Below are 56573 nucleotides of genomic sequence, written 5' to 3'. Positions count from 1 at the left end.
GCTGGCTAAGATTGATGCTGAAGTGATCGACCTGGATGCACTGAAAAAAGCGGATATCATCAAAGACAGCATCAAGCGTGCGCGCGTGATCTTGTCCGGTGAAATCACCAAAGCAGTTACCGTTAAAGGTCTTAAAGTGACCAAAGGCGCTCTGGCTGCAATTGAAGCTGCAGGCGGAAAAGTCGAGGAATAAATGGCTAAGAAAGGACCAGTACCAGCAGGAAGTCAGAACGGCCTGGGCGAGCTTAAATCCCGCCTGTTGTTTGTTCTGATTGCGATCGTTGTATACCGTATCGGTGCACATATTCCGGTACCTGGTATCAACCCTGATCGTCTGGCAGCACTTTTTGACCAGAATCAGGGTACCATCCTGAGCATGTTTAACATGTTCTCAGGGGGTGCTCTGGAGCGGATGAGTATTCTCGCGCTGGGTATCATGCCGTACATCTCTGCATCGATTATTATGCAGCTGATGACGGTGGTGAGCCCGACGCTGGCACAACTCAAGAAAGAAGGTGAGGCTGGTCGTCGGAAGATCAATCAGTATACTCGTTACGGCACCGTAATCCTTGCGACTGTACAGTCATTTGGTATGGCGGTAGGCCTGGCGAATCAGGGCGTGGCTTTCGCTGCAGATGTCAATTTCTACTTTGTAGCAGTTGTCACTCTTGTATCGGGTGCTGTATTCCTGATGTGGCTGGGCGAACAGGTAACTGAGCGGGGTATCGGTAACGGTATCTCTATTCTGATCTTCGCTGGTATTGTGGCCGGTCTGCCTAGTGCAATCGGTCAGTCCTTTGAATCGGCACGTCAGGGGGATCTTAATATCCTGGCGTTGCTGGCCATCGCTGTGCTGGCGGTAGCCACTGTGGGTTTCGTAGTGTTCATGGAGCGCGGTCAACGCCGTATCACCATTAACTATGCGAAACGTCAGCAGGGGCGTCGTATGTACGCTGCACAGACCAGTCATCTGCCGTTAAAGGTGAATATGGCTGGTGTTATTCCGCCGATCTTCGCTTCAAGCATTTTGCTGTTCCCTGCTTCACTTGGTCAGTGGTTTGGCCAGACTGAAGGCATGGAACTGCTACAGGATATCGCACTTGCGCTGGGCCCGGGTCAGCCGCTGTATATCCTGCTGTTTTCGGTATGTATCATTTTCTTCTGTTACTTCTACACCGCGATTGTTTTCAATCCGAAAGATGTGGCCGATAACCTGAAGAAATCTGGTGCATTCATCCCGGGTATCCGCCCAGGGGAGCAATCTGCTAAGTACATCGATAACGTACTGGGCCGCCTGACACTGTTTGGCGCCCTGTACATCACTGCGGTATCTCTGATGCCTCAGTTCCTGGTTGTGGCCTGGAATGTACCTTTCTACTTCGGTGGTACGTCACTGCTGATCGTAGTTGTTGTTGTGATGGATTTCATGGCACAAGTACAGTCGCACCTGATGTCTCATCAGTATGAATCCCTGATGAAGAAGTCGAATCTTAAAGGAGGTGGTGCTGGCCTGCTGCGCTAGCCCCCTGCTATTTGGAGTTGATCATGAAAGTACGTGCATCTGTTAAGAAAATCTGCCGTAACTGCAAGATCGTACGTCGTAACGGTACTCTGCGGGTTATCTGCAAAGTTGAACCACGACACAAGCAGCGCCAGGGTTAATTAACGCCTGGTCTGGGAGTGGTTGGCGCGAAGCCTTGATTTATTTTTGATCAAAGTGTAGAATCTCGCGCCTTCCATTAATAGAAGAATTTGCAGTACCTGTGAAAAGCACAGGTGCATGCTAATGAGTTGGAGTAAATTGAATGGCCCGTATAGCTGGCGTCAATATTCCTGACAATAAGCATGCGGTAATTTCATTGACTTACATCTTCGGAATTGGCCGCACTACAGCGAAGGACCTCTGCGCTACTTGTGGGATTGCAGAATCCACAAAGATTGCAGATTTGTCAGAAGAACAACTGGACATCGTACGTGGCGAAGTTGCCAAGATGACAGTTGAAGGCGATCTTCGCCGTGAAGTATCCATGAACATCAAGCGCTTGATGGATCTGGGCTGTTATCGTGGTCTGCGGCATCGCCGTAGTCTGCCTCTCCGTGGTCAGCGCACTAAGACTAATGCGCGTACCCGTAAGGGCCCACGTAAGCCAATCCGTAAGTAATGGTAAGCGATAGGAATTTCCAGTATGGCTAAGCCAGGTAATCGCACACGTAAAAAGGTTAAAAAGCAGGTTGTTGACGGATTCGCTCACATCCATGCTTCATTTAACAACACGATCATTACTATTACTGATCGTCAGGGCAATACCCTGAGTTGGGCAACCGCAGGCGGCTCCGGCTTCCGTGGTTCTCGTAAGAGTACACCCTTCGCGGCACAGGTTGCTGCGGAACGTGCAGGTGTAGCTGCTCAAGAGTATGGTCTAAAGAATTTAGACGTTTTTGTTAAGGGCCCAGGCCCAGGCCGTGAATCCGCTGTACGTGCATTGAATGCATGTGGATACAAGGTTAACAACATCACGGACGTGACACCGATTCCTCACAACGGTTGTCGTCCACCGAAGAAACGTCGCGTTTAATCCGGAGACAGTAATAATATGGCTCGTTATTTAGGACCAACATGTAAGCTGTCTCGCCGTGAAGGTACCGACCTTTTCCTGAAGAGCGGTGTTCGTGCTCTGGACAGTAAGTGTAAAGCTGAAAATGTTCCAGGTGTACATGGCGCTCGTCGTGGTCGTTTGTCTGATTACGGTTTACAGCTTCGTGAAAAACAGAAAGTTCGTCGTACATACGGCGTGCTTGAAAAGCAATTCCGCAGCTACTACAAGGAAGCTGCCCGTCGCTCTGGAGCGACTGGTACCAACCTTCTTCAGTTGCTGGAAGGGCGTCTAGACAATGTTGTCTATCGTATGGGGTTTGGATCTACTCGTGCTGAAGCACGTCAGGTAGTTTCACATCGCCAGATTACAGTTAACGGTCAGTCTGTGAACGTTCCATCTTACCAGGTACAAGCTGGTGACGTGGTTGCCGTTCGTGAAAAGTCTAAGACTCAGCTGCGTATCAAACACGCACTTGAGCTGGCTTCTCAGCGTACCTCTGTTGAATGGGTAGAAGTAGATTCTGCGAAAATGGAAGGAACTTTCAAGTCCCTGCCAGAGCGTAGCGATCTGTCTGCTGATATCAACGAGCAGCTGATTGTCGAACTGTACTCTAAGTAAATATTGACTTCTTAATTGGTGGAACTATGCAGCGTTCAGTAAACGAGTTTCTAAGTCCCCGTCATATCGACGTTCAGGAAATTAGTGCAACTCGTGCAAAAGTTACTTTGGAACCACTGGAGCGCGGTTTTGGCCATACGCTGGGTAATGCGCTACGCCGTATCCTTCTCTCTTCAATGCCTGGCTGTGCCATCACTGAAGTAGAGATCGAGGGTGTGCTGCATGAGTACAGCACCATCGAGGGCGTGCAGGAAGACGTAATTGAAATCCTGCTCAACCTCAAAGGTGTTGCAGTCGCGCTGCACAATGGTGACGAAGCAACCCTGACTCTGTCTAAGAGCGAAGCGGGTCCTGTTACAGCAGCTGATATTCAGCTGAATCAGGACGTTGAAATCGCGAATCCAGAGCATGTCATCGCTCATCTGAGCGAAGGTGCGAGCCTTAACATGCAACTGAAGATCGTGCGTGGTCGTGGCTATGTGCCAGCTGATGCGCGCGTATCTGATGAAGACGAGTCACGGACCATCGGTCGCCTGCAGCTCGATGCTACCTACAGCCCGGTTCGCCTGGTATCGTATGTAGTTGAAAGTGCTCGTGTTGAACAGCGTACTGACTTAGATAAGTTGGTTATTGACATTGAATCCAATGGTACTATCGATCCGGAAGAATGCATCCGTCGTGCTGCAACTATTCTGCAGCAGCAACTGGCTGTATTTGTAGATCTGGAAGGTGGTAAGGATCAGGTTAACGATGAACCGGAAGAACCAGAGATCGATCCGATCCTGCTGCGTCCGGTTGATGATCTGGAGCTGACTGTACGTTCCGCCAACTGTCTGAAGGCAGAGCAGATCTACTATATCGGTGATCTGATTCAGCGTACCGAAGTAGAACTGCTTAAGACTCCGAACTTGGGTAAGAAATCGCTGACCGAGATCAAGGACGTTTTGGCGTCTAAAGGTCTGTCGCTTGGTATGCGCCTGGAAAACTGGCCACCGGCGAGCATCAGAAACGACGATAAAGTCGCTTCCTGATCTGCGGTTTTAAACCTAACAGTTTGGCAAGGATAAAAAGATGCGTCATCGTAAATCAGGTCGTCACTTTAATCGTACAAGTGCGCACCGTAAAGCAATGTTCAAGAACATGGCTGTAAGCCTGTTCGAACATGAGCTCATCAAGACCACGCTGCCTAAAGCTAAAGAGCTGCGTCGTGTTGCTGAGCCTCTGATCACACTGGCAAAAGTAGACTCGGTTGCTAACCGTCGTCTGGCCTTTGCCCGTACCCGCAGCAAAGAAGCTGTCGGTAAACTGTTCAATGAACTGGGTCCTCGCTACGAAGGTCGTCCAGGCGGATACATTCGCATTCTAAAATGTGGATTCCGTACTGGTGACAACGCGCCGATGGCTTACGTTGAACTGGTTGACCGTCCAGCTGACGCTGTAGCGGTAGAAGATTCTGAAGATTAATCTCTTCGACTCTTAATAAAAACCCGGCTTATGCCGGGTTTTTTTTTGCCCTCGATCAGTCGCCATATTTTCCCCTATAGCTGTTTGAAGAAAATCTGACAATTGAACAATAATTTTGGCTGCTAGTATGAGTGTATTCAGATCACTCAAGCTGTAGCTAGTTCTATGGCGACTTTGTCTCGCAGAAAATCTCTCAATAGCAGCACCGCCGGGGTTAACTGCTGTCTGCTTGGGCAAATCAGATAGAGAGATAAAGGCTTAGACTGATATTCTTGAAGTATCCTCACGAGTTTACCCTTCTTCAGGTCTTGGTTTACATCTAACACCGATTTATAGCCAATTCCTTTGCCTGCGACAGCCCAGCGTCGGACGATCTCGGCATCGTCGCTTTCACGGTCTCCCTTCACCGATATTTTATATCGCTTTTCACCACGGAATAGCTCCCAGGTATTGAACGATCGGCTGCCTAGTCTGAACATCAGGCAATTATGTTGGCGCAGATCATCAGGATGCTCAGGTTTACCATAACTCACTATGTAATCGGGTGAAGCAATAATTAGCCGTTCCATTGTGGCAATTTGAAAGGCGATCATGCTGGAATCTTCTGGCTCACCATAGCGTAGCGCGACATCTACCCGGTCCAGATAGAAATTTGACAAGCTATCGCTGATGCTCAGTTTTAGAGAAAATTCAGGATGTTCTTCCATCATTTCATCAATCCATGGGATGGCTATATTCCGGCCAAGGTCTGAGGGCACTGACAGACGAAGTTCACCCGAAATTTTACCTTTAATCGCATGTAAAGAGGCTTTTCCTTCCTCCAGAGAGGCTAATGCCTGTTGGCAATATAGTAGAAAGTGCTCACCTTCCGAAGTGAGGCGAAGCTGACGAGTTGAACGGATAAACAGCTGCGTATCCAGTTGTTTCTCTAGTCGTTTCAGGGCTGCACTGGCGGCTGCTGGCGTTATGCCAAGTTGCTTAGCGGAAGCGGTAATGCTTTCACTGTCCGCGATTCGGGTGAAGAGATCTAAATCTGATGTGTTCATTATCAAAAATAATTTGAAACTGATTAATTGATTGCCTTGTTTTAAGTTTAGGGCTATCCCTCGACAATGTCTCTATCAATTTACGGAGACATTAAATGAAAGCTATCGGTTATCTAACATCACAAGATATTACAGCGCAGGATTCATTGGTTGATATTGATCAGCCTATGCCTGTTGCCACCGGTCGTGATTTGCTGGTTAAGGTTAATGCCATATCGGTAAATCCGGTTGACACTAAAGTTCGCAAAAATGTTCAGCCTGAGAATGGAGAATATAAGGTTCTGGGATGGGATGCCGTTGGTGAGGTTGTTGCTGTCGGTGAGCAAGTACAGTTTTATAACAAGGGTGACAAAGTTTGGTATGCCGGTGACTTGACTCGCCCAGGCACTAACTCTGAGTATCATCTTGTTGATGAACAGATTGTGGGTCATAAGCCAACGTCGATTTCTGACGCTGAAGCTGCGGCATTGCCTTTGACCACCATCACTGCATGGGAATTGCTTTTTGATCGTTTAGGTCTTGCCCCGTGTGGATCTGCTCATGCTTCAGCTGAGCAGCAGGTACTGATCATCGGGGCTGCGGGTGGCGTTGGTTCAATTATCGTGCAGCTCGCCGCCAGATTAACTGATGCGGTGGTTATCGGCACTGCTTCTCGTCCAGAAAGCCAACAATGGGTAACCGCATGCGGCGCCGATATCGTCATTGATCATCGTAAGCCTCTGCAGGAAGAGCTCAACAAGGTTGGTTTGTCGAGTGTTACCCATGTTGTTAGTTTGAATGGTACTACTGAGCATTTTGATTCGATTGCTGAGGTTATAGCGCCCCAAGGAAAGTTTGCGCTAATCGATGATCCTGATCAGCCGCTGGATATTATGAAACTTAAAATGAAGTCTGTTTCTTTGCACTGGGAATGTATGTATACCCGTTCGATGTTCAATACCTCTGATATAGCCAAACAGCGTGATCTGTTGAATGAGGTCGCCGGACTTATCGACGCAGCAGAGATTAAAACAACACGGGGGGAGCACTTTGGACCGATCAACGCAGAGAATCTTAAACGTGCTCATATCGCAGTCGAAAGTGGCACCGTGATAGGTAAGATCGTACTCGAAGGGTTTGGGCACTAACTCATTAATGTCAGAGTCGCTTCTAAAGGGCTCTCTATGAAGGCAGCACTGACAATCATTGCATGTATCTAAGCCAGACCAGAAGACGTACTACGGGTAAAAAGCCGAACTAATTAGTTTGATTGAACCGACACATGCTGAACAGGGGGGTATCGAGTACGACCTTCATCAGGATAAGGAAAATGCGCAGGTTTTTGCCTTCTATGTAAGCTGGGAATCCCGTGAATTATGGCTGAGGCATATGAAAGTGATCCCCTGAAACGCTATTCGGTAGTCATTGAGGGCTATCGCAAGCTTTACCGTGAATGAGATGAGTCGCGTAGGTTGACACATTAAAGGCTGATGCAACAAGCATCAGCCTTTCTGCCCTTATTTTCTTTCTAGCAACTAGCAAGAGGCGAAGCCGCGTCTGGCAAGTCGCGTAGGGACGTTCTAGCCACTTATCAGCTTTTATTCTTAGCTTTATCCAGCAGAGGCTTCAAGAATTCCCCGGTATATGACCCTTTAATCTCGGCTACTGTCTCCGGTGTGCCGGTAGCGATGATCTGTCCGCCACGGGTGCCGCCTTCAGGGCCGAGATCGACGATCCAGTCGGCGGTTTTAATCACATCCAGGTTGTGTTCAATCACCACGATGGTGTTACCGTGATCGCGCAGGCGATAGAGCACGTTCAGCAATTGCTGGATATCGTAGAAGTGCAGACCGGTAGTCGGTTCATCGAGGATATAGAGGGTTTTACCGGTATCCCGTTTACTCAGCTCTTTGGCCAGTTTCACCCGTTGTGCTTCACCCCCGGAGAGGGTGGTGGCGGCTTGTCCCAGGCGGATATAAGACAGACCGACATCAATCAGCGTTTGCAGGCGACGGGCGAGCGCCGGAATGGCATCGAAAAACTCACGACCATCTTCTACCGTCATCTCCAGGACTTCGTGGATGCTCTTGCCCTTGTATTTAACTTCAAGGGTTTCGCGGTTGTAACGCTTGCCCTTGCAGACGTCACAAGGGACGTAGATATCCGGCAGGAAGTGCATCTCTACCTTGATAACGCCATCGCCCTGACAGGCCTCACAGCGGCCGCCTTTGACGTTAAAGCTGAAGCGTCCGGGTTTGTAACCCCGGGAGCGAGCTTCCTGAGTACCGGCAAACAACTCCCGAATCGGGGTGAAGATGCCGGTGTAAGTTGCCGGATTTGACCGGGGTGTCCGGCCAATCGGGCTCTGATCGATATCGATCACTTTATCCAGCAGATCCATCCCTTTCAGTTCTTTGTAAGGGGCGGCATCCAGCGTGGTAGCGCCGTTCAGTTCGGTCGCTGCAATCGGGTAGAGGGTGCCGTTGATCAGGGTCGACTTACCGGAGCCGGAGACGCCGGTGACACAGGTCAGCAGACCCAGAGGTATATCCAGGTTGACGCTGTTAAGGTTGTTACCGGTAGCGCCATGCAGCTGAAGCCAGCGTCCGTCAGATGTGTGACGTTCGGATGGGACTTCGATTCTGCGCCGTCCAGACAGATAGTCGGCGGTCATTGATTCTTTGCACTGCATCAGCTGTGCCGGGGTGCCTTGCGCGATAATCTCACCACCATGCACCCCCGCGCCCGGACCGATATCGATGACATAGTCTGCCAGCCGGATCGCATCTTCGTCATGCTCCACCACGATGACAGTATTCCCCAGGTCCCGCAGGTGGATCAGGGTTTTCAGCAAGCGGTCGTTATCACGCTGGTGCAGGCCGATTGAGGGCTCGTCGAGAATGTACATTACGCCCACCAGTCCGGCCCCGATCTGGCTGGCCAGTCGAATCCGTTGTGCTTCACCGCCGGAGAGGGTTTCGGCGCTACGCTCCAGAGAGAGGTAATCCAGACCGACATTGACGAGAAACTCCAGTCGCAGGCGGATCTCTTTAAGGATCTTCTCGGCGATTTCGCCCTGTTTACCGGTCAGGTGAAGGTGATCGAAATAATCACAGCTATCGCCGATTGACAGACGTACCAGCTCGGGCAATGTTTTCTCATCAATATACACATGACGGGCATCACGGCGCAGTCGGCTACCGTCACAGGCCGGGCACTCCTGCATATTGATATATTTGGCCAGATCTTCCCGCACCATGTCGGATTCGGTTTCCCGGTAGCGGCGCGAGAGATTGTTCAGTACCCCTTCAAAGGGGTGGGATTTGCTGATGACATCGCCGCGGTCATTGAGGTAGCGAAATGCGATATCCTCTTTACCGCTGCCTTCCAGAATCATTTTCTGTTGCTTAGCGGTCAGCTCTTTGAATGGAGTATCCATATTAAAGCCGTAATGCTCGGCTACGGCTTTCAGCTGTTGGAAGTAATACAACGCCCGCCGGTCCCAGCCTCTGATAGCCCCCTCTGACAGCGTCAGCGTGTCATCTGAAACCACTTTCCGGGGATCAAAAAACTGCTTTACACCCAGTCCGTCACAGGACGAGCAAGCCCCGTGAGGGTTATTAAAGGAGAACATCCGCGGTTCCAGCTCCTGAATGCTGTGGCCGCATTTAGGGCAGGCAAACCGGGCGGAAAATACCAGCTCTTCGCCATCGCCATCCATATAGCTGATAGTGGCGATACCGTCGGTCATGGCCAGCGCCGTTTCAAACGATTCCGCCAGACGGATCTGCAGGTCATCGCGGACTTTGAAGCGATCAACCACCGCTTCGATATGGTGCTTTTTATTCTTATCCAGCTCCGGAATACTGTCGATATCGCAGACGATGCCGTTGACGCGTGCGCGGACAAAACCCTGCGCCCGTAGCTCACTGATCGTATGTAAGTGCTCACCTTTGCGCCCCTGAATCACCGGGGCCAGCAGCATCAGTTTGGAGCCTTCCGGTAGCGCCAGAACCTGATCGACCATCTGACTGACGGTTTGTGCGGCTAATGGCAGATCATGATCCGGGCAACGCGGCTCGCCTGCACGGGCAAACAGCAAACGCAGATAGTCATAGATCTCGGTAATGGTGCCAACGGTGGAGCGGGGGTTGTGGGAGGTGGATTTCTGTTCAATTGAGATGGCCGGAGAGAGGCCCTCAATATGATCGACATCGGGCTTTTCCATCATCGACAGGAACTGACGGGCATAAGTAGAGAGCGATTCTACATAGCGGCGCTGGCCTTCAGCATAGAGCGTATCAAATGCCAGTGACGACTTACCGGAGCCGGACAACCCGGTAATAACAACCAGTTTATCCCGGGGGATCTCGAGGTCGATATTTTTCAGGTTGTGTGTTCTGGCGCCGCGAACCACTATCTTGTCCATCGTTGTTTCCGTGTCCAATGCAAAAGCACAAGTATAAAGAGTTATGCGTGTCGCCAACACCTGATCTGAAGATATTTTCCATGGTTATTTATGATATGCTTTAGCCCAATGCATTAGCTGTAATAAATGTGCAGCAACCGTTGCGAAAAGTTAAAGAAAATTGGAGAAATCAATGGCACGCGGTGTTAATAAAGTCATCCTGATTGGTAACCTGGGCAATGAGCCTGAAACTAAATATATGCCGAGCGGCAATGCGGTGACCAACATCACGGTGGCAACCTCTGAATCATGGAAGGATAAGCAGACCGGTCAGCAGCAGGAACGCACCGAGTGGCACCGGGTGGTGTTTTTCAACCGCCTGGCTGAGATTGCCGGTGAGTACCTGCATAAAGGGTCTAAAGTGTATCTGGAAGGTTCACTGCGCACCCGTAAATGGCAGGATCAGCAGGGCCAGGATCGTTACACAACTGAGATTGTTGCCAGTGAGATGCAGATGCTCGATGGTCGTGCTGACGGCGGTAGCGGTGGTGGTTATCAACAGCCCCAGGCCGGTGGTTATCAACAGGCACCACAGCAGCAGGCTCCGCAGCAGAACTATCAGCCACAACAGGCGCCACAACAGAATTATCAGAAGCCCCAGCAAGCGCCACAACAGCCGCGGCAGAATCCAGCACCGCAGCCTGCGCCAGGCCTGGATGATTTTGATGATGATATCCCCTTCTGAGGGACTGACATATCATAAAAAAACCCGCATCTGCGGGTTTTTTTTATGGCTGTTGTATAAGGGTCCTAGAGTGACTCCATAACCCGCAGCTTAGCCGTAATAAAATCAGTATGGGAAACATGAATCAGATCGGCTATACGACGAATCACATGCTCTTCGTAATGGTGCAGTTCACCATCGGCATAAGCCACCCGCCACAGGTTTTCGATCAGCGATATTTTTTCCTGAGGCGTACAGATCTCGTTGATTTGTGAAGTGAAGCGGAAATAATCTGTCGCCTCCCGTTGTGCCTTTCCGGCTTGCTTCAGCAGCTCATCTGCTGTGACCTGATTCAGGGAAAAGCTTTTCTTCAGTACATCCAGCAGCGTGCTTTGCTCTTCGGGCTTACGCTCGTAGTCTGATAACAGTACTTCGACCATCAGGGCGGCTGATGCCAGGGAGATAATCTTCTGGGGATCGCTGGGCGAGTCGCTTTCCGGCGGCAGGAAGGTGTCCAGAAAGGACTTCAGCTTTGTCATCATTTAAATTCTCCATCACATCGGGTAGACAAGTGAACGTCAGACTTAGTTCATTGTGGTGGTCTGGGTCGCTTCAGCACTCTTATCGTATCGATAAATATTATTTTCTGTCGCAGTATTTGCATTAACAAGAATTGCTTTGGAGGTCTGTCGGTTATTAGAGAAGCAGCGATGATCCGCTACACTACAGCAGGAGTCACTGCGTATCGGGATGTCGACTCCGGTGCCGCCTGACCGCTTTACGCGGTCTCTTCAGTTCGGTAGGCGTAAGTGTTGTTAAAGCAGTAGATCATCCAGTCACCGGCAGAAATCGGCTCATATCTGGGGGCCTCACCGGGTAGGCAGCAGTTTTCCAGACAGCTGACATCGGTATCAAAGTCCGGCTCGACAAAGAACGGCATTGAGTAACGCTCCTGTCCGCTGGGGCTGAAGACCCGGTGGGCGGTGGATTTGTACCGGTCGTTGCTCCAGCGCGCCATCATATTGCCGATGTTGATAACAAACGCATCCTCAATGGGCGGCGCATCGATCCATTCACCATCTTTGCCCTGCACCTGAAGGCCGCCCACCTCATCCTGCCAGAGGATGGTAATGCAGCCATAATCGGTATGGGCGCCGGCACCTATATGCTTTTCGCCACTATCCAGCTCGACTTCGGGGTAGTGAATAAAGCGCAGTACACTCAGGGGGTAATCAAACTTGTCGGCAAAAAAATCCTTGTCGATACCCAATGCCATCGCCAGCGCACTGAGTACAGTTTTGCCCAGCTCCAGCATATCCCGGTAGTGACGTTCCATCTTTTGCTGAAAATCAGCGGGCATCGGAGGATACTGGTTGGGGCCGTAGAGGGGCCTTTCCGGTCCAGTCAACGGGTGATCGGCGGGCAGGTTCAGGCCCATATCAAAGGTCTCTTTGATATCTCCGGGGCGTTCCGGGTCCAGTTGTTCCGCTTTCATCCTGCCATAACCACGGTGGTTGGCCGACAGGGAGATATCGATCTTAAGCTTTTCTGCTTCAGGGAGGGCGAAAAATGCCTGTGACAGATTGCGCATCTCCTGAATGCGCTCTCTGCTGATGGGGTGACCCTGAATATAGAAAAAACCACTTTCCCGACAGGCGGTATCGATCGCCCTGGCGACTTTCAGCTTTGCTGATTCGTTTTCGGAATATAAGCTGGAGATATTGATCAGAGGAATATTCATAATGCTGCTGAACTCTTATTGGAAAACGATTTGCCGCTATCGGAGACAGCGGCGAGTCGTTTGTCTGTCACTATTCAATAATCCGATGAGCCTTACTTGGGAATATCAGAAACGATCCCTTCAACGTACCAGTTCATCTTTTCCAGAGCGTCGTAATTCAGGCGTTCACCCTTAGCTACAACCAGCTCACCGGCTTTGTTTTTGATCGGTCCGGCAAACGGGTAGATGCTGCCGTCTTTGATGCCGGCGATCAGCTCTTTCGCGTGGGCGACAACATCGGCAGGTATGCTCTCATTGAAGTCGGGAATGACAATAGCACCCTCTTTCATACCCTCGACATTGGCTTTGGCTGTCCAGCTGCCATCCATTACCGCTTTAACTGTATTGATATAGTGGGGACCCCATTCATCAACAACCGATAGCAGATGGGCGTTCGGACCGAAAGATGACATATCGGATGCCTGACCCACGGCATAGGCACCACGTCGCTCAGCTGCCTGCATCGCCGCCGGGCTGTCGGTATGTTGCAGGATAACGTCGACACCCTGATCCATCATGGCATTGGCGGCATCCGCTTCTTTGCCCGGATCAAACCAACTGTTAACCCAGATCACTTTGAGTTCCGCTTCCGGGTTGTACTTGTTCAGAGCCAGCTGCACTGCGTTAATATCGCGGATAACCTCAGGGATAGGGAAGGATGCGATATAACCGATTTTGTTGCTTTTAGTCACCTGTGAGGCGACATAACCGGCAACATAGCGCCCTTCAAAGGTCGTGGAGATATAGGTGCCCAGGTTTTTCGCCATCTTGTAGCCGGTGGCATGCTCAAATACAACATTGGGGAACTGTTTGGCGACCTTCAGCGTTGGGTTCATAAAACCAAACGAGGTGGTGAAAATCAGATCGTGGCCGGTTTTTGCCAGGTTGTAGATGACCCGCTGGGCGTCAGCACCCTCGGCGACGTTTTCCACATAGGTTGTCTGTACTTTATCGCCAAATTCCGCTTCAACGGATTGACGTCCCTGATCGTGTTGATATGACCAGCCATGGTCACCGACAGGGCCTACATAGACAAAACCAACTTTGAGGGGATCAGCGGCCTGAACTGAAAGAGTGGTGAGTGCAGAGATGCACATACCGGCAGCAAGACCGGTAACCAGCTTGTTAAATTGACGACGTTTCATGCGTCCTTCTCCTGTTGCATCATGTGTTTTGATAGGCTAAAAAATTGACCCTATGGTCAGTTGTTATTGTTTAAGCAAAATTCTGACCAATTAGTCATGTTTTGGTTATGCCACTGTGATCCCTGATGTAAGCAGACACGGGTCTGTTGTGGTACTCCCCGGGTGCGCTTCCTTGATTGGTAAATCAGTCCTGTTCTGGTGCATTTGCGTGGTGATTGCTTTCATACAGCTCACCAGAGCCCGTGCAGTTAAACTTCGCTCGTCAGCCTCTGGCATGGAATGGATTGCCCAGCGAGATCGGAGCCACCAGGCGGCTGCGGGTCTGATTACTCGAAAGAAGCACCAGTACCACCACTGTAGCTAAATAGGGCAGTATCGCCAGCAGGTTTGGTGAAACCGAAAAGCCAAGTCCCTGAAATACCAGGTGTAAGATACTGGCCAGGCCAAACAGCCAGGCACCCAGCAGGACGCGCTCAGCTTTCCAACTGGCAAATACCACCAGAGCAAGGGCAATCCAGCCGCGTCCCGCGGACATATTTTCAGCCCATAGAGGGGTATATGCCAGCGACAGGTAACCTCCGGCCAGTCCTGCCATGGCACCGCCAAAGATAATTGCCAGATAACGGGTCTTGAAAACCGGCAGTCCGATCGCGTTGGCCGCGTGAGGGTTTTCTCCCACGGCCTTAAGAATCAGTCCCGGGCGCGAGTAGTTGATAAACCAGTAAACGGCGCCAAACAGCACAAAGGATAGATAGACGATCAGATCCTGACCAAACAGCATTCGGCCGATGATCGGCAGATCCGTGAGTACCGGAATAAACACAGGATCCAGGCCTGCAATCGGTTTGCCGACGAAATCACTGCCGACAAATGCAGACAACCCGGTGCCAAAGATGGTCAGCGCCAGCCCGGTAGCAACCTGGTTGGCACTGAGCTCCATGGTGATCAGACCAAAAATGAGCGACATCAGAACCCCGGCGACCATCGCCAGCAGGAAGCCTAACAGCAGGCTGCCGGAGAGCAGGGTGACGATAAAGCCGACCACCGCGCCCATCAGCATCATTCCCTCCTGGCCGAGGTTTAGCACCCCGCTTTTTTCACACACCAGCTCTCCCAGCGCGACAATAAGGAGCGGTGTTCCGGTGCGGATCATGGCGTAGAGTATATTGGTAATCAGATCAATATCCATGGTTTATCCTTGCGTCTCAGACGCTAATGGCGGCACAGGTGAGCGGGAGATGACCTTTCCCGGTTTGAGGCGGATACGGAAGGTGATCAGGACATCACAGGCGAGCAGGTAAAACAGCAGCATTCCCTGGAACAGTCCGGTCAGAGCCAGCGGCAGCCCCAGGCTGATCTGCGCCATCTCCCCCCCCATATACAGCAGCGCCATCAGCAGGCTTGCCAGTAGAATCCCTACCGGATGGAGACGACCGAGAAATGCCACAATAATCGCGGCGTAACCATATCCGGGGGAGATCTGCGGAATCAACTGACCAATTGGCCCGGTCACTTCGCCAACGCCTGCCAGCCCGGCTAATCCGCCACTCAGCAACAGGGCAAAACAGATCAGTCGTTTATCCTTAAAGCCCGACAGTCGTGCGGCCCCGGCGTCCATACCCATCACTTTGATCTGGAAACCGTAAAAACTGCGGCTCATCAATACCCAGACGGCGACGACCGCCAGCAGCGCCAGCGCCATACCAAAGTTCACCCGGGTACCCTCGATCAAAACCGGTAACAGAGCCGAATCACCAAAGAGTGCCGATTCCGGGAAGTTGAAACCTTCCGGGTCCTTCAGAGGACCATGAACCGCCCAGAGCAGAATGTTCAGGGCGATATAGTTCATCATGATGGTGGTGAGGATCTCATTGGTGTTAAAGCGAACTTTGAGTATGGCGGCAATGCCAGACCAGAACATCCCGCCCACGACACCGGAGATCAGCACTGCAGGTAATACCCAGAATCCCTCTGTTTCGATCAGTTGCAAGGCTATATAGCTGCCAAACAATCCACCCATCAGCAGCTGTCCTTCGGCGCCTATATTCCAGATCTTGGCCTTGAATACCACCGACAGGCCGATGGCGCAGAGTAAAATAGGGGTGGTTTTTACACAGAGCTCTGTAATGCCGTGAGTATCAGAGATCGGGACATAAAGAATAGTGATCAATGCTTCGACCGGGTCAATACCCAGCAGAGTAAACAGTATCAGACCGGTCAGCATTGTTAATAACGCGGCTAATACCGGAGACAGATATGCCATTGTGGCGGAGCGCTCACCACGGGGTTCAAGTTTAATCATAGGGCTGTGCTTCCGTCATTGACCGAGCGGTTAAAGTCACCGGCCATCATCCGTCCCAGCTCCTGTATCGAGGATTCGGGGGTGGGTTTAATCGGCGAGAGTGCGCCATCACAGATTGCGCCGATTCGGTCGGAGATCAGGAACAGCTCGTCGATATCCTCCGAAACGACCAGAATCGCCGCCCCCTGATCACGCAGGGTAATCAGCGCTTTGTGAATTGCGGTGGCGGCCCCGATATCGACACCCCAGGTGGGGTGGGCAGCGATCAGGATTTTCGGGTTTTGCATGATCTCCCGGCCGATAATAAATTTCTGCAGGTTGCCTCCGGAAAGGCTGTCGGCCTGCGCATGGTGGCCTGCGGTTTTAACCTTATACTGATCGATAATCGCATCGGCAAAGCGCTCCGCTTTGTGCCAGGCGACCAGTCCTTTGCTGACCAGTCCGGTCAGAAAGCCGGTAAGCAGGGCATTTTCCGTCAGGCTCATTCCGGGCACCGCGCCCCGGCCAAGCCGCTCTTCGGGGACAAAAGCCAGGCCCCACTGTCGGCGCTGATCGGGAGGCAGGTTAGCGACTTCGTCTTCAGCAAAAGTAATGGTTTTGCCGTCAGGGCAGAGGTGTTCTCCGCTCAGGCTGGCCAGCAGCTCCTCCTGACCATTGCCGGCGACACCAGCGATGCCGACGATCTCTCCGGCGTTAACCGTCAGGTTGATGTGTTTCAGATGGACCCCGAACGGGTCGGGGCTATGCCGGTTCAGGTCAGTGATGCTCAGTAGCGGTGTATTGCCCAGTTTTTTGGGGTAGGTGGTGCTGACCGGTGTGTCATCTCCGACCATCAGCTTTGCCATGCTGGTGGCGCTCTCTTCAGCGGGAATACACTCGCCGGATACTCTTCCCGCGCGCAACACGGTGGCTTTGTGGCACAAGGCTTTGACTTCATTCAGTTTGTGGCTGATAAACAGGATTGAGCAGCCTTCATCGGCCAGTTGCCGCAGGGTGATGAACAGAGCCTCTACCTCCTGTGGCGTTAATACAGAGGTGGGCTCATCAAGAATCAGTAGTTTGATCTCCTGCACCAGGCAGCGGACGATCTCAACCCGCTGTCGTTCGCCCACGGACAGGGTATGAATCTCCCGGTCAGGGTTAATTGCCATACCGTACTTTTCTGACACGCTACGGATCTTGTCTGCCAGCGCGGTCAGTTCACCGGCATCGTCACCCAGCGCCAGGGCGATATTTTCAGTGACGGTCAGGGTTTCAAACAGTGAAAAGTGCTGAAACACCATGCCGATTCCCATCTTGCGGGCATGGGCCGGGTCTTTTACTTCGAGGGGCAGTCCATCCCACAGCACCTCTCCGCTATCAGGTTTTACCAGCCCGTAGATCACTTTCATCAGGGTGCTTTTCCCCGCGCCATTTTCGCCCAGCAGGGCGTGAATCTCAGCGGACTGAATATCCAGATGAACATCATCATTAGCCAGACAACCGGGGTATTGTTTGGTGATCCCGCGCAGGGTTAATCGCGGTGGTGGTGAGTTCTGCTTCACGCTGGCTACCTCGCCGATAATGGAGCTAAGGGAAAACTATACTGAAACAAAATAGTTGAGTCTTGTATATATCCAAAAAGAGAAGCAAAAAACTGGCCAGTTGGTCAACATTGCTCAGGCGTGCCTTTTTCGCCGGAATCAGGCTGGGCTGTATGTCCATATGAGCCGAATCTTGATCGGCTTCTGAAGGAGCGGCCTGAACAACGCACCCTATACGTTCATGACTGCACAGTTATTGTGCTTTAGCGAGGCAGTAATAGACTGAAACTACTCACTGGCATGGTGAGTCGCTCAGCCGGATTACGCTTTCTGTGTGATACCACAGCCTTTGAGGATAATGTGTGTCAGTGTTCCAATCGCCTGCTCATAATCGCTGTTTTCCAAAGAGTCCTTTCCCAGTGCGGAAGACACTTGTAGTGCAAAATCTGCATAGTGCTGTGTGCTGGACCAGAGTAAAAAAATAAGATGACTCGGCGCTATAGCGGTATCAAGCTTACCCAGTTGCTGCCATTGCTCGAAGACGGCCGTCCGGGATCTGAACCACTCTTCATAGCCTTCGGTGAAATAGTTGCCCAGGTTAGGGCCGCCGCTGATAATCTCGCTGGCAAAAATACGTGATGCCAGAGGATGATCGCGGGAAAATTCGATTTTTTTCCGCAGATACCGGGTCAGGCTTTCAACAGCATCATCCTCGGCTTTCAGGTTGCTCAGGGTGCTGTCCCACAGATCAATAATATCACTGAGTACCGCGAAATAGAGCCCCAGTTTATTCTTGAAATAGTAGTGAATGTTGGCTTTTGGCAGATCGGCGCGGCTGGCAATCTGCCGCATGCTGGCGCCTTTATATCCACAGGCGGCAAATTCCTGCACCGCCGCTGCCAGAATTACTTGTTCGTTGCGCTGGCGAATCCGTCCAGCAGGTTTTTCGCTTTTATGAGAGCTTATCTCTAAAGCCATAAGAAGGGCCTCGTCTTGCAAAAGAATGCGCGAACTATAGCGCAGAAGGATTGTTTATCCGGAGGCCTATTCTGCCTGTTTATATGGATATCTGAAACCATTACCGCTGTGCGGATGTTTTGGCGAAAACTTTTATCAGCCCGAACGCTTTTTTGGTTTCGCTGCCGTTTTGATATGGTATCGTTGATTTGAAAGCGAAACTGGTGGAGCTATAACGTAATGACTCAGGATTTTCTGACCACTCCGGCGAAAATTTTAATTACCGGCGTTGATGGCCAGATAGGTTATTTTTTAAATCAGGCGACACAGAATGATCCTTTTTTTTCTGTCGTTGCTTTTACGGATGCGAAACTGGACATCAGTAGTCGCGAGCAGGTCCAGAAACAACTGGATGAGCATCTGCCGGATTATGTCATCAATACTACCGGGTTTAACGCGGTTGATCAGGCTGAAGCGCAGGCTGAACGTTGCTATGCGCTGAACAGGGATGCCGTAAAAAATCTGGCGATGGCCTGTGGCGAACTCGCTATTCCGCTGATACACCTGTCATCTGACTATGTCTTTGATGGCCACTATGAGAGTGGCTATAAAGAGGATGATCAGGCACGTCCGCTGGGTTTGTATGGTGATAGTAAATGGCAGGGCGAAGAGGTGTTGCGTGCTGCATTACCGCAGCATCTGATTCTCCGGGTCAGCTGGGTATTCAGTACTATTGGCGATAATTTTATGCGTCGTGCACTTCTCCAGGCGCGTCAGGAGGAGGAGATCTTTGCTGCGGATGATCGCCGGGGGTGCCCGACCTCCGCCAGTGATATTGCCCGGGTAATCGTTGCTATTCTGAAACAGCTACATAATGGAGCAGAAAACTGGGGTACCTATCATTACTGCTGTGCAGAGATCACCACGCGTTACGGTTTTACTGAAGCGGTGCTGGCCGCTGCAGGTCAGTATGAAAAGCTTAAAGTGGAGAAGCTGATACCGATCAGCTCCTCCGAGTTAGGCAGCGATGCTGAACGCCCGGCCTCTTCGGTACTGGTCTGCACTAAATTACTGAATCATTTTGGTATCCGTCAGTTGCCCTGGCGGAGTCAGCTGGTGGCGATGATTCGTGAGCAGTACCAGAAGGAGAAGATCGATGATATCACCGCTTAACTGATATCAGGGTAGCGGGGTGTGGTGCAGGGCCACCCAGACGATATAAGCCACACAGGCCAGCGCTAAAACAAATGCGAGGGTGCGGGTCTTTCTGGTTTTTCCCCGTTTCAGGGCGATGGTACCTAGGACAATATAAGCCACCAGTGCGATCAGTTTTGCCGTCAGCCAGCTATGAGTAAGAGGATATTGGTTGACGGTAATGGTGAGAGCTATGGCGCTTACCAGTAAGAGGGTATCGATAACATGTGGTGCAATTCTGACCCAGCGTCGTTTTAACATTTCCGGTGTTGAGAGCATCCAGTAACCCCGAAGAGTGAAAAAGAGGATGCTCAGTGCGGCAAAGCTGATGTGGGAGTGCTTTAGAAGCATGTACATTGTTTGAAAACTCACCTAACAATTAGTTGAATAACTGACTAAAATAATCAGGTATATTTTTACCTAAATGAGCAAGAGATACTAGCCGGGTATGCAGATAAATCAGAGCAACAACGTCACCACTCAACTGGTCGATCGCTTTGGCCGAAGGGTTGAATATGTCCGTCTATCTGTCACGGACCGGTGTGATTTTCGTTGTGTCTACTGTATGGCAGAGGAGATGCAGTTTCTGCCCCGCAGCGAGGTTTTATCACTGGAAGAGCTGTTTCTGGTGGCCCGGGCGTTCGTCGAGCTGGGGGTTAATAAGATCCGTCTGACCGGCGGTGAGCCACTGGTACGACGGGGGATTCTCACGCTGGTGGAACAGCTGGGACAGTTGCCGGCAGAACTGCTGATTACCACTAATGGCTCTCAGCTAGTTGGTATGGCTGCTGATCTCAAACGACTGGGCGTTGACCGTCTGAATATCAGCCTCGATAGTTTGCAGGCGGATAAATTTAAACGCTTGACCCGTACCGGGCGTCTTGAACAGGTGTTAGCGGGGATCGATGCCGCGATCGACGCAGGCTTCAAGCGGATTAAGCTGAATGCGGTTGTGCTGAAGGGCCGTAATGATGATGAGGTGCTCGACCTTATCGCCTTTGCCCGTAATAAGGGAGTGGATATCACCTTTATAGAGGAGATGCCGCTGGGCGCGATCACCGAGCATGACCGGGCTGAAGTGTATTGTTCCAGCGATGAGTTACTGGAGATGATCACGGCTGAGTATCCCCTGATCGACTGCAGCGAGAAAACCGGCGGGCCATCGCGCTATTATCGGATGTCTGATAGTGACAGCCTGATAGGCTTCATCTCTCCCCACAGCCATAACTTCTGTAGTGAATGTAACCGGGTTCGGATGACTGTGGAGGGGCGTTTGTTGCTCTGCCTTGGAAATGAACATTCCATGGATCTGCGTCGGGTTATCCGTGAGCATCCCGGCGATATTGAGCTGCTGAAACAGCATCTGATTCAGGCAATGGATCTGAAACCGGAACAGCATCATTTTGATCTTGATGATGAAACGCCGCAGATTGTCCGGTTTATGAACATGACCGGAGGTTGATCTGAGCGGATTAATCTAAAGAATTGATAATGTGCGCTGAAATTATTCCTGTCTCCCTGTAAAATACCGGCCTAATTATTCGCAGTGCCTCAGGAGGCAGAATGGCAGCCAGCTCTATCAATGATCCATTTCAGAATATCCGCCCCTACCATGATAGCGAGGTAAGTGATGCTCTGAACCGGCTGATCCATGATGATGAACTGATCTCAGTCCTGACCCGCTATCAGTTTCCCCGGATGGCATCGGTGTTTGGCTGGTTGCTGAAGCCTGCCGTGCGTATTTTTCTGGCACAAAAAACCGGCGAGATCGAAACCGTTCAGCAGTTTCAGACGCTGATTGCCGGCTATATGACTAAGATGATCGGGCGTACCACTACCCGTCTATCCTGCAGTGGTATTGAAAATCTTGAACAGGATGAGGCGTATCTGTTTGTTTCAAATCACCGTGATATTGCCATGGATCCGGCATTTGTTAACTGGGCGCTGTATCAAAACGGTTTTGATACATTGCGCATCGCCATAGGCGATAATCTGCTGCGCAAGCCGTACGTGTCTGATCTGATGCGTCTGAATAAGAGTTTTATTGTTAACCGCTCGGCTAAAGGGCGTGAGGTTCTCACCGCGCTGGGTCAGTTGTCTGCCTATATCGACCACTCTCTGGTGCAGGATGAGGCGAGCGTCTGGATTGCTCAGCGGGAAGGGCGGGCAAAAGACGGTAATGATTTTACTGATCCGGCGATTCTGAAAATGTTTTATATGACGCATCGGAAACAGCGCAGCTTTTCTGAATTTCTGGAGCGGGTGAAAATTGTCCCCGTTTCGATCTCCTATGAGTATGACCCCTGCGACCGGGCGAAGGCTCTTGAGCTTGATTCCAAGTCTCAGGGGGTTAAGTACGAGAAATCCCAGTTTGAAGATATCGACAGCATTGTGACCGGGATTACCGGTAACAAAGGTCATGTACATGTTGCGTTTGGTGACGTGATTACCGATAAGAACACTCCGGAAGAGTTGGCAGCTGAGATCGATCGGCAGATTATCGAGAGCTATTATCTGCACCCTTCCAATTTATTGGCGGCGGGTGTCGATGTGGATAACATCAGTGATGAGCAGAAAGCACTGTTTGCTGCCCGCACGGACGGATTGCCGGAGTCTGCGGCAACGATTCTGCAGCAGATGTATGCCAATCCGGTATTGAATAAAAAGAAACCACAGGAGGCTGTATGAGTCGTCTTACTCATCTGGATGAAAATGGCCATGCGAATATGGTGGACGTATCCGAAAAGGCGGTCACCAGTCGGGAGGCTACTGCGCAGGCGGTAGTAACCATGACCCCTGAAACCCTTGAGATGATCACCACCGGTGAGCATAAAAAGGGTGATGTGCTGGCGGTGGCCAGAATTGCCGGAATTCAGGCGGCTAAACGCTGCTCCGATCTTATTCCTCTGTGTCATCCGCTGATGCTGAGTAAAGTCACTGTTGAGCTGACGCCCCGGCCGGAGTCCGATTCGGTACTGATTCTGGCGATCTGTAAGCTTGCAGGCCAGACAGGTGTTGAGATGGAAGCTCTGACCGCGGCATCGGTTGCGGCGCTGACCATCTATGATATGTGTAAAGCGGTGGACAAGGGGATGGTGATCTCTGAGATTAAGCTGCTAGAAAAGCGGGGTGGAAAAAGCGGTCACTGGAAGGTGAGCTCTTGAAACCGGCTGTTGAATCCGATATTAATGCCGAAAAGGATAGTGACCAGGCGATGATCCGAAAACCCTCTCTGTTTTTATATCTGCGAGCAACGCTTTTCTATGCGGGGTTCTATCCGGTGACGTTAGTGTTTGCGGCTTTTTGTATACTGGTCGGATGGGCATTGCCATTTCGTCCCCGTTTTAAGCTGTTTACCCTGATGAATTACTTTACGATGCTATGGCTCTATCTGACCTGTGGTGTCAGATACCGGGTAGAGGGGCGTGAAAACCTGCCGAAGGATAGCGATGGCGCCTATGTGGTGGTCGCTAACCATTCCAGTGAGTGGGAGACATTTTTTTTACAGACGCTGATTCGTCCGCAGAGCGCGGTATTGAAGCAGGAGCTGTTAAAAATTCCGTTTTTTGGCTGGGCATTGGGGATGCTCAAGCCAATTGCGCTGGATCGCAGTAAACGCCGGGGAGCATTAAAGCAGCTACTGACTCAGGGCAAGGAGCGGCTCCAGGAGGGGATTAACGTGGTTATCTTCCCTCAGGGCACCCGGGTGGAAACCGGACAGCTGGGTAAGTTTAATAAAGGCGGCGCAATGCTGGCAGCCAGTGCTCAGGTTCCGGTTGTGCCGTTAGCCCATGATGCGGGCCTCTACTGGCCGGGGAAAAGTTATGTCAAATACCCGGGAACGATTACGGTTCGGGTAGGTGCTCCGGTGCCTGTGGCTGACCGGACTGTTGATGATATCCACACCGATTCAATTGGCTGGCTGGAAGCGCAGATGCGTGATCTTAATGTGATCGATGAAGACAAAATTTAAAAGAACAAGGTAATAAAAAACCCGCCGGAAGGCGGGTTTTCTGTATGTGCTTAAATGATCAGTCGGTGTATTTCTGGAATACCAGTGTTGAGTTGGTACCACCAAAGCCGAAACTGTTAGACATCACTCGCTGTAGATCCGCATTGTCGCGACGCTCAGTGACAACGGGCAGGCCTTCAGCCGCCGGATCAAGCTCGTCAATATTCGCCGATGCGCAGATAAACTTGTTCTCCATCATCAGCAGGCTGTAGATCGCTTCCTGAACGCCGGTTGCGCCCAGTGAGTGGCCGGTAAGCGACTTGGTTGAGCTGACAGGTGGCATCTGATCGCCGAAGGTCTCTTTCATCGCCTTCAGCTCCTGGATGTCGCCTGCAGGTGTCGACGTGCCGTGGGAGTTGATATAGTCGATGCTGCCGTCAACGGTGCTCATCGCCTGCTTCATGCAGCGTACCGCCCCTTCACCGGAAGGTGCGACCATGTCATAGCCATCAGAAGTTGCGCCATAGCCGACCAGCTCACCATAGATCTTGGCGCCACGGGCTTTGGCGTGTTCCAGCTCTTCCAGAACCAGCATGCCGCCACCGCCAGCGATAACAAAACCATCGCGGTTTGCATCGTATGCGCGGGAGGCTTTTTCCGGCGTATCGTTGTATTTGCTGGACAGCGCGCCCATAGCATCAAACATAACACTCAGAGACCAGTGAAGCTCTTCGCCGCCGCCAGCGAAAACGATATCCTGCTTGTTCAGCTGAATCTGCTCCATTGCATTACCGATACAGTGGGCGCTGGTGGCGCAGGCAGAGGTAATGGAGTAGTTGACGCCCTTAATCTTGAAGGGGGTTGCCAGGCAGGCGGAAACGGTTGAACCCATGGTGCGGGTTACGCGATAGGGACCAACACGACGGACACCTTTGGTGCGCAGAATATCAGCTGTTTCCACGATATCTGCAGACGATGCGCCACCGGAGCCAGCAATCAGGCCAGTGCGCACGTTAGATACCATATCTTCGCTCAGGTTAGCGTCTTTGATCGCCTGATCCATAGACAGATACGCGTAAGCGGCGGCATCACCCATGAAACGAACCAGTTTGCGATCGATCAGGTCTGTGTAATCCAGATCAATACTGCCAGCTACCTGGCTGCGAAACCCGAGCTCTTTGTACTCTTCCTGAAATTTAATGCCGGAACGGCCCTCTTTCAGTGAGTCCAGGACGGCTTCTTTATCAGTACCCAGGCAAGATACGATACCCATTCCGGTAACAACGACACGTCTCATAGGATGCCTCTTTTATTCAGTAAAAAACATTGTAAGTATAGATCTACAGCAGAGCTAAAGCCTGTATCCAGGCTTATAAGATTAGAAGCTATCGGTAGATACGAACAGACCAACACGCAGATCTTTAGCGGTGTAGATCTCGCGGCCATCGACTGAAACTGAACCGTCAGCGATACCCATAACCAGTTTGCGTTCGATAACCCGTGACAGGTCGATACGGTACGTCACTTTCTTTGCAGTTGGCAAAATCTGGCCGGTGAATTTAACCTCACCGCAGCCTAGCGCACGCCCACGGCCTTTGTTACCGCGCCAGCCCAGAAAGAAACCTACGATCTGCCACATAGCGTCCAGACCCAGACAGCCGGGCATAACAGGATCGGTAGGGAAGTGACATTCGAAGAACCACAGGTCAGGATGGATATCCAGTTCTGCTTCGATATAGCCTTTGCCATATTTGCCACCTTCGCCGGTGATCATTGTGACGCGGTCCATCATTAGCATGTTGCCGACGGGCAGTCGTGCATTGCCCTCGCCGAACATTTCGCCGTGACCGCACTGAAGAAGTTCTTCTCGATTAAATGAGGAAGGTTTTGTCATTTGAGCTGTATATCCACTTTTTTTTTAGCCAAAATATCGGGGGATTATACCGGTTTAGTGGTCTGGGATCACGACCTGTATGGTCAAAAAGCTGAAATTCAGACATATATGGTCGTTTTTATGAGGGTTTAGGCAAAATGCACAGTGAGTTTTGGCACGAACGTTGGAAAACTGGCCGCATAGGTTTTCATCAGCAGCAGGTTAATCTGTTCCTGAGTACTTACTGGTCACGCTTGCAAAGCGGGGGAAAAGGGCGTGTGCTGGTGCCCCTGTGTGGTAAAAGCCTGGATATGATCTGGTTGCGGGAGCAGGGTCATGAAGTTACCGGGGTTGAATTGAATGAGCGTGCCTGTCAGGCATTCTGGTCTGAACAAAACGTGCCGGTCGCAGAGCAGCAGGTTGGCGACTTTAGTCTGCGAGAGAAAGATGGGTTGCGGTTGCTCTGTGGTGATTTTTTTGCGTTGCCAGCCGAAGAGTTTGAAACAGTCAGCTGGGTGTATGATCGTGCCGCGCTGGTTGCATTCCCTGAACCGATGCGTCAGCGCTACGCTCATACGCTGATTGAGCAGCTTCCCGCAGGTGTTGGAATGTTATTGATAACCCTTGAGTTCAATGATCCAGAAGGCCCGCCCTTTTCCGTAACAGACGATGAAGTCCGGGCGCTCTATGGTGAGCGCTTTAGCATTGAAAAGCTTATGGCACAGAGGGGGGGTGGTCGGAACGGACGTGCAGAGGTGGAGTCGGTTTATATCATGAGGGATAGGAGATAGTGGCTAGATCGTCACAAAAAACGTGACTAGCTAGACGCTTCGCTTGCTAGAAAAATCAAACTCAAAGCAGCTATTAGGCTGCTTTGAGTTATAAGAGCAAATCAGCCGTGCCCACTTACTATGCACGTTATCATTAGAGCTTGTTAAGAAGGGCTTTTCTAACAACTAGCAAGTCACGTTTTTTGTGACGTTCTAGCCACTGTTATTAACTGCTCCGCTTAACCGCCAGGTCTGCCAGTTGAATCATGGTCTGTTTGAACGAACTGTCTGGCAGAGCGTCCAGTGCTTTAATGGCTTTATCGGCTTCAGCGTAGGCGGTATTGCGGGAGTAGTCGATTGAGCCGGTGGCATGAACAATATCCATGATCGGTTGCAGGTCGTCGAGGCCGCCTTTACGAATTGCCTGACGGATCAGTTTGCGCTGCTCGTCGCTGCCTTCGCGCATCGCATGGATCAGCGGCAGGGTGGCTTTGCCTTCGGCCAGGTCGTCGCCGACATTCTTGCCCATCTCCTCGGCACTGCTGAGATAATCCATAACATCATCAATAATCTGGAAGGCAATACCGATATGGCGCCCATAGAGGCGCAGCGCTTCCTGTTGAGCTTTGTCAGCGCCCGCCAGAATCGCACCGGTCTCTGTGGCGGCTTCGAACAGCATTGCGGTTTTGCCCAGAATCACCTGCATATAGGACTCTTCGGAGGTATCCGGGTTACGGGCGTTCAGTAATTGTAGCACTTCGCCTTCGGCGATAATGGTGGTGGCGTTGGAGATAACCTTCATGATCTCCATCTTATTGATCTCAACCATGATCTGGAATGAGCGGGAGTAGAGGAAGTCACCGACCAGGACGCTGGGGGCGTTGCCCCACTTAGCGTTCGCAGTATCGTTGCCGCGGCGTAGTTCGGAGTTATCCACTACGTCGTCGTGGAGTAATGTTGCTGTGTGAATAAACTCGATAACCGCTGCCAGAGAGATGTGTTGTTCTCCCTGATAGCCTGCGGCATTGGCTGCAAGCAATACTAGTAGGGGTCTGATCCGCTTGCCGCCACTTTCTACTATGTAATGTCCGATCTTTTCAACCAGTGGTACACCTGAGTGTAAGTGGTTGATAATATAGTCGTTTACCGCTTCAAATTGCGGCTCGATAACTGGATTTAACTGATGTGGCAGCATAGGAACTGATACTAAGCTCTGAAATTTGTATTGGCGCATGCTAGGGGGTGCTTATCCGGGTGTCAAGAAAGTCGGCTTATTATCTATATTTATGCTTGAGTCGAATCTTATGTTTCTATATAATCTCGCGCCCTAACCCATCCAAATTCGCTCCCTACCATATGGTTGTTAGTATCCATTAGAAGTAGGCGTCTTATTTAGTAGCAGGGCGGGTTTTAAACTGGAGATTAAAATGTACGCAGTAATTGTGAGCGGTGGTAAGCAATACCGAGTTCAGGAAGGCCACACGCTGAAGCTGGAAAAGCTGGCTGTAGAAGCTGGTTCAAATGTTGAATTTGACCGTGTTTTGCTGGTAGCTAACGGTGATGATGTTAAGATCGGTGCACCAGTTGTTGAAGGTGCTAAGGTTACAGCTGAGGTTGTAAGCCACGGTCGCGCTAAGAAAGTTCATATCATGAAGTTCAAGCGTCGTAAGCATCACATGAAACAGATGGGTCACCGTCAGCACTTCACCGAAGTAAAAATCACTGGCATTAATGCCTAAGACTGTTTGAGAGGAGATTGACAAATGGCTCATAAGAAGGCGGCAGGTAGTACCCGTAACGGTCGTGATTCCGAGTCGAAACGCTTAGGTGTTAAGCGTTTCGGTGGTCAGGTAGTAGCAGCAGGTAACATCCTGGTGCGTCAGCGTGGTACTAAATTCCACGCTGGTGTAAACGTTGGTATGGGTAAAGACCATACTCTGTTTGCAACTGCAGACGGCGTTGTTAAGTTTGTTGTTAAAGGCCCGCAAAAGCGTAAATACATTACTGTAGAAACCGCTTAATCCGGCTTTTATGCTATAAAAAAGCTCCGCGGTTGCGGGGCTTTTTTTGTTTTTAATGGCTGATTAAGCTAGTTGTTGAAAAAGTCTGTGGTGCGGGCGTTATCAACAGCCAGTTTGTTGGCGGGAAGCATGCACAGTTTGCCAGTGTAGCTGGAGGTGTAGAATGAAGTTTGTAGATGAAGCGACGATTACTGTAGAAGCCGGTAAAGGAGGGAATGGTACCCTCAGCTTCCGGCGTGAGAAATATGTTGCTCGTGGTGGTCCTGATGGTGGTGATGGTGGTGATGGTGGTTCAGTGTTTGTTGAGGCGGATGAGTCGCTCAATACGCTGATCGATTACCGTTTTCAGCCCCGTTATAGCGCGCAGAATGGTAAGGGCGGTCAGAGCCGTAACTGCACGGGCGCCAAGGGTGAAGACCTGATCATGAAAGTACCGGTGGGTACTACTGTGGTTGATATCGATACCGATGAGGTGTTGGCTGACCTGACTAAGGTGGGTCAGATTGAGAAGATCGCTCAGGGTGGTTTTCATGGTCTGGGTAATACTCGTTTTAAGAGTAGTGTCAATCGGGCGCCGCGTCAGACAACCAGTGGTAGTCTGGGTGAGACCCGGAATGTGAAGCTGGAGCTGAAGGTTCTGGCGGATGTGGGATTGTTGGGATTGCCGAATGCGGGTAAATCTACCTTTATTCGCTCAGTGTCTGCGGCCACGCCTAAGGTGGCTGATTATCCGTTTACAACGCTGGTGCCAAATCTGGGTGTCGTCAGTACCGAAAAGCATAAGAGCTTTGTGATTGCGGACATTCCCGGAATTATTGAGGGGGCTGCTGAAGGGGCCGGGCTGGGGATTCAGTTTCTTAAGCATCTGGCGCGTAACCGTATTTTGCTGCATCTTGTAGATATGGCGCCCTGGGATGATGTGGCTCCGGCTGATGCTGCCCTGGTTATTGTCAGGGAGCTGGAAAAGTTTAGCCCGACTCTGGCGGCGCAGCCGCGCTGGCTGGTGCTGAATAAGCTGGATATGGTGCCGGAAGAAGAGCAGGAAGAGCGTTGTCAGGCGGTGGTTGATGCGTTGGGCTGGGAAGGTCCTGTTTATCGCATATCGGCGATTAATAAGATGGGTACCCAGCAGCTGGTGCAGGATATTCAGGTGCTGCTTGATCAGTTGGCTGCGCAGTTGGCTGAAGATCCTGAATTGGTCGAGGCTGAGCTTCAGGTGCGTCGGGCAATCGACCGGGAAGGTCGGGAGCGAATCGAGCAGATGCGCGCAGAGGTCCGTGCTAAGCGCCGTGGTGATGATGACTTTGACGATGATGACTTTGACGATGATGATTATGACGTTGAAGTTGAATATGTGAAAAATTAGAACCTGTTCGGGTTGTCCTGGCTGATGCTTGTGTCCGGGGCGGGGCGGGTCTTTCAAGAGAGTGAAGGCAGTGAGTCAAGCGCGTAATAGACTGAAAACCTCCCGGCGATGGGTGGTTAAAATTGGCAGTGCGTTACTTACAAATGATGGTGAGGGGCTTGATCTGGAGGCCATTGGTCTTTGGGTTGATCAGTTGGCTCAGCTGCGCCGCGAAGGAGTTGAGATTGTACTGGTCTCCTCCGGTTCTATCGCCGAGGGGATTGTTCGCCTTGGTTGGAAAGACCGCCCTCATGAAGTTTATAAGCTGCAGGCTGCGGCAGCGGTTGGGCAGATGGGACTGGTACAGGCCTATGAAACCAACTTTAAGCGGCATAATGCGCTGACGGCTCAGATTCTGTTAACCCATGAAGATCACTCCAACCGCAAGCGTTATCTTAATGCTCAGGCGACCCTGAAAACGCTGTTGTCGGTGGGGGTTGTGCCAGTAGTTAATGAGAATGATACCGTGGTGACCAAAGAGATTCGCTTTGGTGATAATGATACTCTGGGGGCGCTGGTGGCTAACCTTATTGAGGCTGATGCGCTGATTCTGCTGACCGATCAGAGTGGTTTGTATACTGCGGATCCTCGTTCCAATCCCGCTGCGACTCTGATCTCTGAGGCTATGGCCAGTGATTGTTCGCTGGATGCGATGGCTGGTAGTGGTGGTCGGCTGGGGCAGGGGGGTATGGCCACTAAGGTGCGTGCAGCCCGGTTGGCGGCGCGTTCGGGTGCGGTTACGGTCATTGCCAGTGGTCGTGAAGATGATGTGTTACTGAAGCTGCGACAAGCTGAAAATCTGGGTACGGTGTTGCTGCCTGAGCAGTCGCCGATGGCTGCCCGTAAGCAGTGGATTGCGGGTCATTTGCAGGCGCGGGGAACGCTGACGCTCGATGCGGGTGCGGTGGCTGCTTTGGTTGAGCGGGGCAAGAGTCTGCTGCCTACGGGTGTGCGTGCGGTCACCGGGTCTTTTTCCCGTGGAGAGATGGTGGTGATCTCTGATGAGCATGGCCACGTTATTGGTCGGGGCCTGGTCAACTATGGTGTTGAGGATGCGCAAAAGATTATCGGTCATCCGAGTTCATATATCGAGACGGTGCTTGGTTTTGTGGGGGAGCAGGAGTTGGTGCACCGGGATAATCTGGTGCTGGCTTAACCTGATGCTCGTTGAGTCAGGTTCAGAAACAAAAAAAACCGGCCATGGCCGGTTTTTTTATTGCTGCTTACATCTCAGGGAGATTATGCAGCCAGCTTTTTGATAGAGGCATTCAGGCGGCTCTTCTTGCGAGCAACCTGGTTCTTGTTGAAAATGCCTTTGGTTACAGCGCTATCCATTAAAGGCTGAGCTGTAACGAATGCTGCTGTTGCAGCTGCGTGATCGCCAGATTCGATAGCTGCCGCTACTCTTTTAACGTAAGTGCGAACCATGGAACGCAGACTCGCGTTATTTTGACGGCGCTTCTCGGCTTGGCGAGCGCGTTTACGGGATCCTGCGGAATTTGCCACAATCCGACTCCTCTAAACTATGTAAAAGTTAATCGATGTAAAATAATCGATATTGAGATGTCCCGGCGTTCATTTTTGAACTACTGGACATCGAAAATTAAGACGCGAGATTATTCATGTTTACAGTGCAGGTGTCAACAGCTAAATGCGAATAAATCCCCTCGGGTTGTCCCGGTTTATTGGTGCTTTGCTGTGTTATCACAAGCATTTTGGCGGCTTAATCGGTATTATCTGCTCCAATCTATTTTGTTTGGCTGGCAGGAAAGCAACCCTTGAGTAGAACAGAAATATCTCCGGAAGGCACTCAGCCCAATAGTCCTGGCCCTCATAACCCCAAAAAACCGCCGGAGGGTACACCAAAAGCCCGCGGGTTACTGCGCTCCAGCGCGCTGGTTGGCCTGATGACTATGCTGTCACGGGTGATGGGTCTGATTCGGGATGTCGTGGTCGCTAACTATTTTGGTGCGGGCAGTAGTGCTGATGCCTTTTTTGTGGCCTTCAAAATACCTAATTTCCTGCGTCGGCTGTTTGCTGAAGGGGCTTTTTCTCAGGCTTTTGTGCCGGTGTTGTCGGAGTATCGCAGTCTGAAAGATCTGGCGGCGGTGAAGCAGCTGGTTAACCGGGTCGCCGGCAGTCTGGGGCTGGTGCTGATTATCGTGACGTTGTTGGGGGTCGTGGGAGCACCGGTGCTGGCCGCTATTTTTGCTCCCGGGTTTTATCTGAATGATCCGCTGCGTTACGAGCTGGCGGTGGAGATGCTGCGGTATACCTTTCCCTATCTGCTGCTGATATCGCTGACCGCCCTGTCGGGCAGTATTCTCAATAGTTATGAGCGCTTTGCGGTGCCAGCGTTTACCCCGGTATTGCTGAACCTGTCGCTGATCGGGGCGGCAATATGGATGCAGCCGCTGTTTGAGCAGCCGGTGATGGCTTTGGCGCTGGGGGTTTTGATCGCCGGATCCCTGCAGTTGCTGTTTCAGTTGCCGTTTCTGTGGCGTATCCAACTGCTACCTGCTCCGGTGCTTGGATTTAAAGACGAAGGCGTTAAACGGATACTGAAACTGATGCTCCCGGCACTGTTTGGAGTGTCGGTGAGTCAGATCAATTTGCTGCTGGATACATTGCTGGCCTCTTTTCTGCAGACCGGTAGTGTCTCCTGGCTGTATTACTCGGATCGTCTGGCGGAGTTGCCGCTGGGCGTGTTTGGTATTGCGATTGCGACGGTTATTTTACCCAGTCTGTCGCGCCGGCATGCGGAGAAAAGTACCGAACACTTCTCCCGCACGCTGGATTGGGCGATGCGGATGGTGCTGCTGATCGGCTTGCCGGCCGCGATGGCGTTGCTGGTGCTGGCTGAGCCACTGATTGCAACGCTGTTTCATTATGGAGAGATGACTGACCGGGATGTTACGATGGCGGCGATGAGCCTGCGTGCATATGCCTGCGGATTGTTGGCTTTTATGTTGATCAAAGTGCTGGCTCCCGGATATTTTTCCCGTCAGGATACTAAAACCCCGGTTAAGATTGGTATCGTTGCGATGGTGGTCAATATGGTGCTCAATCTGATACTCATCTGGCCGCTGGCTCATGCCGGTTTGGCGCTGGCGACGACGCTTTCGGCATTCCTGAATGCCGGGTTGTTGTTGCGGGGCTTGTTGAAAGAGGGCGTATTCTGTTGGCAGCCTGGCTGGTTTAAGTGGCTGATGCGGGTCGGTCTGGCGAATATTTTGATGATCGTTTTTTTATTGTTGCTGGCCGGAGCTCCGGCGCAGTGGCTGAGCTTTGATATCGGGCAGCGAGTCACCAATATGACGATTCTGGTAGGCGGTGGTGCGATTGTTTATGCATTGGTATTGCTGGTGACGGGGATGAGACTGCGGGACCTGCGTCATTAATCGGTCAGTATCGCCGCCGACGGATGGCGGATATCGCTGTAACTGAGGTATAATTTTGCGCTTATTTTATTTGTTGATGAGATTGAGGTGACATGGAGCTGATTCGGGGTCTGCATAATCTGCGTGACAAGCATAAAGGCTGTGTCGCAACGATCGGCAACTTTGATGGCGTGCATCTGGGTCATCAGCAGGTATTGGCTCAGGTTCTTCGCAAAGGGCGAGAGCTGGGGTTGCCGGCGGTTGTGATTATTTTTGAACCCCAGCCACGAGAGTTTTTTTCCGGTAATCAGGCACCACCCCGCCTGACCCGTTTTGATGAAAAGGTTCGCTTACTCAAGGCAAATGGCGTGGACCGGGTGCTATGCCTGACCTTCAACGAGCGTTTGCGGACCATGAGTGCCGACCAGTTTGTCGATGAGTTGTTGTTAAAGGGACTGTCGGTGAGGCATTTTGTCGTGGGTGATGACTTCCGTTTTGGTTGTGATCGCAGTGGCGACTACAACATGCTGCGACATAGCGGTGAACGTTATGGCTTCAGTGTGGTTAACACCGAGACCTTTGATGTGGACGGCGAACGGGTCAGCAGTACCCGGATCCGGGCGGCGCTGCAGAGCAATGACCTGGTTCTGGCTGAACGGTTGTTAGGCCGGCCTTACCGGGTGACCGGGCGGGTTATGCATGGCCAGCAATTAGGGCGCACCATCGGCGTCCCCACGGCAAATATACGGATGCATCGTTTCCACTGCCCGCTGAACGGTGTATATGCAGTGACAGTGACGGGTAAGAATCTGTCTGCTGAAGGGGTGGCTAATGTAGGCATGCGCCCGACGGTAAATGGTAAACAGCCAGTGCTGGAAGCGCATCTGTTTGATCTGGACTGTGACCTTTACGGTCAGTTGCTGAGTGTGGAATTTAAAGCCTTTATCCGTCCTGAAAAGAAGTTTGAGGGGCTGGAAAAACTGAAACAACAGATAGAAAACGATATTAAACAGGTCAGAAATTACTTTCTGACAGGTGCCTTGTAAGCAGGGCCAAAATTAGATGATCCAGAAGCGATACGACAATGACCGATTATAAACCGACCCTGAACTTACCGAATACTAAGTTCCCGATGCGCGGCAATCTGGCTCAGAAAGAGCCTCAGATGCTGAAACAGTGGCAGAAGATGGATCTGTACCAGAAGATTCGCGAAGTCTGCGCAGGTCGTGAGAAATTTATCCTGCATGATGGGCCTCCCTATGCGAACGGCGATATCCATATCGGTCATGCGGTGAACAAGATTCTGAAGGATATAATCGTTAAGTCCCGTACCATAGCTGGCTTTGATGCCCCTTATGTGCCGGGCTGGGACTGCCATGGTCTGCCGATTGAGCATAATGTTGAGAAAAAGATTGGCAAAGCCGGTGTGAAAGTCTCATACGGCGATTTCCGTAAAAAGTGCCGTGAATATGCTTCTCGTCAGGTGGAAGGTCAGAAGAAAGACTTTATCCGTCTGGGCGTACTGGGTGACTGGGAAAACCCATATCTGACCATGAACTTCGCAACCGAAGCCAACATTATCCGGGCGTTGGGTAAAATCACCGAAAACGGTCACTTGGTGAAAGGCTACAAGCCGGTTTACTGGAGCGTTGTGGGCGGTTCTGCTTTGGCAGAAGCGGAAGTGGAGTATCAGGATAAAACATCACTGGCAATCGATGTGCGTTTTGCGCCGGTTGACCCGGATGCATTCCTCAGTTGCTTTGAGGATCTTTCGGGAGAGGGCGAGGCCAGTGTGGTGATCTGGACCACAACTCCCTGGACATTGCCTGCTAACCAGGCGGTATCACTCAATGCTGAACTGGACTATGTGCTGGTGCAGGTGGGGGGGGAACGGTTGCTGATCGCTGAGGCTTTGGTGGAAGATACGCTGCAGCGTTACGGAATCGAAGCGCATAAGATCGTCGGTCGCTGTAAAGGTGAGGCGCTGGAGCATCAGCAGCTGCAGCATCCGTTCTATGACCGACAGGTACCGGTCATTCTGGGTGATCATGTTACTACCGAAGCGGGGACCGGGGCCGTGCATACCGCGCCAGATCACGGTGTGGAAGACTTTAATGTGGGGCGTGTTTACGGTATCGGAACCCTGAATCTGGTTGGCCCAGATGGTGTTTATACTGAGCATGCCGGTGAATTTGCCGGACAGCATGTCTACAAAGTAGAGGATGCCATTGTAGCGGCGCTGGAGGCCAATGACCGGCTGATTCTGAAAAAGCCTTTCAGCCATAGTTATCCACACTGCTGGCGGACCAAAACCCCCTTGATTTACCGTGCTACGCCACAGTGGTTTATCAGCATGGAAGAGAAAGGCCTGAAGCGCGATGCGCTGGAAGCGATTAAGCAGGTTGAGTGGTTCCCGGGCTGGGGTCAGAACCGTATTGAATCGATGGTAGAGCAGAGCCCTGACTGGTGTATCTCCCGTCAGCGGACCTGGGGTGTGCCGATCGCCCTGTTTGTTAATAAGACAACGGCTGAGCTGCATCCTGAAACTCCGCGCCTGATCGAAGAGGTCGCGCTACGTGTGGAAAAAACCGGTATTGATGCCTGGTTTGATCTTGATGCCAGCGAACTGCTGGGTGATGAAGCGGATCAGTATGAAAAAGTTCTTGATACCCTGGATGTCTGGTTTGACTCCGGTGTGACTCATTACTCCGTGCTGGACCGGACGGAAGGTCTGCAGTTTCCTGCCAATATGTATCTGGAAGGTTCTGACCAGCATCGTGGCTGGTTCCAGTCTTCACTGAAGACCAGTATCGCTATCAAGGGCTGTGCGCCATACAAGCAGGTGCTGACTCACGGCTTTACCGTTGACGGTGATGGCAGAAAGATGTCCAAGTCGGTGGGTAACGTTGTCTCTCCGCAGGAAGTGATGAATAAGTACGGCGCTGATATTTTGCGTCTGTGGGTTGCTTCAACCGATTTCAGCTCTGAGATGACAGTCTCTGATGAAATTCTCAAACGTACTGCTGATGCTTACCGCCGGATCCGCAACACGGCCCGCTTCCTGCTGGCCAACCTGGATGGTTTTAACCCGGAAACGGATATGCTGGCGCCTGCAGATATGGTGGCGCTGGATCGCTGGGCGGTGGATCGTGCTGCCCGTCTTCAGGATGAGTTGACCGGTCATTATGACCAGTACCAGATGCTGCAAGTGTATCAGAAGGTTTCTCACTTCTGTTCGCTGGATCTGGGTGGCTTCTACCTGGATATTATTAAGGACCGCCAGTATACGGCTAAGGGCGATTCTGTTGCCCGTCGTTCCTGTCAGACGGCCCTCTATCATATTATCGAAGCGATGGTACGCTGGATCGCGCCAATCCTCAGCTTTACGGCGGACGAGATCTGGAGTGAGCTGCCTGGTGAGCGCGCTGAGTCTGTACAGCTGGCAACCTGGTACACCGATCTGGCGAAGCTGGATGGGGCGGCAGAGCTGGGGCGTGATTACTGGCAGCAGATACTTGCGGTGAAGACCGCCGTTAACAAAGAGCTTGAAAACCAGCGTAATGCCGGCCATATCGGTGGCAGTCTTGAAGCGGAGGTGACTCTGTATTGTGTCCCTGAGCTGCAGGCTCAGCTGGAAAAGCTTGAGGATGAGCTGCGCTTTGTATTGATCACGTCTAAAGCTGCTGTCCGGTCTGCGGACGACGCGACAGACGCGGTTGCAACCGAACTTCAGGGGCTGAGTGTCTCCGTGGTTAAGAGCAGCCAGGCAAAGTGTGGTCGCTGCTGGCACCATCGTGAAGATGTGGGTAATCATGCTGAGCATGAGGATCTCTGCGAACGTTGCGTAGATAATGTCGCCGGTGATGGTGAACAGCGTCGCTTTGCATAAGGTCGGTTTGATGGTAAAGCCCCGTACAGCACTGAGCTGGCTCTGGCTGGTAGTGGTGGTTATCGCGCTGGATCTGTTTACCAAATATCAGGCCAGCACGTTGCTACCCTATGGCGTTCCGCATCCTCAATTACCGGTCTTTGACCTGACGTTACTGCATAATACCGGTGCCGCATTCAGTTTTCTGGCTCAGGCCGGAGGCTGGCAGCGCTGGTTTTTTGCCCTGATTGCGATTGTTGTCAGTACCGTCCTGCTGATATGGATGGCCCGTACTTCATATCAGCAGCGCTGGCTGGGCATTGGTCTGGCGCTGGTGTTGGGTGGTGCACTGGGAAATTTGTATGACCGGGTTGTGCAGGGCTATGTGATCGACTTTATCTCGCTGCACTATAATGGCTATTACTTTCCGGCGTTTAATCTGGCGGATACGGCCATTACAATCGGTGCAGGCATGCTGATTATCGATATGTTATGGTTCTCTGAAACCAGTCATAAATCCAAATAAAGGTCTGCATTTATGTCAGAATTTAATTCACCAGGGGCGACACACCAGACAATAGCGCCTGATGCTAAGGTAACCCTCCATTTTGCTATTAAGCTGGAAGATGGTCAGGTGGTTGATTCTAATTTTGAAGCAAATCCAGCCACTTTTGTTGTCGGTGATGGTCAGCTGCTCGATGGCTTTGAAAACGCACTGTTAGGCATGCAGGCTGGCGATGAAGCGGTAATCGATATACTGCCGGAGCAGGGTTTTGGCATGTCCAACCCAAATAATATGCAACGTATCCCCCGTAAGCAGTTCGGTGATATGGCCTTAGAAAAAGGCTTGGTAATTTCTTTTGCTGATGCATCTGATGGCGAGTTACCCGGCATGGTCGCTGAGTTTGATGAACGGATGGTCACGGTCGACTTTAACCACCCGCTGGCGGGTAAAAATCTTAAATTTGAAGTTAAGATTCTCTCGGTTGAATAGCCGGGTACTGCTGCAGAACAAGAAAGTCTGCTGATAACTGGCACGTTTCATTTTCTTTGACTATCTTACATCTACTCTAATACAACACGGATGTTGTAATGAACGGACAAGGATGTGAATCTCCCTTCACCGCTTTTGCTCGCCACGTCTGGCGGCCTGAGTCGGCTAATATTTCTCTGTGCTCATCTGAGCAAGGCACTACCCTGATTGAGGTGTTGGTGACGTTGGTGCTTGTCACTATCGGGCTGGCGGGCATGATGGCCATGCAGGCGCGTGGTATACAACAAAATCAAAGTGCTTATCTGCGAACCCAGGCAATTACGCTGGCCAATGATATGGCTGACCGGATACGGCTCAACAGGCAGGCCGGGCTGACTGATGACTATGCATTAACGCTCAGTCAGGAGGCCACGGATTTCTCTGCTGAGGCTATCAGTGATAGCAGCAAAAAGCTGGCTTACTCTGATCTGAATGGCTGGCTTAACTGGCTCAGTACTATTCTTCCCGAAGGTGATGCTGAAATTAAGCGAGCCGGGCAACGTATCATTATTGTGATCCGTTGGAATGCCCGCCGGGATTCGGGTGGACTCTCGAGCTATCAGCATGAGGTTGATCTGTGATGGGGTCGGCAATACACCTTAAGCGTTCTCAGTCGGGTTTCTCAATGGTTGAGCTGATGGTCTCAACCGTTATTGGTTTGCTGCTTACCGCGGCGATGCTGGCGGCTTTTGTTGCTTCGGCGAAAACTTATCAGATCCAGGATGCCATGGCAGAGGTACAGGAAGGCGGTCGCTACGCATCGAATATCCTGCTTAAAGACCTGCGTCAAAGTGGAGCAAAGGCTTTCGGCGGGGTATTGATTGAGGGGGTAGAAAATGATGCCAAAAAAATCAACTCTTTTGAGATTTCTCACGCTAATAACGCGCTGGTCATCCTCCAGGATAATGTACGTAGTGAGATTGTTTACCTTCCAGGCCTTAAGACAGCAAGTTCTGAGGGACGCGCCTACTACATTGGCTATTCATCAGGCGGCGTGCCCTCGCTATACAGAAATAATCAACCTCTGGTTGAAGGTGTGACAGGGCTGGTGATGGAGTATGGCGTTGACAGTGATGCTGATCAGTTGGTGGACAGCTATCGCAGAATCAGTGATATGTCCGCATCGGATTGGAGCGAAGTGATCAGCGCCCGTTTTTATCTTTTGATGCGCAGTTCGGGCAGTGGAGTGACGGATAAATCTCAGGTGCTGCCTGCACCCTTTGATGCTTTGGATACATCTGACCGGCGACTGTATCAGGTGTATACAGCGACAGCGCTGATAAGAAATGCGCTGGCAGTCAAAGGAGCGGACTGATGATCAGCATAACAGGCATCGACAACACCCAGCGGGGTGCAACACTGGTGGTTGCGTTGACTCTGTTGCTGGTGATGACGTTGATGGCAACGACTTCGCTGCAGAGCAATGTACTGCAATCGAGAATGGCTGCCAATCTTCAGGATCAGACCGTGGCGTTTGAAGCGAGTGAAACGGTACTGCTGTATGCAGAAATGTGGCTTGCGGCTTTGAAAGTTGCACCGGAACTCACGGATTATGATAGCTGGAACTCAGGTGATACAGCTTTTATCTTCGATAGTCGCAACAGTTCTGCGTTGCAGCAACAATTGGCTCATCTCGGTTCAGTGAATAACTGGATAGACAGAGCTAAGCCAGCCAGCGATTTTAATCCAGTCCATGTGGCCCGGACTCATGAGCAACCCAGAGTCAGTTTCGAGGTCATCGATTTTTCAGCGGATGATAAAACCCTGGGGTATCTGTATGGTCAGGGGCGGGGGGTGGTAACGTTCCGGCTGTATGGCCGCAGTACCGGGGTAACAGGTAATAGCGAAGTGGTACTTATCAGCGAGTACCGCAAGCGCTTCAGGTGATTGCGATGGACAAAACAGGGATGTTGAAGGTGGTTTGTCTTACTGTGGTTTTCAGCGGGCCGGCGGTTTCAGCTGAATATACCATCAGTAACATACCTATTGGTGCTGCAGAAGTGGCTGCACCGAATGTGATGATTCTGCTGGATACTTCGACGAGTATGGATGACCCTCCTGAGGGGCAGGCCGGTGGAAAGACAAAGATAGAACAGGCAAAAAAGGCGGCAAAGGCTGTTATTGAGTCTGCTAATGCCGTTAGGCTGGGGTTGGCGAGCTTCAACTTCGAACAGGGCGGTAAAATTGATCGTACCTGTGGTAGTCGTCAGGCAGATCTGTCGTCAACGCTTAATGGATATCAGGCGGATAACCGGACGCCCATATCTGAAGCGTATTATGAGGTTACCCGCTATTTCAGAGGGATGCGCGGGCATTTCTCTCACGTTTCCAATAATTATACCGCTCCGATTATCAATCAATGCCAGAAGAACTTCACTATCGTGATTACGGATGGCTTGCCGCGCAAGGATGGCGATTTTAGTGCCCTCAGTGATTCTGATGCAGGAAATGAACTACCAAACTGGGATGCAGGTGATGATGACAGGAAAGCACTGATAGACGGAAGCGGGCAGGCCTATTATGGGCCTCCGGATGAGTGGTATTACCTCGATGATCTGGCCAAATTCGCCTGGGACACTGATCTGAGTGATCTGCCTGGGGTGCAGAATATGCACACCTATACGATCGGTTTTGATCTCAATTCTCCTATGCTTAATGATGCTGCCGTTCAGGGTCATGGCGAGTACTTTACCGCGGGTAATGAAGATGCGTTGCTGGCCTCGCTGAAACGGGTGTCTGTTGATAGCACCCCTCAAGTGTTCAGTGACGCACAGCTGAGTTCGAACAGAGGGTCTATCTCCAGTGGCCTGAATATCTATCAGGCAAGTTACAATACTGACGGCTGGAGCGGCGAACTGTCGGCTTTCAGTACGGCTATCAATGCTCAGAGCGGTCTTCTGCAGGTCAGCGATACCCCGCTCTGGAGAGCCTCTTCTGTAATACCGGATGCTGATAGTCGGGTGATTATCACAAACCGTGAATCAACGGGGCTCGGGTTTCGCTGGGACTATTTTTCAGTCAGCGAACAGGAGGCGTTATTTAATAACAGCTCATCGCTGGTTGAATATCTTAGAGGCATCGATATGGCCGGTTATCGTAGCCGTCAGAACCTGCTGGGGGATATTATTCACTCGAATCCGGTCTATGTCGGTCCACCCCAGAATTTTAACAGTACCTCTTCCTATCGGGTGTTTAAACAGGCCAGCGCAGATCGTGAACCGATCATCTATGTGGGGGCTAATGACGGTATGCTGCATGGTTTTCGCGCCTCGGATGGTCAAGAGGTGCTGGCCTACATTCCCTCTGCCCTGCATTCCAGACTTCAGAACCTGGCGAGTACCCACTATCAGCACCTGTACTATGTGGATGGCACTCCGACAGTGCAGGATGTTTATATCAATGGTCAGTGGCGAACCATGCTTGCCGGAGGCCTTAACGGCGGTGGTCAGGGGATTTATGTCCTGGATGTAACGGATCCCGATCGGTTTAGTGAGGCTGAAGCGGACAAAATATTTCATTGGGAGTTCAGGGATAGCGACGATGCAGATATGGGATATAGCTATGCCCGTCCGGCAATTGTCAAACTGAAGGACGGTAACTGGTATGTTGTTTTTGGCAACGGTTATAACGCCACTGAAGCGGATAGTAGCAGGAGTACGTCCGGGGATGCGGTGATCTATCTGGTAGATCTGGCAACAGGTCAGAGGGTGATCAAACTCTCAACCGATACCGGCTTTGATGAAGCACCGGCTGATCTGAACAGGCCCAATGGTATGTCGACTCTGACCCCAGTGAGCGCTGATGGCTCTATAGTTGATCTGATTTACGGTGGCGACCTCTACGGTAATATCTGGAAGTTTGACCTGTCAGACAGTGATCCGGCTAACTGGGAACTGGCTTATAAACTGTTTCAGGCCTGTCGCCGTTCAATACTGGGCAGTCCCTGCGCTGTCAGTGATATGCAGCCGGTTTCCTCCCGGCTGGCGGTGTCTGAAGACCCGCTGGGACGTAACATGGTTTTTTTTGGTACTGGCAGGGATTTAGAAATAGCGGATAAGTCCGATATGAGTGTGCAGACCTTTTATGGTGTGGTTGATAAAGGTTCTGAGGTCACGGGTGGCCGGTCACAGTTGTTACAACAGGCGATCTATTATCAGGGTCATCATGACTTTGACGGAGTCAGCCGCAACCTGCGTCTGACGACCAATAATCAGTTAACAAATGCTCAGGCGGGCTGGTTTATCGATCTGAAAATACCCGATGGCCATGATGACTGGCTGCCGTTGGGTGAGCGGGTGCTTAACCCTCCGACCCTCAGGGACCACCGGGTTCTGTTTTCTTCTCACACCTATGCATCTGATTCTTGTCAGGCGGGCGTAGAAGGCTGGACGATGGAGCTGGATAAGCGCTCGGGTAGTCGCTTCACCTATGTAACCATTGATAATAACCGTGATGGCAAGTACGACGATGATGATAAGGTTACTGATGCGAATGGCGATAAGATAAATGCTTCAGGGCAGCAGCGGGGTAATGGTGCCGGAGAGCTGATTCTTATGGGTGATGGTGAGGATCAGATAATCAGTCCCGCTACCGAGGATGAACAACCAAAGCCGGATGAGGCTGACAGGCGGCAAAGAGACCCTGATACAACAGGCCGTTCCAGCTGGCGATATATGCAGGAGCGGGGCTGATGAACCCTCAATTGAAAAGGCGGGGATTCACCCTTATCGAGCTGCTGATCGCGGTTGCTATCATGGGTATCCTGTCCGCTCTCGTCTATCCATCCTATATCAATTATATCCAGAGTGGTTGGCGTGAGTCTGCCAGACTCTGCCTGCTGGATATGGCGCAACAGCTGGAAAGGAAGTATGCAGCGGATCTGGCCTATAGCGGACGGGGTGATCTGGATGGCGATGGGAAGGATGATCTGCTGACTACCGGCTGTGCGTCTGAAGGGGAGATGCCATCCCGCTATCGGTTTCAGGGAGATATAACCCTGTTCCGTTTGCAGGCGGTGCCGCGTGGGGCCCAGTTTGCAGACCGGTGTGGTCAGTTGGGTATCGATCTGCAAGGACAAAAAACCGCATCTGGCACTTCGGGTGTTCAGGAGTGTTGGTGATCACATAGAAAAGGGAGAGCGATATGGATGGTCGCACAGAAACAGGCGTCACGCTGATCGAACTTATGGTGACATTAAGTGTGCTCGCGATCCTGCTAGCCGTCGGCGTACCCTCACTGGCGGGTTTGGTCAGATCACAGAAGCTTGATTCCACGGTACAGCTATTAAAAGACAGCTATAGTCAGGCCCGTTACGAAGCGGTTACCCGGCAGCAATCAGTTATCCTTTGTCCTCTGGATATAGGGAGTAACCGTTGTGGTAACCGCTGGAATGAAGGGGTGCTCAGTTATCTTGATCTGGATGGTGATAATCGGTATGACCCGTTTCAGGACACCCGGCTACGCCAGAATGAGTTTCCTGAGGGTGTTGGGGTCGCTTATGGAAAGCGTCTGCAGATACAACTAAGCTCCAAGGGCACAACGGCAGATACCGGAATCTTCAAAGTGAGCATTTCTGGAGAGGAAAAACGCTTGGTGGTTTCCAGTATGGGGCGCATCAGACACGGCTGACTCGGACTATCCCTGTGAAAATAAGATTTAAATCAGTTACAGAGGCCGCTAATTTGGTTTAATCTTATTCATTTCTTACAACTGTTTGACTTTAAGTAACTGTTTTGGGTACACAGCTGCTTCGCTATGCATATGTATTGCCTAAAATATGATCATATGCTGTAGTCAACGAACCACTATAATGGCGTTGCCTGTCAACAGAAGTAAACGCTTTTAAGTCTGGAGGGAGTATAGTCTTGTACAAACAGAGTGGCTTTACATTAATAGAATTAATGATAGTAGTGGTTATCGTCGGTATTTTGGTGACGATTGCATATCCTTCATATACGTCCTTTGTACAAAAAAGTCGCCGGGGAGATGCGATTGCCAGCCTGGCTGACTTCAGAGTTGAACAGGAAAAATGGAGAGCCAATAATATTTCCTATACGACTTCAGCGGCTGATCTGGGTTTGTCGGGCTCATCGAAGGATGGTTATTACGACATGACTATCGTATCGGCAGGTGCTTCTACATATCAGGTGACTGCAGCTCCAACCGGTGTTCAAAGTTCGGATAGCTGTAATACCTTTTCTATTGACGAAAATGGTCCGGATTATTCAGGTGGCTATGCTGATGCGGATTGCTGGGAGCGGTAGATGTCATCCAGGAAATTCAGTCAGGGACTAACCGTAATTGAGCTTATGATCACTTTGGTGGTCATAGGTGTGCTGGCGGCTATTGCAGCACCTAGCTTTAGCGGATTTATGAAAAAATCTAAGTTAACGGGCGCGGCTGAAAAAGTGTTTTCTCAATTGCAGTATGCCAGGAGCGAATCGATCGCTAGCGGAAAAGATATCTTTGTGAGCTTTAAGGACACAGGAGCGGTCGGCTGGTGTATGGGAGTCAGTGATTTAACATCTTGTGACTGCTCAGCATCCTTAGCATCGTGCACCATCAATGGTGTCCAGGCTAGATCTTTTAATAGTGCTGATTATCCTGAAATAGTCCTGTCGACCGACTTTACTGGTGATGATACAGGATTTGTTGCACCGAGGTCAGTTGCCTTAGAAACGGGTACGGTGACGCTTACTTTACCCGCCTACGGGACTGTAGAAGTAAGAATGAATATTTTGGGCAGAATGCGACTATGCTCTGATACGCTGAACAATTATGCGGGGTGCTGATGATGCATAAGTCTTATCGATCAGGGGAATACGGATTTACGCTGATTGAGTTAATGATTGGCTTATTAATTGGTTTAATCGTTCTTTCAGGAGCGACCTATATTTTTCTTATCACGGTAAAAAGTAGCCGGGATGTGATGTACAGCGCCAGGTTAAATCAGGAGTTAGCCGCCGCAGTATCGATTATTGCAGGCGATATGCGTAGAGCTGGAGCGTGGCGGCAGGTGGCAGGTAACTCATCACCTTATAGTGATATTGGTATGGATTTTAAGGTTGTCAGCGGTGCTAACTGTGTCCTGTATAACTATGATGCAGATGGGAGTGGAGCCATAGGAACTACTGAGTATCATGGAGTGAGACTGCTAAACTCAGTTTTGGAGCTTAAAAGTTCTGGAACCGATATGAGTAACTGCACTTCTGGTCAGTGGGACCCTATTACGGATGATAATTTTATGACAATAACCGAGGCAACGTTTCTCGATCAATCTGTTTGTACCGTTATAACGTCTACAACATCGAGTGCTGCTTGTCCTGCGGCGGTTGGAACGGATGAAGTGCGCTCTGTAAGAGAGCTGGATTTTACTATATCCGCAGAGGTCAAAAATGATACCAGCTGGAAAAAAACGGTACAGGAATCTGTAAGAATCAGGAATGACTTTTATGCTCACTGATATGTTACTGAAAAAGAAAACGCTGTGTTTTAAACAGCAACAGGGGGCCGCTACGCTTGTCGTGGCTGTTGTGCTTTTAGTGATCGTTTTAGGTATCTCCTTTTTCACCGCTGAAGTCGTTATTTCCGAAAAGAAAGTTACCGCCAATGTGTATCGAGCTAAGCAAGCCTTTCATGCGGCTCAGGCCGGGATTGATTATGGCATAGCCTACTCACGAGAAGGTTTTGATCAGGATGGGGACTCAGTTCTGGATCTGACCATTGCATCCGGTGCAGAAAGAACAGCCTCTGTCGGTAGTGCAACCTATACCGTGAGTTTTTTGGATGTCAGCAGCGATGCCGATATGGCATTGGTTGAAGTAAGTTCCGTTGGCTTTAGTGATGATGAGCAGATTCAACGGACAATTTCTATTCTGATCGGGGAAGTGCCTTTGGTGCCTAATCCCCCGGATTTGCCTATTGTGGCCAGAGGATATGTCAACGCGACAGGTAACCTGAATGTCTATAATGTTTTCTCGAATCTGAATATCTGGTCTGGTACCACTGTCAGCTCGTGGGGATCTGCTGATACTTATATCCGGGATCCAGACTGGGATAATAGTGGTGATTGGGATGGTAGCACTGATTTGAGTGCCTACCTGGATAGTAAAGGGCTGGATCAGTCTGATGTTGATACTATTCAGAGTACGACTAAAAATACCCGGGGACCGGATGTTATAGACGGCGATGCAAATCTTGATACGGCTACTGAGGATGAGTTTACCGAAAACTTTTTTGGACGAACGCTTGCAGAGTTAGTCAGCCTTGCGAATCTGAGTATGACGGCTTCTGAGCTGAGTGCTGCGGATTCTGATGATATTAAAGGAAAGTTAATCTATCTGTCCGATGCGAAAATTAACGGAGGCACGATTGGGACGCCAACGGATCCTGTGATTCTTGTCGCGGATAGTCCTCTGTCAATCAGTGGTGGTCCCCAAATCTATGGTGTAATCATTGCTAACAGCGTTGATAAGGTTGTGGGTACGGCGGATATTTTTGGTGGTATTGTCTCGGAAAATGCACTGGACATGGGGTCTGGTACAGCCAATGTTTATTATGATGAAAATGTAGTAAATAACCTTGATAAGATTAATACCAAAGAGGTTGTGCGTGGTAGTTGGCGAGATTGGTAATGGTTCTTCTTACAAGGGTTAACCAAAGAATAGGGAATGGCTTTATGCGTACTTATATAAAAAAAGAGTCTGGCTTTACCTTAATTGAGGCTCTTGTTGCTTTCCTTATCATCGTTGTTGGGTTGGCGGGTGCGGCCCTGTTTCAAAGTGAACTGATTACAGAAAGTGGCGCGTCTAAATCAAGGGCTGTTGCCATCGCACTCGCAGAAAAGGAGCTGGAAGAGCAAAGAGCGCTCTTAACTGACACCCAGTATGCCGATCTGGAAACCATTGTGTCTGGCGCAGTGCCTGTTGTGCACGCAGTCACCGTCGGTAATGCGGTATATGATGTTTCTTTTTCTGCAACGAAAGTCTCTTCTGGTACAACTGAGGCGCACTACCTGTTAACCGCCAGTGTTGATTGGGATGATGCTAAGGGCGTGACGGATTCGGTCTCGCTTAGCACGCTGTTATCAGATAATCGCCCAGAGAACTCTCTGGATAATAGTGAGCAAGCGGGGAGTACGGGTTCTAATCCGAATGTCGGGCAGATAGAAAGGCCCAGTGGTGCTGCGGTGGCTATTGCCAGGGTGACAACTGAAGAGGCGAAGACCGATACGGCAATAGGCGATTATGTAGAGCTTGGTGATGAGAAATTTGGGATTAAGGTGGGAGAGTGCGACGATGGCACTTGTGACATCGTGGTGTCAGTTATCAAACGAATTAATTCAGATAGTCCCATATTTAAAGTAACCGGGAATATATATTTTCATGATGACCCGGATAATACTTTTGAAACCGTAGAGGCCGCTCCGAATGTATTAACGTCTGAAGGTGGTGGTTGTGCCGTTTATGAGATAGCCTCTCAAGCCGCTTACACCTGCCTGTTTGGCGAGGGCTGGTATGGCACAATATCCTTAATTCTACCCTTGGAGAATAACGGTAAGCCTGCCGATACAGTGTGTTTGTCACCAAGAGCGTATAAATACTATCGCGTAGATCCCGACACAGTCTCAGGTAGTATTGATTCAGATGATATTATCGGTCAATCTGGATTGGTTCGGTTTACCACGGATGCCGGGGATGGCCCTTATCTTGCCACTTCTGATGCGGCACCTGGGCTGGGGTATTATTATCTGTATGATCAGGTGAATACGGATACCAAGCTACTCGCTGTTCCCGCAATTAATGATCCAGCAAACTATTCAGGAAATATTGAAAATCAGCACTTTGTGGTCACCGATGATACGGGTAATGATTCAGATGACAAGTATGACATATGTATTCAGGATGGCGGGGCAAATGCGGAAGCTCTGTTCTCGCACACAGATTCTGATGTGCCATCAAGTTATCCTGATTTAAGCCAGGATAATTATAGTTATACCTATGTGTCCGGGGCCTCTATTACGGTTGAGATACCGGATGATGAAATCGTCATTGGGTATGTGAATAAAGCCTATGAGGTTTCCGGAAGTGTTGATGTAACGGGGGTTACGGGTACCGCCGAAGAGCTTAAAGACGAACTTGAAGTGGGCATGTCACCTCTGCCTGACTATGCTCAAAAATGTGTTCTTGAGGTTGTTGGAGATCAGCTGTTTGATTATAGCTGCTTCGTTGATTACAACTGGGAAGGTACCGTTTCCATGTCGGTAGCCAGTGGGGCGGCATTAACGGTAAGTTTTTCTCCTCCTGAATATAAGTTTTCTGACTTAGGGCCTTATCCAAGGGTTACAGGTGATGTTACGGGCAAGGACTTTACTGTGACAGAGTAAATCTGACAGTATTCTTAAATGAAATGTATGAAAAACGCGCGCTTAGCGCGTTTTTCATCGCATGATGATACGTGTGAATCTGTGTGCTTGAATTAGCAAAAGGACACTGATGATTACAATGCAGTCTTGTATCGCAGCGGGTGATTGTCGATATGAAATCTGAGCTTTTGACCCTTAATCTTTTGAGGAAATCTATAGTAGATGTCTGACTACCTGATTATTGGAGCAGGCGTGATCGGTATGCTGACTGCCAGAGAATTGGCGCAGTCGGGTGCGGATATTACGCTGGTGGATATGAATAACTGTGCGCAGGAAGCATCCTGGGCGGGCGGCGGCATTGTTTCACCACTCTATCCCTGGCGCTATTCTGATCCCGTGACGGCGCTGGCGACCTGGTCACAGACCAGTTATATCCACCTGGCGCAACAGTTACTGGAAGAGACCGGTCTGGATCCTGAACTTCGCCAGAAAGGGATGTTTATGGTCGGTGTGGATGATGCCGATGAGGCGCTGGCCTGGGGACGCCGCTATCAGAAACCGATGGAGCAGGTCGGGGCTGATTTTATTTACCAGAAAGAACCCGGTCTGGCGCCTGGTTTAGACTCTGCACTCTGGATGCCCGAGGTTGCCAGTATCCGTAACCCTCGTTTGGGTCGTTCCTTGCGTCGCAGCATGGAGGTCACCCCTAATATCAACCTGATAGAACAGGCCCGGGTCGAGGCGTTGCTGGTTGATAATTATGCTGTGACCGGTGTGCGTTTAGCTGATCGTGTGTTACATGGCGATACAGTCATTATTGCCGCAGGCGCCTGGAGTGGCGACCTGCTTGCGCCACTGGAGGTTGAGCTGCCGGTCGAGCCGGTCAAAGGGCAGATGATGCTGTTTAAGGCCCCGGTCGGATTGATTAACCGGGTGGTGCTGATGCAGGGACGCTATCTGATTCCCCGTAATGATGGCCGTATCCTTGTGGGCAGCACACTGGAGCGGGTTGGCTTCGATAAGCAGGCCACGGCTGACGCGAAAGCGTCGCTGTATCAAACGGCACTGGATATTTGTCCGCGGCTGCAGCAGTATGAACTGGAGCACCACTGGGCCGGTTTGCGTCCGGGTTCACCTGAAGGTGTTCCCTATATTGGTGCTGTGCCTGGGTATGACAATCTATATCTGAATGCCGGACATTTTCGTAACGGGCTGGTGCTGGCTCCGGCATCAACCCGCTTGCTGGCCGATATTTTGCTGGATCGTCCGCCTGTGATCAATCCGCACCCCTATGAGCTGCATGGACGGCTATAACGTCAGCCGGTGAAAACCTGATATAGCAAAAAAGGCCTCTGAAGAGGCCTTTTTTGCTATGCTTTACTATTAATCATATATCGTTGGGGTTGGCTGTCGTTTGTGATGGGTGCGGCAGTAGATCCCGATCAACTTCGCTTCGACTTCAGGGCTGACAGGTCTGCCTTCGAGGAAGTCATCAATCTGATCGTAGGTTAGCCCCAGTGCTACCTCATCTGCCAGTTGCGGTGTATCGCATTCCAGATCGGCGGTCGGTGTTTTATGGGTCAGCTGTTCCGGTGCGCCCAGTGCGTCGGCCACGGCTCTGACCTGACGTTTGTTCAGACCAAACAACGGTGCGAGGTCACAGGCTCCGTCGCCATGCTTGGTGTAAAATCCGGTGATATTTTCGGCGGAATGATCGGTGCCTAAGACCAGTCCGCCCAGCAGACCGGCAATCTCATACTGGATCGCCATGCGGATACGGGCTTTGACATTGCCTTTGGAGAAATCGATATGGGCAGGGCTGCCAGCATCCAGACCCGCGGCATTCAGTGCGCTGAGTGTTGCTGTGTGAACACCGTCGGCACCCGGCTGAACATTTGCTGTGACGCATGCTGAAGGTGAGATAAAGGCGACAGCCATTTGCGCGTCCGCTTCATCCTGCTGAGTGCTGTAAGGCAGACGTGCTGCGATAAATCGGTAACTATCACCGCCTTTTTCCTGGTTGAGCTGCTCAACGGAAAGTTGTGCCAGGCGGCCGCAGGTGGTCGAGTCAACGCCGCCGCTGATTCCCAGGACCAGATGTTTGCAACCACTGGTCAGCAGAATTTGCTTAATGAAATCTATACGGCGTTGAATCTCTGCTGCGGTATCGATCTGCGGCTGAACCTGCATCGCAGCGATAATTGAAGCTCTGTCCATTGTTAACTCTCGTGGTCTTTTACTGGGTCTACTATTTATTCTAAGTGAAAAGAGCGGAGGCTGTGAAGTGATTTTCAGTGACTCTTTGTCCCCGCGCTATGATGGGCGGCAATCAGATATAAAAAAGGCGCCGATCGGCGCCTTGAAAAGAATTGGTGTCGTTATTTGTCGCTCTCTTCTTCGCTGTCGAAGATACCGAAAGTCAGGCGGCTGAACCATGAGCGCTCCTGTTGAGCTTTTGGTTTAGCCGACGTTTGTTGAACCGGTGCGGGTGTTTCGTTACTTCCCAACAGACCGAAAGTTGCTGTGCTTAACAAAGACTCCTTTTTCGCCAGCTGTATATTGGACTGATAGTCGGGGAAGTTGGCATCCAGTACCGCCTGAGAGTCAGCGGCCAGATCAGTCATGCCTAGCTCATTGTAAGCCAGCACCATGACCGAAAGTGCATCAGGTACAGCAGGGGTCTGCTGATAATTTTCAACCACATACCGGCCCCGGTTAGCCGCAGCGACCCAGGCTTCACGTTTGACATAGTAGCGTGCCACATGCATCTCGTGAGTCGCCAGTCGGTTCTTCAGGTAGGTCATGCGCTTCTGTGCATCAGGCGCGTACTCGCTGTTTGGAAAGCGCGATACCAGTTGCTGGAAACTCTGGAATGACTCCAGTGCACTGCCGGGGTCCCGCTGGGTTTCATCGATCGGCAAATACTTCTCGAAGAAGGTCCGGTCTTTTTCGAAGGCGGTCAGGCCTTTAAGGTAGAGAGCATAGTCCAGGTTTTCATGGTTAGGGTTCAAACGGATAAAACGGTCTGCTGTTGCCCGAGCCGCTTCCGGTTCATAATTCTTATGATAAGCATAGATCAATTCCAGTTGGGCCTGATCGGAGAACCGGCCGAACGGGTAGCGTGCCTCCAGCAGCTGCAGCTTTTCAATCGCGGCAACGTAGTTTGCACTTTCCAGCCTGTCCAGGGCTTCCTGGTAGAGCTGCTGTTCTGGAACATCCGGAGCCTCTTTTTCGTCACCACCACCAAACCATGAACAGCCAGATGCAATCAGAGTGATCGAAACAATTGCGAGCAACTTTGCCAGGCGCATAAACATTTATCCTGCTATAAGTGAGAGTTTCCCGTTCGTTAACAGCGGCTACTGTTTGTTTCGGGTATACTGTGCAAAATTAATTCGGCCTATTTAACCATAACCGGATGGCAAGCCAAAGCGTCTCTGCGTTTTCCTTGCGATATAAAGACTATATTTTCTTAATTATTCCGAGACTTAGATAAATCATGACTGAGAAGGTTCAACTTAGTGCAACAGTTTCCGATGATCTGATTGGTAAACGATTAGATCAGGCTGTCGCCGAACTTTTCCCCGATTACTCCCGTTCACGAATGCAGGGCTGGATTAAGGATGGCCAACTGACCGTCGATGGTGAAGTTAAACGGCCCCGGGATAAGCTGCAGGGCGGCGAGTTGCTGACGATTGCAGCAGAGCTGGACGTTATTGATCAGTACAAAGCGGTAGAGATGCCACTGAATATCATCTTCGAAGATGACGATATTATGATTATCAATAAGCCAGCAGGCCTGGTTGTTCATCCGGCTGCGGGTCACTGGGATGATACGCTGCTCAATGGGTTGTTGCATTATTATCCGGCCATAGCGCAGGTGCCACGTGCAGGTATTGTCCATCGGCTGGATATGGACACTACCGGGCTAATGGTGGTTGCCAAAACAATTCAGGCTCAGACAGAACTGGTGTCGCAGTTGCAGGATCGTTCGATGGGTCGCGAGTATGAAGCGGTTGTTGGCGGTGTAATGACCGGTGGTGGTACCGTTGAGGAGCCTTTGGGCCGTCATTCACGTAATCGGCAGAAGATGGCGGTGGTGGGTGTCGGTAAAGAAGCGATTACGCATTATCGGGTGCTGAAGAAGTTTCGTGCCCATACCCATATTCGTCTGAAACTTGAAACCGGCCGGACTCACCAGATCCGCGTACATATGTCCTATATTAATTACCCTCTGGTCGGCGACCAGCTGTACGGCGGACGTTTCCGTCTGCCCAAAGGTGTTAGCCCGCAACTGCTGGAAAAATTAAAAGGCTTTAAACGCCAGGCACTGCATGCAAAAAGATTAGAGCTGTTTCATCCATCCACCGGTGAGCTGATGGCCTGGGAAGTGGATCTGCCCGATGATATGCAGAGTCTGCTTAAGAGCCTTAAGCGAGATGCCGATCATCACGAGATCGAGCAGTGAAACTGATTACTGCAAACTGGCCGGCACCTGATCACATCAGTGCTTTTACAACCACCCGGTTAGGCGGATGCAGTAAGGGCGTTTATGGTTCATTCAATCTTGGGGATCATGTTGGTGATGCCCCTCACCTGGTCAGTGCGAACCGGCAGTTGTTGTCTGATCAGTTTAAGTTTCTGAAGCAACCCCAATGGCTTTCTCAGGTGCACGGTACAAATCTGATTAAAGCAAATCCAAACGGTTTAGTGGTTGAGGCAGATGCTTGCTGGTCAGATGAGACCGGGCAACCCTGTGTAATCATGACGGCGGATTGCCTGCCGGTTTTTTTTACCGATAAACAGGGGGAGCGTGTTGCAGTGGCGCATGCTGGCTGGCGCGGCCTGCTGGATGGTGTGCTTGAACAGGCTCTCTCTGTCTTCCCCGATCCCTCGGAAGTGCTGGTTTGGTTTGGGCCCGCTATCGGCCCTCTGGCATTTGAAGTGGGCGATGAGGTGAAGCAGCAGTTTTGTGATCAGATGCAAGCGTCAGAAACGGCTTTTTGTTCAACGCTGAGTGCCGGAAAGTGGATGGCTGACATCTATAAGCTTGCCCGGTTGCGTCTTAACGAGGCGGGAGTGCAGAGTATCTCTGGCGGTGAGTACTGTACTTTCTCTCAGTCTGAACTCTTCTACTCATACCGTCGCGATGGCGTGACGGGGCGGATGGCGAGTGTGATCTGGATTAATTGATCTGCGTCAACGAACACTATTGCAGCATCTTGATTGATTTTGATTACCATATAATAATGGTTCTCATTAACTTTGAGGTGTTCCGATGACCCTGATAGAACTGAAGGCCCGTCAACAGGCAAAAATTAAGGCGATTGCCGGACCAGAGACCTTGCGTCAGCGTCTTGTTGCTCTGGGCGTATTAACAGGGTCACAGGTTTCGGTTGCTGCAACCTCTCTGTTGGGCAATCCACGGATATACTGCATCGGGAAGCAGCAGGTCTGCCTGCGAAGTGCAGAGGCGGGGCATATCGAGGTGGAGTTGCCGTCCTGATGTCTGATGTAAAAGCCTCATATACGATTGCGCTTATCGGTAACCCTAACTGTGGTAAGACCTCGCTTTTTAACCAATTAACCGGAGCACGGCAGCGTACCGGGAATATGGCCGGGGTGACTGTTACCAGCCGGGAAGGCCATAAGGCGTGGCGCGGTGTTGATTTTCACTTTATCGACCTGCCGGGTATCTATTCGCTGGCGAACAGTCGGGTTGAGGAGAGGGTTGCCCGTGACTACCTCATCGATACTCCTCCGGATCTGATTCTGAATGTTGTTGATGCCAATAACTTGGCCCGGAATCTGGCGCTGACCAGTCAGTTGCTGGAACAGGGGTTGCCGCTAGTGATTGCGCTGAATATGCTGGATGAGCTGGAGAAGCAGGGAGGCAATGTTGAGCTGGCAGAGCTGAGTCTTGGGCTGGCAAAGCCGGTGATCGGTAGCGATGGTCGTAATAACCGCGGTATCGAACAATTGATGGATATGTTGCTGGATAGTATCGATCAGCCATGTGAACCGCTTCTGATTACCTATGAACCCCATCTGGAGCAGGCTATTCATGCTCTTGAGCAAGCAGGCTTACGCCGCTGGGAATCTGTCAGATGGCTGGAATCAGCCGGTGAGGGGCTAGCGCTTGTCGAGAATGATCAGGTACAGGTGGGTCGCAAGGCGCTTGATCTGCTTGCCGGCCGCCATGAGCAATCCCCGGCAGAGATGGTGGCTGAGGGGCGTTATGGTTATATTCATGGGTTGCTGCATAAGTGCAGTAGTGAGCATCGGGATCAGTCAGCGGCAGACCACTGGCTTGATCGCATTGCTCTGAATCGCTGGTTAGGTCTTCCCGTTTTTGTTCTCTTGCTCTGGCTAATGTTTGAAGCCACCTTTACGCTGGGCAGTTATCCTGCCGACTGGATTGATGCCGGTGTCAGTTGGGTCGGTCAGCAGGTGGGCGCCATTCTGCCGGAGTCACTGTTGCGAAATCTGCTGGTGGAGGGACTGATTGCCGGCGTTGGTGGGGTGTTGGTGTTTCTGCCGAATGTGGTGTTGCTATTCTTTTTTATCGCCTTGCTGGAGCAAAGTGGCTATATGGCCCGGGCAGCTTTCCTGACTGACAACCTGATGAGTAAAGTGGGGCTGCATGGTAAAGCGTTTGTACCACTGGTGATGGGCTTTGGTTGCAATGTCCCGGCGATAATGTCCGCCCGCACAATCGAGGAACCCCGGGCACGACTGATCACAATTCTGATTAACCCGTTCATGAGTTGTTCTGCCCGGCTGCCGGTGTATGTGTTGCTGGCGGGAATCTTTTTTACCGATCATGCCGGGACAGTATTGTTCGGGCTTTATATGCTGGGGATTCTGGTCGCGTTTGCGATTGCTGCGTTGCTGGCCCGGACCATTTCCGAGCAGCATGATGAGACATTTATTATGGAGTTGCCACCATGGCGGTTTCCCTCTTCACGCTCAATGCTGCTTCATGTCTGGGATAAGGCTGGTGATTTCCTGCGTAAAATCGGGGGTGTCATTCTGGTAGGGTCGATTCTGATCTGGTTGCTGCAGAGTTTTCCTCAGCAGGGTGCTCCCTGGCTGGAACAGCTGGGTCACTTCGTTGCACCGTTGTTCGCCCCGATGGGGTTTGGCTGGCAGGAAACCGTTGCGCTGCTCTCCGGCTTTATCGCCAAAGAGGTCATCGCGGCATCGCTGGTGGTTGTCTATCAAACCGATATGAATGATATGGCCGGATTGCAGGCTGCGCTGGGGAGTGCACTGGCTCCGGCTTCCGGTCTGGCACTGATGGTATTTACTCTGCTCTATATGCCTTGCCTTGCCACCATCGCCACCATTCGCAGAGAGACCGGAAGCTGGCGCTGGGCGGGTGTGTCTATCCTGATGGGGCTGGTATTAGCCTGGCTTGGGGCATGGCTTGTCTATACTCTGGCTTCACTATGGATTTAGTTATAAAGGTACATGTATGACACTGTTTGACTGGGTAGTGCTTGTCGCCGTAGTTGCGCTTGTGGGTCTGTGGTTCGGTCGCTATCTCTACCTTACCTTCAATAAGAAATGTAGTGGCGGTGGATGCAGTAATTGCTCCGGTTGTGATGTTAATAACCGATCCTCTTCGGAATAATAGCCTAATACATAAGCAAATACTGATATAAGCTTGAAATCCTCCTGATTTACCCATACTTACATAAGGTAGTAAGAACTCAGAACCCGTCGTCCGCTTTAATGGAAGCTCACAACCGGCAGGGTTAACAGGATCAGGAGGGGATAATGCAACCCGAACGTTTTACCAGTAAATTACAATCAGCCCTCGGGGATGCTCAGTCCCTTGCTGTCGGCAAAGATCATAACTATATAGAACCCGTTCATCTGCTGCTGGCGCTGTTAGATCAGCAGGGTGGTTCTGTCAGGCCTCTGTTGGCTCAGTCAGGAGCCGATGCTAATCAGCTACGCGCTGCTGTTCATCAGATGTTTAGTGAACTACCGCAGGTTTCAGACCATGACGGTGAGCTGCGCTTTTCGCCGAATATGGGCAAATTATTCAATCTGACCGATAAGCTGGCTCAGCAGCGGGGCGATCAGTATATTGCCAGTGAGCTTTTTGTTCTGGCAATGCTGGATGACAAGAGCGGTGTAGGTAAACTGCTGAGTCAGGCGGG

The 56573-nt window shown here is 51.0% G+C and carries 59 protein-coding genes and 1 pseudogene (2 of these 60 cut by a window edge); 44 read left to right on the top strand and 16 right to left on the bottom strand.

Annotated features, from left to right (window positions below):
- The 8 genes from rplO to rplQ form a co-directional block, all read left to right on the top strand.
- Positions 1-193: the final stretch of a 50S ribosomal protein L15 gene (rplO, locus tag KDX31_20045; protein UTW05681.1), read on the top strand. 242 nt of this gene lie to the left of the window's left edge; only the last 193 of its 435 coding nucleotides appear in the window; its start codon lies off the left edge, out of view; the stop codon is at positions 191-193.
- The gene (gene secY, locus KDX31_20040; protein ID UTW05680.1) at positions 194-1522 is read left to right on the top strand and encodes a preprotein translocase subunit SecY; all 1329 of its coding nucleotides are present in this window, start codon (positions 194-196) and stop codon (positions 1520-1522) included.
- Between the two features lie 23 nt (positions 1523-1545).
- The gene (gene rpmJ / locus KDX31_20035) at positions 1546-1662 is read left to right on the top strand and encodes a 50S ribosomal protein L36 (protein ID UTW05679.1); all 117 of its coding nucleotides are present in this window, start codon (positions 1546-1548) and stop codon (positions 1660-1662) included.
- 143 nt (positions 1663-1805) lie between these two features.
- Positions 1806-2162: a 30S ribosomal protein S13 gene (gene rpsM, locus KDX31_20030; GenBank protein ID UTW05678.1), complete on the top strand. Its 357-nt coding sequence runs from the start codon at positions 1806-1808 to the stop codon at positions 2160-2162.
- A gap of 24 nt (positions 2163-2186) precedes the next feature.
- Entirely contained in the window at positions 2187-2576 is a 390-nt protein-coding gene (rpsK, locus tag KDX31_20025) for a 30S ribosomal protein S11 (protein UTW05677.1), read from the top strand.
- An 18-nt stretch (positions 2577-2594) separates the two neighbouring features.
- Positions 2595-3215: a 30S ribosomal protein S4 gene (gene rpsD, locus KDX31_20020; protein ID UTW05676.1), complete on the top strand. Its 621-nt coding sequence runs from the start codon at positions 2595-2597 to the stop codon at positions 3213-3215.
- A gap of 26 nt (positions 3216-3241) precedes the next feature.
- Complete coding sequence (gene rpoA, locus KDX31_20015) at positions 3242-4246, top strand: DNA-directed RNA polymerase subunit alpha (GenBank protein ID UTW05675.1); 1005 nt, start codon at positions 3242-3244, stop codon at positions 4244-4246.
- 40 nt (positions 4247-4286) lie between these two features.
- Positions 4287-4679: a 50S ribosomal protein L17 gene (rplQ, locus tag KDX31_20010; protein UTW05674.1), complete on the top strand. Its 393-nt coding sequence runs from the start codon at positions 4287-4289 to the stop codon at positions 4677-4679.
- A 146-nt stretch (positions 4680-4825) separates the two neighbouring features.
- On the opposite strand, the gene KDX31_20005 is transcribed toward rplQ, so the two are convergent.
- Positions 4826-5725 carry a LysR family transcriptional regulator gene (locus KDX31_20005; protein ID UTW05673.1) on the bottom strand — a complete coding sequence of 300 codons (900 nt, stop codon included), beginning with the start codon at positions 5723-5725 and terminating at the stop codon, positions 4826-4828.
- 95 nt (positions 5726-5820) lie between these two features.
- Between KDX31_20005 and KDX31_20000 the strand changes: the two genes are divergently transcribed.
- Both KDX31_20000 and KDX31_19995 read left to right on the top strand, forming a co-directional pair.
- Positions 5821-6852 (top strand): zinc-binding alcohol dehydrogenase family protein, encoded by a 1032-nt coding sequence (locus tag KDX31_20000; GenBank protein UTW05672.1) that lies wholly within the window; start codon positions 5821-5823, stop codon positions 6850-6852.
- A 36-nt stretch (positions 6853-6888) separates the two neighbouring features.
- Positions 6889-7126: pseudogene (locus KDX31_19995) on the top strand (antibiotic biosynthesis monooxygenase).
- A 169-nt stretch (positions 7127-7295) separates the two neighbouring features.
- Here the strand turns inward: KDX31_19995 and uvrA are convergent.
- A complete protein-coding gene (gene uvrA, locus KDX31_19990; GenBank protein ID UTW05671.1) occupies positions 7296-10133 on the bottom strand; it encodes an excinuclease ABC subunit UvrA in 2838 nt (945 codons plus the stop codon).
- A gap of 172 nt (positions 10134-10305) precedes the next feature.
- Between uvrA and ssb the strand changes: the two genes are divergently transcribed.
- On the top strand, positions 10306-10857 hold the full coding sequence (gene ssb / locus KDX31_19985) for a single-stranded DNA-binding protein (GenBank protein ID UTW05670.1): 552 nt from the start codon (positions 10306-10308) through the stop codon (positions 10855-10857).
- Positions 10858-10922: 65 nt separating this feature from the next.
- Here ssb and KDX31_19980 read toward each other — a convergent pair whose 3' ends face one another.
- From KDX31_19980 to KDX31_19950, 7 genes are all read right to left on the bottom strand, one after another.
- Positions 10923-11378, bottom strand: a complete 456-nt coding sequence (locus KDX31_19980; protein ID UTW05669.1) for a TerB family tellurite resistance protein — start codon at positions 11376-11378, stop codon at positions 10923-10925.
- Between the two features lie 236 nt (positions 11379-11614).
- Positions 11615-12577, bottom strand: coding sequence for a 2OG-Fe(II) oxygenase (locus KDX31_19975; protein UTW05668.1), 963 nt, complete (start codon positions 12575-12577; stop codon positions 11615-11617).
- A gap of 92 nt (positions 12578-12669) precedes the next feature.
- Positions 12670-13761: a BMP family ABC transporter substrate-binding protein gene (locus KDX31_19970; GenBank protein ID UTW05667.1), complete on the bottom strand. Its 1092-nt coding sequence runs from the start codon at positions 13759-13761 to the stop codon at positions 12670-12672.
- 262 nt (positions 13762-14023) lie between these two features.
- Positions 14024-14950, bottom strand: a complete 927-nt coding sequence (locus KDX31_19965; GenBank protein ID UTW05666.1) for an ABC transporter permease — start codon at positions 14948-14950, stop codon at positions 14024-14026.
- Between the two features lie 3 nt (positions 14951-14953).
- Positions 14954-16063, bottom strand: coding sequence for an ABC transporter permease (locus KDX31_19960; protein UTW05665.1), 1110 nt, complete (start codon positions 16061-16063; stop codon positions 14954-14956).
- Entirely contained in the window at positions 16060-17607 is a 1548-nt protein-coding gene (locus KDX31_19955; GenBank protein UTW05664.1) for an ABC transporter ATP-binding protein, read from the bottom strand. Before KDX31_19955 ends, KDX31_19960 begins: the two co-directional genes overlap by 4 nt.
- Before the next feature lie 300 nt (positions 17608-17907).
- Complete coding sequence (locus KDX31_19950) at positions 17908-18564, bottom strand: TetR family transcriptional regulator C-terminal domain-containing protein (GenBank protein ID UTW05663.1); 657 nt, start codon at positions 18562-18564, stop codon at positions 17908-17910.
- A gap of 219 nt (positions 18565-18783) precedes the next feature.
- Between KDX31_19950 and rfbD the strand changes: the two genes are divergently transcribed.
- Positions 18784-19716 (top strand): dTDP-4-dehydrorhamnose reductase, encoded by a 933-nt coding sequence (gene rfbD, locus KDX31_19945; protein UTW05662.1) that lies wholly within the window; start codon positions 18784-18786, stop codon positions 19714-19716.
- A gap of 6 nt (positions 19717-19722) precedes the next feature.
- Here the strand turns inward: rfbD and KDX31_19940 are convergent, their stop codons facing one another.
- Positions 19723-20094, bottom strand: a complete 372-nt coding sequence (locus KDX31_19940) for a SirB2 family protein (protein ID UTW05661.1) — start codon at positions 20092-20094, stop codon at positions 19723-19725.
- Positions 20095-20185: 91 nt separating this feature from the next.
- Between KDX31_19940 and moaA the strand changes: the two genes are divergently transcribed.
- The 4 genes from moaA to KDX31_19920 all read left to right on the top strand — a co-directional run bounded on the left by moaA (position 20186) and on the right by KDX31_19920 (position 23710).
- On the top strand, positions 20186-21199 hold the full coding sequence (gene moaA, locus KDX31_19935) for a GTP 3',8-cyclase MoaA (protein UTW05660.1): 1014 nt from the start codon (positions 20186-20188) through the stop codon (positions 21197-21199).
- A 101-nt stretch (positions 21200-21300) separates the two neighbouring features.
- Positions 21301-22425 (top strand): 1-acyl-sn-glycerol-3-phosphate acyltransferase, encoded by a 1125-nt coding sequence (locus KDX31_19930; GenBank protein ID UTW05659.1) that lies wholly within the window; start codon positions 21301-21303, stop codon positions 22423-22425.
- The gene (gene moaC, locus KDX31_19925; protein UTW05658.1) at positions 22422-22901 is read left to right on the top strand and encodes a cyclic pyranopterin monophosphate synthase MoaC; all 480 of its coding nucleotides are present in this window, start codon (positions 22422-22424) and stop codon (positions 22899-22901) included. Before KDX31_19930 ends, moaC begins: the two co-directional genes overlap by 4 nt.
- A 50-nt stretch (positions 22902-22951) precedes the next feature.
- Positions 22952-23710: a 1-acyl-sn-glycerol-3-phosphate acyltransferase gene (locus KDX31_19920; protein UTW05732.1), complete on the top strand. Its 759-nt coding sequence runs from the start codon at positions 22952-22954 to the stop codon at positions 23708-23710.
- Positions 23711-23768: 58 nt separating this feature from the next.
- Here the strand turns inward: KDX31_19920 and fabB are convergent, their stop codons facing one another.
- Entirely contained in the window at positions 23769-24986 is a 1218-nt protein-coding gene (gene fabB, locus KDX31_19915) for a beta-ketoacyl-ACP synthase I (protein ID UTW05657.1), read from the bottom strand.
- 81 nt (positions 24987-25067) lie between these two features.
- The gene (gene fabA, locus KDX31_19910; GenBank protein ID UTW05656.1) at positions 25068-25583 is read right to left on the bottom strand and encodes a bifunctional 3-hydroxydecanoyl-ACP dehydratase/trans-2-decenoyl-ACP isomerase; all 516 of its coding nucleotides are present in this window, start codon (positions 25581-25583) and stop codon (positions 25068-25070) included.
- Between the two features lie 137 nt (positions 25584-25720).
- On the opposite strand from fabA, the gene KDX31_19905 reads away from it, so the two are divergent.
- Positions 25721-26353, top strand: coding sequence for a thiopurine S-methyltransferase (locus KDX31_19905; protein ID UTW05655.1), 633 nt, complete (start codon positions 25721-25723; stop codon positions 26351-26353).
- Positions 26354-26558: 205 nt separating this feature from the next.
- Here the strand turns inward: KDX31_19905 and ispB are convergent, their stop codons facing one another.
- Positions 26559-27527 carry an octaprenyl diphosphate synthase gene (gene ispB / locus KDX31_19900; GenBank protein UTW05654.1) on the bottom strand — a complete coding sequence of 323 codons (969 nt, stop codon included), beginning with the start codon at positions 27525-27527 and terminating at the stop codon, positions 26559-26561.
- A gap of 232 nt (positions 27528-27759) precedes the next feature.
- Between ispB and rplU the strand changes: the two genes are divergently transcribed.
- The 4 genes from rplU (at position 27760) to KDX31_19880 (ending at position 30914) form a co-directional block, all read left to right on the top strand.
- Positions 27760-28071, top strand: coding sequence for a 50S ribosomal protein L21 (rplU, locus tag KDX31_19895; protein ID UTW05653.1), 312 nt, complete (start codon positions 27760-27762; stop codon positions 28069-28071).
- A 24-nt stretch (positions 28072-28095) separates the two neighbouring features.
- Entirely contained in the window at positions 28096-28353 is a 258-nt protein-coding gene (gene rpmA / locus KDX31_19890) for a 50S ribosomal protein L27 (GenBank protein ID UTW05652.1), read from the top strand.
- 163 nt (positions 28354-28516) lie between these two features.
- Positions 28517-29719, top strand: a complete 1203-nt coding sequence (gene obgE / locus KDX31_19885) for a GTPase ObgE (protein ID UTW05651.1) — start codon at positions 28517-28519, stop codon at positions 29717-29719.
- Positions 29720-29789: 70 nt separating this feature from the next.
- Entirely contained in the window at positions 29790-30914 is a 1125-nt protein-coding gene (locus KDX31_19880; GenBank protein UTW05650.1) for a glutamate 5-kinase, read from the top strand.
- Between the two features lie 83 nt (positions 30915-30997).
- Here KDX31_19880 and rpsT read toward each other — a convergent pair whose 3' ends face one another.
- Positions 30998-31264: a 30S ribosomal protein S20 gene (rpsT, locus tag KDX31_19875; protein ID UTW05649.1), complete on the bottom strand. Its 267-nt coding sequence runs from the start codon at positions 31262-31264 to the stop codon at positions 30998-31000.
- Between the two features lie 374 nt (positions 31265-31638).
- On the opposite strand from rpsT, the gene murJ reads away from it, so the two are divergent.
- The 17 genes from murJ to thiO all read left to right on the top strand — a co-directional run bounded on the left by murJ (position 31639) and on the right by thiO (position 49716).
- Positions 31639-33159 (top strand): murein biosynthesis integral membrane protein MurJ, encoded by a 1521-nt coding sequence (gene murJ / locus KDX31_19870; GenBank protein UTW05731.1) that lies wholly within the window; start codon positions 31639-31641, stop codon positions 33157-33159.
- A gap of 92 nt (positions 33160-33251) precedes the next feature.
- Positions 33252-34184, top strand: a complete 933-nt coding sequence (gene ribF / locus KDX31_19865; GenBank protein UTW05648.1) for a bifunctional riboflavin kinase/FAD synthetase — start codon at positions 33252-33254, stop codon at positions 34182-34184.
- 38 nt (positions 34185-34222) lie between these two features.
- Entirely contained in the window at positions 34223-37027 is a 2805-nt protein-coding gene (gene ileS, locus KDX31_19860) for an isoleucine--tRNA ligase (protein UTW05647.1), read from the top strand.
- A gap of 10 nt (positions 37028-37037) precedes the next feature.
- Positions 37038-37532 (top strand): signal peptidase II, encoded by a 495-nt coding sequence (lspA, locus tag KDX31_19855; protein UTW05646.1) that lies wholly within the window; start codon positions 37038-37040, stop codon positions 37530-37532.
- A 12-nt stretch (positions 37533-37544) separates the two neighbouring features.
- A complete protein-coding gene (locus KDX31_19850) occupies positions 37545-38000 on the top strand; it encodes a peptidylprolyl isomerase (protein ID UTW05645.1) in 456 nt (151 codons plus the stop codon).
- A gap of 98 nt (positions 38001-38098) precedes the next feature.
- On the top strand, positions 38099-38620 hold the full coding sequence (gene pilV, locus KDX31_19845) for a type IV pilus modification protein PilV (GenBank protein UTW05644.1): 522 nt from the start codon (positions 38099-38101) through the stop codon (positions 38618-38620).
- Positions 38620-39354, top strand: coding sequence for a PilW family protein (locus KDX31_19840; protein ID UTW05730.1), 735 nt, complete (start codon positions 38620-38622; stop codon positions 39352-39354). Before pilV ends, KDX31_19840 begins: the two co-directional genes overlap by 1 nt.
- On the top strand, positions 39354-39926 hold the full coding sequence (locus tag KDX31_19835; protein UTW05643.1) for a hypothetical protein: 573 nt from the start codon (positions 39354-39356) through the stop codon (positions 39924-39926). The genes KDX31_19840 and KDX31_19835 overlap by 1 nt, the downstream gene beginning before the upstream one ends.
- 5 nt (positions 39927-39931) lie before the next feature.
- Positions 39932-42730, top strand: coding sequence for a VWA domain-containing protein (locus KDX31_19830; protein UTW05642.1), 2799 nt, complete (start codon positions 39932-39934; stop codon positions 42728-42730).
- A complete protein-coding gene (locus KDX31_19825) occupies positions 42730-43158 on the top strand; it encodes a type IV pilin protein (protein ID UTW05641.1) in 429 nt (142 codons plus the stop codon). Before KDX31_19830 ends, KDX31_19825 begins: the two co-directional genes overlap by 1 nt.
- Positions 43159-43181: 23 nt before the next feature.
- Entirely contained in the window at positions 43182-43667 is a 486-nt protein-coding gene (locus tag KDX31_19820) for a GspH/FimT family pseudopilin (protein UTW05729.1), read from the top strand.
- 236 nt (positions 43668-43903) lie between these two features.
- Positions 43904-44302 (top strand): prepilin-type N-terminal cleavage/methylation domain-containing protein, encoded by a 399-nt coding sequence (locus KDX31_19815; GenBank protein ID UTW05640.1) that lies wholly within the window; start codon positions 43904-43906, stop codon positions 44300-44302.
- The gene (locus tag KDX31_19810; protein ID UTW05728.1) at positions 44303-44830 is read left to right on the top strand and encodes a GspH/FimT family pseudopilin; all 528 of its coding nucleotides are present in this window, start codon (positions 44303-44305) and stop codon (positions 44828-44830) included.
- Positions 44830-45501, top strand: a complete 672-nt coding sequence (locus KDX31_19805; GenBank protein ID UTW05639.1) for a prepilin-type N-terminal cleavage/methylation domain-containing protein — start codon at positions 44830-44832, stop codon at positions 45499-45501. The genes KDX31_19810 and KDX31_19805 overlap by 1 nt, the downstream gene beginning before the upstream one ends.
- The gene (locus KDX31_19800) at positions 45491-46672 is read left to right on the top strand and encodes a hypothetical protein (protein UTW05638.1); all 1182 of its coding nucleotides are present in this window, start codon (positions 45491-45493) and stop codon (positions 46670-46672) included. The genes KDX31_19805 and KDX31_19800 overlap by 11 nt, the downstream gene beginning before the upstream one ends.
- Before the next feature lie 44 nt (positions 46673-46716).
- Complete coding sequence (locus KDX31_19795) at positions 46717-48423, top strand: prepilin-type N-terminal cleavage/methylation domain-containing protein (GenBank protein ID UTW05637.1); 1707 nt, start codon at positions 46717-46719, stop codon at positions 48421-48423.
- A gap of 201 nt (positions 48424-48624) precedes the next feature.
- Complete coding sequence (thiO, locus tag KDX31_19790; GenBank protein ID UTW05636.1) at positions 48625-49716, top strand: glycine oxidase ThiO; 1092 nt, start codon at positions 48625-48627, stop codon at positions 49714-49716.
- A gap of 69 nt (positions 49717-49785) precedes the next feature.
- Here thiO and nadE read toward each other — a convergent pair whose 3' ends face one another.
- Entirely contained in the window at positions 49786-50619 is an 834-nt protein-coding gene (gene nadE / locus KDX31_19785; GenBank protein ID UTW05635.1) for an ammonia-dependent NAD(+) synthetase, read from the bottom strand.
- A gap of 161 nt (positions 50620-50780) precedes the next feature.
- Complete coding sequence (locus KDX31_19780) at positions 50781-51713, bottom strand: outer membrane protein assembly factor BamD (protein ID UTW05634.1); 933 nt, start codon at positions 51711-51713, stop codon at positions 50781-50783.
- A 188-nt stretch (positions 51714-51901) separates the two neighbouring features.
- Between KDX31_19780 and rluD the strand changes: the two genes are divergently transcribed.
- The 6 genes from rluD to clpB form a co-directional block, all read left to right on the top strand.
- Positions 51902-52870: a 23S rRNA pseudouridine(1911/1915/1917) synthase RluD gene (rluD, locus tag KDX31_19775; GenBank protein ID UTW05633.1), complete on the top strand. Its 969-nt coding sequence runs from the start codon at positions 51902-51904 to the stop codon at positions 52868-52870.
- Positions 52867-53595, top strand: coding sequence for a peptidoglycan editing factor PgeF (gene pgeF, locus KDX31_19770; protein UTW05632.1), 729 nt, complete (start codon positions 52867-52869; stop codon positions 53593-53595). The genes rluD and pgeF overlap by 4 nt, the downstream gene beginning before the upstream one ends.
- 85 nt (positions 53596-53680) lie before the next feature.
- Positions 53681-53908, top strand: a complete 228-nt coding sequence (locus KDX31_19765; GenBank protein ID UTW05631.1) for a ferrous iron transport protein A — start codon at positions 53681-53683, stop codon at positions 53906-53908.
- Positions 53908-55863 (top strand): ferrous iron transport protein B, encoded by a 1956-nt coding sequence (feoB, locus tag KDX31_19760; protein ID UTW05630.1) that lies wholly within the window; start codon positions 53908-53910, stop codon positions 55861-55863. Before KDX31_19765 ends, feoB begins: the two co-directional genes overlap by 1 nt.
- 16 nt (positions 55864-55879) lie before the next feature.
- Positions 55880-56038 carry a hypothetical protein gene (locus KDX31_19755; GenBank protein UTW05629.1) on the top strand — a complete coding sequence of 53 codons (159 nt, stop codon included), beginning with the start codon at positions 55880-55882 and terminating at the stop codon, positions 56036-56038.
- A gap of 146 nt (positions 56039-56184) precedes the next feature.
- A protein-coding gene (gene clpB / locus KDX31_19750; GenBank protein UTW05628.1) for an ATP-dependent chaperone ClpB crosses the window boundary here: on the top strand, positions 56185-56573 show its 5' end (the start). It continues 2188 nt past the right edge of the window; the window shows 389 of its 2577 coding nt (coding positions 1-389); its start codon is at positions 56185-56187; its stop codon lies beyond the right edge, outside the window.

The organism is Amphritea atlantica, assembly GCA_024397875.1.
In the GTDB taxonomy this organism is placed as follows: Bacteria; Pseudomonadota; Gammaproteobacteria; order Pseudomonadales; family Balneatricaceae; genus Amphritea; species Amphritea atlantica_B.
Note: the sequence above shows the minus strand (reverse complement) of the source record. Positions and strands in the feature narration are given on the sequence as shown.

Excerpts from the sequence above, each read along its gene's own strand:
- rluD (UTW05633.1), top strand. The coding sequence starts at position 51,902 with ATGACTGAGAAGGTTCAACTTAGTGCAACAGTTTCCGATGATCTGATT.
- ribF (UTW05648.1), top strand. The coding sequence starts at position 33,252 with ATGGAGCTGATTCGGGGTCTGCATAATCTGCGTGACAAGCATAAAGGC.
- KDX31_20005 (UTW05673.1), bottom strand. The coding sequence starts at position 5,725 with ATGAACACATCAGATTTAGATCTCTTCACCCGAATCGCGGACAGTGAA.
- uvrA (UTW05671.1), bottom strand. The coding sequence starts at position 10,133 with ATGGACAAGATAGTGGTTCGCGGCGCCAGAACACACAACCTGAAAAAT.
- fabB (UTW05657.1), bottom strand. The coding sequence starts at position 24,986 with ATGAGACGTGTCGTTGTTACCGGAATGGGTATCGTATCTTGCCTGGGT.
- KDX31_19960 (UTW05665.1), bottom strand. The coding sequence starts at position 16,063 with ATGATTAAACTTGAACCCCGTGGTGAGCGCTCCGCCACAATGGCATAT.
- rpsD (UTW05676.1), top strand. The coding sequence starts at position 2,595 with ATGGCTCGTTATTTAGGACCAACATGTAAGCTGTCTCGCCGTGAAGGT.
- thiO (UTW05636.1), top strand. The coding sequence starts at position 48,625 with ATGTCTGACTACCTGATTATTGGAGCAGGCGTGATCGGTATGCTGACT.
- feoB (UTW05630.1), top strand. The coding sequence starts at position 53,908 with ATGTCTGATGTAAAAGCCTCATATACGATTGCGCTTATCGGTAACCCT.
- KDX31_19940 (UTW05661.1), bottom strand. The coding sequence starts at position 20,094 with ATGTACATGCTTCTAAAGCACTCCCACATCAGCTTTGCCGCACTGAGC.
- KDX31_19765 (UTW05631.1), top strand. The coding sequence starts at position 53,681 with ATGACCCTGATAGAACTGAAGGCCCGTCAACAGGCAAAAATTAAGGCG.
- KDX31_19835 (UTW05643.1), top strand. The coding sequence starts at position 39,354 with ATGATCAGCATAACAGGCATCGACAACACCCAGCGGGGTGCAACACTG.
- KDX31_19800 (UTW05638.1), top strand. The coding sequence starts at position 45,491 with ATGCTCACTGATATGTTACTGAAAAAGAAAACGCTGTGTTTTAAACAG.
- rplU (UTW05653.1), top strand. The coding sequence starts at position 27,760 with ATGTACGCAGTAATTGTGAGCGGTGGTAAGCAATACCGAGTTCAGGAA.
- rfbD (UTW05662.1), top strand. The coding sequence starts at position 18,784 with ATGACTCAGGATTTTCTGACCACTCCGGCGAAAATTTTAATTACCGGC.
- moaC (UTW05658.1), top strand. The coding sequence starts at position 22,422 with ATGAGTCGTCTTACTCATCTGGATGAAAATGGCCATGCGAATATGGTG.
- KDX31_19820 (UTW05729.1), top strand. The coding sequence starts at position 43,182 with ATGGATGGTCGCACAGAAACAGGCGTCACGCTGATCGAACTTATGGTG.
- moaA (UTW05660.1), top strand. The coding sequence starts at position 20,186 with ATGCAGATAAATCAGAGCAACAACGTCACCACTCAACTGGTCGATCGC.
- KDX31_19965 (UTW05666.1), bottom strand. The coding sequence starts at position 14,950 with ATGGATATTGATCTGATTACCAATATACTCTACGCCATGATCCGCACC.
- rpmA (UTW05652.1), top strand. The coding sequence starts at position 28,096 with ATGGCTCATAAGAAGGCGGCAGGTAGTACCCGTAACGGTCGTGATTCC.
- KDX31_19930 (UTW05659.1), top strand. The coding sequence starts at position 21,301 with ATGGCAGCCAGCTCTATCAATGATCCATTTCAGAATATCCGCCCCTAC.
- ileS (UTW05647.1), top strand. The coding sequence starts at position 34,223 with ATGACCGATTATAAACCGACCCTGAACTTACCGAATACTAAGTTCCCG.
- pilV (UTW05644.1), top strand. The coding sequence starts at position 38,099 with ATGAACGGACAAGGATGTGAATCTCCCTTCACCGCTTTTGCTCGCCAC.
- fabA (UTW05656.1), bottom strand. The coding sequence starts at position 25,583 with ATGACAAAACCTTCCTCATTTAATCGAGAAGAACTTCTTCAGTGCGGT.
- KDX31_19795 (UTW05637.1), top strand. The coding sequence starts at position 46,717 with ATGCGTACTTATATAAAAAAAGAGTCTGGCTTTACCTTAATTGAGGCT.
- KDX31_19840 (UTW05730.1), top strand. The coding sequence starts at position 38,620 with ATGGGGTCGGCAATACACCTTAAGCGTTCTCAGTCGGGTTTCTCAATG.
- KDX31_19780 (UTW05634.1), bottom strand. The coding sequence starts at position 51,713 with ATGCGCCTGGCAAAGTTGCTCGCAATTGTTTCGATCACTCTGATTGCA.
- lspA (UTW05646.1), top strand. The coding sequence starts at position 37,038 with ATGGTAAAGCCCCGTACAGCACTGAGCTGGCTCTGGCTGGTAGTGGTG.
- KDX31_19810 (UTW05728.1), top strand. The coding sequence starts at position 44,303 with ATGTCATCCAGGAAATTCAGTCAGGGACTAACCGTAATTGAGCTTATG.
- KDX31_19755 (UTW05629.1), top strand. The coding sequence starts at position 55,880 with ATGACACTGTTTGACTGGGTAGTGCTTGTCGCCGTAGTTGCGCTTGTG.
- rplQ (UTW05674.1), top strand. The coding sequence starts at position 4,287 with ATGCGTCATCGTAAATCAGGTCGTCACTTTAATCGTACAAGTGCGCAC.
- nadE (UTW05635.1), bottom strand. The coding sequence starts at position 50,619 with ATGGACAGAGCTTCAATTATCGCTGCGATGCAGGTTCAGCCGCAGATC.
- KDX31_19970 (UTW05667.1), bottom strand. The coding sequence starts at position 13,761 with ATGAAACGTCGTCAATTTAACAAGCTGGTTACCGGTCTTGCTGCCGGT.
- KDX31_19830 (UTW05642.1), top strand. The coding sequence starts at position 39,932 with ATGGACAAAACAGGGATGTTGAAGGTGGTTTGTCTTACTGTGGTTTTC.
- rpsM (UTW05678.1), top strand. The coding sequence starts at position 1,806 with ATGGCCCGTATAGCTGGCGTCAATATTCCTGACAATAAGCATGCGGTA.
- KDX31_19905 (UTW05655.1), top strand. The coding sequence starts at position 25,721 with ATGCACAGTGAGTTTTGGCACGAACGTTGGAAAACTGGCCGCATAGGT.
- KDX31_19920 (UTW05732.1), top strand. The coding sequence starts at position 22,952 with ATGATCCGAAAACCCTCTCTGTTTTTATATCTGCGAGCAACGCTTTTC.
- ssb (UTW05670.1), top strand. The coding sequence starts at position 10,306 with ATGGCACGCGGTGTTAATAAAGTCATCCTGATTGGTAACCTGGGCAAT.
- KDX31_19950 (UTW05663.1), bottom strand. The coding sequence starts at position 18,564 with ATGGCTTTAGAGATAAGCTCTCATAAAAGCGAAAAACCTGCTGGACGG.
- secY (UTW05680.1), top strand. The coding sequence starts at position 194 with ATGGCTAAGAAAGGACCAGTACCAGCAGGAAGTCAGAACGGCCTGGGC.
- rpmJ (UTW05679.1), top strand. The coding sequence starts at position 1,546 with ATGAAAGTACGTGCATCTGTTAAGAAAATCTGCCGTAACTGCAAGATC.
- KDX31_19825 (UTW05641.1), top strand. The coding sequence starts at position 42,730 with ATGAACCCTCAATTGAAAAGGCGGGGATTCACCCTTATCGAGCTGCTG.
- obgE (UTW05651.1), top strand. The coding sequence starts at position 28,517 with ATGAAGTTTGTAGATGAAGCGACGATTACTGTAGAAGCCGGTAAAGGA.
- rpsK (UTW05677.1), top strand. The coding sequence starts at position 2,187 with ATGGCTAAGCCAGGTAATCGCACACGTAAAAAGGTTAAAAAGCAGGTT.
- KDX31_19805 (UTW05639.1), top strand. The coding sequence starts at position 44,830 with ATGATGCATAAGTCTTATCGATCAGGGGAATACGGATTTACGCTGATT.
- KDX31_19980 (UTW05669.1), bottom strand. The coding sequence starts at position 11,378 with ATGATGACAAAGCTGAAGTCCTTTCTGGACACCTTCCTGCCGCCGGAA.
- ispB (UTW05654.1), bottom strand. The coding sequence starts at position 27,527 with ATGCTGCCACATCAGTTAAATCCAGTTATCGAGCCGCAATTTGAAGCG.
- rpoA (UTW05675.1), top strand. The coding sequence starts at position 3,242 with ATGCAGCGTTCAGTAAACGAGTTTCTAAGTCCCCGTCATATCGACGTT.
- KDX31_20000 (UTW05672.1), top strand. The coding sequence starts at position 5,821 with ATGAAAGCTATCGGTTATCTAACATCACAAGATATTACAGCGCAGGAT.
- KDX31_19975 (UTW05668.1), bottom strand. The coding sequence starts at position 12,577 with ATGAATATTCCTCTGATCAATATCTCCAGCTTATATTCCGAAAACGAA.
- KDX31_19850 (UTW05645.1), top strand. The coding sequence starts at position 37,545 with ATGTCAGAATTTAATTCACCAGGGGCGACACACCAGACAATAGCGCCT.